Source organism: Spirosoma knui, assembly GCF_054780635.1.
The window spans coordinates 403,700-461,370 of sequence record NZ_BAAGVY010000003.1; the positions used below are offsets into that span (position 1 = coordinate 403,700).

Consider the following 57,671-nt stretch of genomic DNA (forward strand, 5'->3'; position numbering starts at 1 on the left):
CACCTTAGCCCCTTACGATCCGCTCATACCATTGCTTTGGTACCTACTATGGGGGCCTTACATGAAGGCCATATCAGTCTTATCGAAGCCGCGAAACGCGAGAACGATCTGGTCATCAGCAGCGTGTTTGTCAATCCGGTTCAGTTCAACAATGCCGACGATCTAGCCCGCTATCCCCGCACCCTCGATGACGACTTGAAGCAACTTGAAACGGCGGGCTGCGATATAGTTTTTGCCCCTTCGGTGGACGAGATGTATGCCGAATCGCCGATTATGAAGCTAAGCTTCGGGGAGTTGGAAACGGTTCTGGAAGGTGCCTTTCGCCCTGGGCATTTCAATGGCGTAGGTATCGTTGTGGCTAAACTATTCAATATAATACAGCCTGACCGGGCTTATTTTGGCCAGAAAGACTTACAGCAGGTAGCCGTTGTACGCCGACTGATCCGGGATTTAAGCTTTCCGGTTGAACTGGTACGTTGTCCAACGATCCGCGAAGCAGACGGACTGGCGATGTCATCGCGGAATCGCAATCTCCTCCCGGAAGAGCGCGAGCAGGCTCCTGTTTTGTACAAGGCTTTAACGCTCGCTCATGATCTACTGGTCGAAGGCCAGAGTACCTCACAGGCAAAAGCCGCAGTTACTGGCTATTTCAGTACCAATCCTAACTTCCGCCTGGAGTACGTCGAGATTGTTAACGCTGATACGTTACAGCCCGTGAACGAAGTACTAGCACCGGGGCAAACTGCCATTTGCCTGGCGGCTCACCTCGGCAAAGTTCGGCTGATTGATAATCTGGTGTTTTAGATTAAAAGCTGATGCTAACTTCTGACTATCAAGTAACCTGCCACTTGCAATTCACGTTTCTATTTAGATAGAAACGAGCGAAGCCAATCTATTTCCCAGTTTCGTTGTTTGGCGCGTCAACGGGTTTCGATTCGGGTGAACCTTTCTGGCGTAAGTAGATCGACAACACCACAATAGATAGTACGGAAAGAAATTCGCTTTGCCAGTTCTGCAACGACTGGAACCAAAACTCACTGGTTCCCACAAACTGCCACAGGCTCAACAACTCCGTTTTACCTTTCAGAATCTGCTCGGTATTGTACTGCTTCACGCCCCCGGCCGCGTGCAGCCAGAACGAAACGAAAAACAAAAGAAAATAAGCGATACTAAGCGAGTTCTGGTAGAGCTTAAGAACAAACCCACCCCGCCGAACGGGCCAGGGTGCGCCGGGACGATTCGGCGATGGGTCCCGGTCAACCTCTTCGGGTTCGTCCAGGCTTTTTGACTCAGAAGAGCCTTTTTGAAAAAGCGATACGGTCAGCAGGACGTACAATCCCATCTGAAGAAACTCACTCTCCCAGTTCTCAAAGACAGCCTCAATACAATGCCCACTGGTCAGATAAGCCGCAAAAGTCAACGGAGGCCGTTTATAATCGCTCAGTTCATCATTAAACTCATACCAGCCCACTACAATCTGGCCGCCAAGTGTCAATACGGTGAGTAACGTGAACGTAATGGATAAGCCATTTCTACGCAGATAATCCTTCATTAGCAGACGAGGTGTTAATTCAGCAATTCCGGCCAATTTGTTATAGACAGCCGCTTACCCCTTCGTGTAAAAGTAGTGGCTCACTGATTTCTACGATTTATTTTCTCTGCTGTTACTGCGGCTTATTAGCCAGCGTATATGACCCAGATAGCTACGTATCAATTAATCTAGGGGAACCTACTTCAAAACTCACACCGTCTCTACCAAGCAGCCTGTGATGTTCAGCTTACTACGTCCCAGCTTCACATTCTCTGTACCAATTTCAAGGTTTTCTCATCTCGGTTACCATCAAAATAGTTATCTAGTACGTTCTGAAAGACAGGGCCAGCGTTTTCAACTAAGCTGAACAAGGTCATCGATGACTTTAATTTCGTGTCGTCAGGGCTTCCAAAAATCTGATAGGCCGTTTTACCTTCAATGGTGAGCAGGACCTCGGCTATCTGGACAAGTCGGTCTCGTAATAATGGATGTTGAAGGTAAAGTTCTGCTTCCTCCAGGTTTTGAATAGCATAGAATTTGGACGTCTCGCTGAACCCGAGACCGGCTATTTGCGGAAAGATATACCACATCCAATGGCCCGTTTTCCGTCCATTTTTCAGTTCATTAAAAGCCGCCTGGAAGGTTCCTTCCTGAGCCGTAACGAAACGATCTAAGTCATACGTCTGAGCCATATAGTTTCGAGTTCTAGTTATAAATGCAAGATTCAACGTACTGTTTCTGCTGGTAAGCGAACGGCTAGTTTAATACGTTATTCAACGATTCGAAACACCATTTTGGCCTTCTCCCGAGAGAGCGAGTTGAAGTGCCACCACTCAAATTCGATTCGACTAAAGCCACCCTGCTGCATGGCCGTACGGAGAATTTGCCGATTCTCTATTTGCTGTTTGGTTAGCTTACCAGCTTTGAGCAGTTCAGCTTCTTTGGACGGATACGCCAGCTCACCAAAGTAGTCGTATTTAGTCCCCATATCAAGCGGCTTCCCGTCTTTCGTGGCTACGGTTAAGTCAACAGCACAACCGTAATTGTGAATAGACCCCTTTCGTGGGTCGGCCACGTACTTCTGACGTTCACCCTCCGACATGTTGGGTAAGGCATTCCAGAGCTTCCACTGCGCTGATCGGGGCCGGGCGGCATCATACACCAACAGCCGTAAATCAGGGTGTTTTTCCTGCAAATATTTGCTGGCGCTGGCCAGTTTACGAGCCGCCATCGGCTGCATATACGCCCGGGTTAAGTCACCATATACGTCCTTACCCACGAAGTTGTCGGTAGTCGAATACTTCAGTTCCACTAGAATCGAGGGATCAATTTTTTGCACATCAACAAGCCCTTGTTCGACCATGGCCTGTTCGAGTTTGTCTTGTGCAAATAGCGAAAGAGCGAAAGCGTGAAAGAGCAATAATAGGAGAAGCATTCGAGCGGTTGGCATAGTACGTCTTTGATGTTCGTTCATTGCAAATAACGCCAAAACGCGCTACTTTGCCCCATAAACCTGTACCCACCGCATGGCACTAAATTACATTTGGGTTGCTTTTTTTGTGATTGCGTTCGTGGTCGCGCTGATTAAATTGATCGTTTTTGGCGATACCGAAATATTTAAAGTTATTGTCGAGGGACTCTTCGATTCGTCCAAAGTTGCCGTTATGGACATTGCTCTGCCTCTGGCGGGCGTAATGACGTTTTTCCTGGGTCTGCTCAACATCGGCGAAAAAGCCGGAGCTATTAATTTCCTGGCACGAATTATTGGTCCATTCTTCCACAAACTATTTCCAGAAGTGCCCCGAGATCATCCGGCCAATGGGCAGATGATTATGAATTTTTCGGCTAATATGCTCGGACTGGATAACGCAGCCACGCCGTTCGGGCTGAAGGCGATGGCCAGTTTACAGGAGTTAAACCCCGCAAAAGAGACAGCGTCGAATGCCCAGATTATGTTTCTGGTGCTGCATACGTCAGGCCTGACGATTATTCCCTTAAGCATCATGGCGCAGCGAGCCGTTCTGGGGGCCAAAGACCCTTCTGACATCTTTATCCCCTGTCTGATTGCAACCTACGTCGCGACCGTCGTCAGCATGGTGGCGGTGTCCATAAAACAACGGATCAACCTGATCAATGGCACCGTAATCGGCTGGCTCGGCGGCATTACGGGATTGATCGCCCTGGCATTGTGGTACCTTTCGACCAAGACAAAGGAAGAGATTGAAGTCATTTCGAAAGTAACGGGCAACCTTATTCTAATGCTGATTATCGTGTCGTTTCTGCTGGGAGCGATGCGCAAGAAAGTAAACATTTTCGACGCATTTATTGAGGGTGCCAAAGGTGGTTTTGAAACATCGGTACGTATTATTCCGTATCTGGTTGGGATGCTGGTTGCGATCAGCGCCTTCCGTAATTCAGGCGCTATGGACTACGTCATTGATGGCCTGAAATACGCGTTCAGCTTTACGGGCCTGAACACCGAGTTCACGGATGCGCTACCCGTAGCACTCATGCGGCCCCTAAGCGGCTCAGGGTCGCGGGCATTGATGATTGATGCGATGAAGCAGTTCGGGCCTGACTCGTTCGTAGGGCGGCTGGCCTGCATGTTCCAGGGTGCCGCCGACACGACGTTTTACATCGTGGCTTTGTATTTCGGCTCGGTCGGTATTCGGAATTCACGGTACGCCATTCCCTTCGGTTTGTTTGCGGATTTGATGGGCGTTATTGCCGGTATTGCCCTTGGCTATTTCTTCTTTCACTGAGCAAAAACCAACTAAATTTCGTTATGAATTAGCCAGGCATGACTCGCTTCTCAGTACCATGTTTAGGCATTAAACTAACCTTGGTCGCTTAAGAGACTTTCATCGAATGAATATTACTCAAGTTCGCGAACACCTTCACCGATTGATTGACGAGGTAGACGATATTTACGTTCTGAACGGCCTATACCGTAGCTTAATCTCCGACAAGCGTCAGCGGGAGGAATACGAGAAAGAGCAGCAGGAAAAGGCGAAAAAGCAAACCAGACGATCTAACTAGAGTGCTCCCGATAGCCCACTGACGGTTAAGGCAATGACAAGGGTGTTGAACCCAAACGACAACACACCGTGCGCCAGGGCTATCCGGCGCATACTTTTTGAACAGATCGTTACGTCTGACACTTGGCTCGTCATGCCAATCACGAACGAGAAATAGGCAAAATCAAGATAATCAGGTTCTGGCTCCTGAGGGAAATCTAATCCGCCCGGCCGGTTGCCCTGTTTCGCAGCGTTGCCGTAAAACACATGAGCGTAGTGAAGCGTAAAAACGGTGTGGACCAGCGACCAGGCATTTGCTACCGCGAGAAGGGCCAGCGTAATACGTTCCAGACGGTCATTGTTTTCCATCTTGTCGAGAAGGGCTACAACGGCGAATAGGCTGGCAATGGCCGCTGCAACTACAAAAAATAGAATTAATGTACGGCTCGAATCCTGAAGGCGGGACAGACGAGGTATATCGCGCGGGTGTGCAATAAAAATTGTTGTCCACATTAAGGACAGAAGCGTCATCGCGTACGATACCCAGGCAATAGTAAGGCGGGCGGATACACTAAACGTCGCGGGCACAAGGGTTAATATAGCGATCGTAACAGCCAGTGCGATGAGTAGACGATGGTGACTATCTAAATGGGCAATTTGGCGAAGCAGACTGGATAGCATATCCTTGAGTGAAATTTCAGTTAAATGAAGTAATCCGTCTGCATGATACAACCCAAACTCTCCGCCTTTGATTTGACGATGATCGTTGTCAGTCTGGTTATCGGCATTGGCATTTTCCGAACGCCCACTATCGTTGCCCAATCCGCCGAAACACCAACTATTTTCTTTGCAGCCTGGATAGCCGGTGGCCTGGTGAGTTTATGCGGAGCGCTCACGTTTGCCGAGATTGGCTCACGGTATCCGGTTGCGGGCGGCTTTTACAAGCTCATTTCGGAAGCTTTTCACCCCGTGTTTGCATTCATGCTGAACTGGGTTATCGTGCTAACGTACGGTGCAGGCAACGTAGGGGTCGCGTTGATCGGGGCAGAATATATAAACCCACTCCTGCCAGAAGCTCTACACGGATCAACGGGTATTAAAGCAACGGCCATTGCTACCGTACTGCTCTTTTATGGCATTAACCTATTGGGCATTCGGTCGGGGGCGCGCACGCAGAACTTGCTGAGTGGACTCAAAGTTGTTTTGATGGCTGTGTTGTGCCTGGGAATATTTATAATACCAACTTTACTTGATTCAACTCCGGTTCCGGCTGCCACCATAAGCAGCAGCAAAGCCTTTTTCGTTAGCCTCATTGCGGTATTTTATACGTATGGCGGTTATCAGCAGGTCTTAAATTTTGGAGCGGATGTCAAGAATCCCACACGTAACACACCGCGTGGTATCATCGGTGGCCTGTTGCTGATCATGGCTTTGTATCTTGGCTTAAACTATGCCTACTTCCGGCAACTGGGTTTCGACGGATTACGTAGCTCTACACTGATAGCGGCCGATCTGGCGAAAGCCTTATTTGGCCCCTGGGGTTTCACTATTTTTTCGATCGCCATTTTCATTTCCGTGCTTGGCTACCTGAATGCAAGTTTGCTTTCCCTCCCGCGTGTGTATTACGCGATGGCTGACGATGGTATTCTGCCGCCCATCTTCAAACGCGTGAATGCCCGCACGCAAACTCAGGAGTTTGCCCTGACATTTCTCGTGGGAGTAATGCTTTTATCGCTGTTTTTTCTGGGAACGTTCGAGAAGATTGTCAGCTACGTAATGTCCATTGACAGCCTGGCTCTGGCGAGTGCAGCCGCCACCTTATTTGTCTTCCGAAGGCGCGCCCGAAGCGATAGCACTTATACGGGTTATCGGGTCTGGGCGTACCCCATACTGCCGTTAATCTTTGTCGGGTTTCTGCTGGTAATATCGGCCAACGTAATCATCAGCGATCCAGGACCGGCAGCTATTGGTTGGGGCTTGTTCCTGAGCGGCTGGCCATTGTATTACCTGTTGAAGCGGGTGCTGTGAATGAGTAAGGAATGGTCAAATCCTAGTTCGATAGCCTCAATACGGTCGTTGTACGACTAATGCCTGTAAGACGTAGTGCCTTCCTGCAATATTCCTTGAAAAAACTATCTTATCCAACGTTTATACGGTCAGCCCTCCGTTTTTCAAAATTTTCAACAATCTTGCCTTGTTATTTGATGCTAATACAGCCTGAAGCCGTTTTTGTTGAAAAGTATGAAGGACTACATCCGCCCGATTAAACGCCTGTTAGTCGCCAACCGGGGCGAAATTGCCATCCGTATCATGCGGGCCGCTACGGAATTAGGCATTACCACCGTTGCCGTCTATACGTACGAAGACCGGTACTCGCTTCACCGCTACAAAGCTGACGAAGCTTATCAGATCGGTCGTGATGATGACCCATTAAAGCCTTACCTCGATGTAGAAGGCATCGTTTTGCTGGCTAAACGGCATCAGGTCGACGCTATTCACCCCGGCTACGGGTTTCTGTCAGAGAACGTTAAACTGGCGCGTCGGTGCCGCGAAGAAGGCATTATTTTCGTTGGTCCCTCCCCCGAAGCGATGGATGCCCTGGGCGATAAAGTACGGGCTAAGAACCTCGCTACCAAAGCCGGTGTCCCTATGATTCCGGATTCTCGGGAGGAAAACATGAGCCCGGAATTTGCCCTTAGCGAAGCCCAGCGCATTGGCTTTCCGGTTATGGTGAAAGCCGCTGCCGGTGGTGGCGGACGTGGGATGCGCGTGGTACGGGAGGCCGAACAATTCGAAAAAGCGTTTACGGAAGCCAAAAACGAAGCACGTAACGCCTTCGGCGACGATACGATTTTCCTGGAAAAATTCATTGAAGACCCCAAGCACATTGAAGTGCAATTATTGGGCGATCAACACGGCAACATCGTTCACCTGTACGAACGGGATTGCTCCGTGCAACGGCGATTCCAGAAGGTTGTCGAAGTGGCCCCCTCCTTCGGACTACGTCAGGAAACTAAGAATAAGCTGTACGAATACGCCTTACAACTCGGCCGCGCGGTTAACTACTCCAATGCCGGTACGGTTGAGTTCCTGGTCGATAAAAACGAAACGATTTATTTCATTGAGGTCAACCCACGGATTCAGGTTGAGCACACGATTACGGAGGAGGTAACCGGTATCGACATCGTGCGGACGCAGATTCTGATCGCGATGGGCTACAAGCTTTCCGACAACGGAATCTATATCAATCACCAGGACGAGGTACCTCTCAACGGTTACGCCATTCAGTGCCGGATCACGACTGAAGACCCTGCCAACGGGTTTAAACCCGACTTCGGTACCATCATTGCGTACCGGAACGCGGCTGGCTTCGGTATCCGCTTGGACGAAGGCAGCAGCTACGCGGGCATGAAAATCTCGCCCTATTTCGACTCCATGATCGTGAAAGTGTCGGCGCGGGGCCGGACGCTGAAAGGCGCCACGCAACGCCTGACACGCGCCCTGGTTGAGTTCCGGATTCGGGGGGTTAAGACCAACATTGGCTTCCTGCTGAATGTGATCAGCCACCCGATTTTCCAGCGGGGCGAAGCCCGCGTTTCGTTCATCGAAAGCCATCCTGAACTGTTCAATTTACGCCAGCCTCAGGACCGCTCGACGCGGGTACTCAACTACCTCTCGAATGTGATCGTGAACGGAAATCCTGAAGTCAAAAAGAAGGACGACAGTAAAGTATTCCGTACGCCCGTTGTGCCTCCCTTCGACATTTACGGAGCTCATCCCGACGGCAGCCGCAATCGGTTGAAAGAGCTGGGCCGGGAGAAGTTCGTGGAGTGGGTAAAGGACCAGAAATGCGTTCTGTATACGGACACTACGTTCCGTGACGGCCACCAGTCGCTGCTTGCTACACGAGTGCGGACTCAGGATTTACAAAAGGTTGCTGAGGGTTTCGCCAAGAATCACCCAGAATTGTTCTCTATGGAGGTGTGGGGTGGCGCTACGTTCGACGTATCGATGCGATTCCTCTACGAAAGCCCCTGGAAACGGCTGGCCGCCCTGCGCGAAGCCATGCCAAACATGCTTTTGCAAATGCTGTTCCGAGGGTCTAATGCCGTTGGCTATTCGGCTTACCCCGATAACCTGATCGAGAAGTTCGTAGAGCAGTCGTGGGAAACGGGTATCGACATCTTCCGCATCTTCGATTCCCTGAACTGGGTTGAAGCGATGAAAGTCAGCATGAAAGCCGTTCGCGAACGTACTGATGCGCTTTGCGAAGCGGCTATCTGTTATACGGGTGATATGCTCGCGCCTAACCAGACGAAGTACACCCTTCAGTACTACCTCGATATGGCCCGCCAGCTCGAAGATGAAGGAGCGCACCTGCTGGCCATAAAAGACATGGCCGGACTGCTGAAACCATTGGCTGCCGAAGTCTTAGTTCGGGAACTGAAGCAAGCTGTAAGTATTCCAATTCACCTGCATACGCACGATACGGCAGGTATTCAGGCCGCCACGTATCTAAAAGCCATTGATGCGAACGTCGATATTGTTGACTGTGCGTTAGGTGCTTTATCGGGCCTTACGTCACAACCGAATTTCAATTCGGTAGTCGCCATGATGCAGGGCCACGAGCGCGAATGCCCCATCAACCTGCATTCATTGAATGCCTATTCGAACTACTGGGAAGACGTTCGGGAATACTATTATCCGTTCGAGTCGGGCATGAAAGCCGGCAGCGCGGAAGTGTACGAAAACGAGATTCCGGGTGGCCAGTATTCGAACCTGAAACCGCAGGCCATTGCAACCGGCCTGGGCGATAAGTTTGAAACATTGAAGAAAAACTACGTAGTAGCCAACCAACTCTTTGGCGACATTGTGAAGGTAACGCCCTCATCGAAAGTGGTGGGCGACATGGCGATCTTCATGACGGCGAATAACTTAACGGCTGACGACGTACGTCAACGGGGCGATTCGCTAACGTTCCCTGAGTCGGTGAAGGAGTTGATGAAAGGTATTCTGGGTCAACCCGTCGGTGGCTTTCCGGAAGATATTCAGCAAATTGTGTTGAAGGGTGAGCAGCCGATTACCGGTCGTCCGAATGAGCATCTGAAACCCATTGACTTCGATAAAGACTTTGCTACGTTCCAGGAGAAATACCCGCTCAACGACGGCTTCGTCGACTATTTGTCGTACCAGATGTACCCGAAGGTATACGACGAATACTACAAGGCAAACGAGCAGTATGGCGACGTCAGCGTCATTCCAACGCCTGCTTTCTTTTATGGCCTGAAGGAGAATGAAGAGATTTTGATTCAGATTGAAGAAGGTAAAAACATCCTGGTTCGTCTGCTCTTCATGTCGGAGCCCGACGAGTTCGGTATGCGTACCATTACGTTCGAGCTGAACGGTCAGAGTCGCCAGGTTCAGGTCCGCGACAAAGCCTCGAAAGTAGAAAAGGCCATGAACGCGAAAGTGAGCAAGCCGGAAGATGTGGGGGCTCCGCTGCAAGGCCGATTGACCCGTATTCTGGTTAAGGAAGGCGACGTAGTGAAAAAGAACCAGCCGTTGTTTGTTATCGAAGCGATGAAAATGGAAAGTATCGTAGCGGCTCAAAAAGAGGGCAAAGTTTCTAAGATTGTGCTCCAAGAAGGTACAGTTGTAGAGCAGGACGACTGCGTAGTAGAATTGTCGTAACTTTACAATAAGCTATGGCTACACTATGAGCTTACTCAATCGGATCACAATTGTGCCTGATGTGTGCAATGGTAAGCCCACTATACGCGGGATGCGTATCACGGTTAAAACCATATTGGAATATTTGGCGGCTGGTGAGTCTATAGAGAATATATTAGACGCTTACCCTTTCCTGGAGCGTGAAGACATTCAGGCATCTCTAGAGTATGCAGCTGTATTGGCGGACGTTCGGGTTGATACCTATCCGCTCCCACTAGCAGCATGAAGTACCTGGTGGATGTTAACCTGCCAAAGAAGTTCCGTTTCTTCAACACAGCGGATTTCACATTTGTGGTAGATATAAAAGCGACACTACCAGATACTGAAATCTGGACCTATGCGCTAGAAACTGATTTTGTAATCTTAACTAAAGACGCTGATTTCTATATACGTGCATTGACAGCAGAACGACGGCCTAAAATCATTCGTTTCAAGTTAGGCAATCAAACGTTATCCGATTTGCACCAATATTTTTCAGATTACTTATTTCTGCTTACGGATCTTATTCGAGCGCATTCCTTACTGGTAGCTTATCCGGACCGAGTTGATATCATTTTTAAAGGCAAGGCCACCGTACAGTACGGTGGCCTTTTTGTTTATACGAATATCCTTTTGCCCTTACGAATTACCTTCATATGCCGTAAGCAAAATCAGTTAGTTGGATTAGGTAACGTTTTGTTAAACAAAAGCTTGCGGTAACTAATTTAGATAGTATTAGCCTGATAAGCCCTATGGAAAATCAACCACCCATTCCCCCAACAACACCTGCCTACATGAGTCAGAACGACGAACGGATGTGGGCGATGTTAACGCATTTAAGTGCCTTACCCGGTTCGTTTGTGCTTATCGGGAGCATTGTGCTTCCAATAGTCATCTGGCAGATTCAGAAAGAGAAGTCGGCCTATGTTGATTACCACGGTAAAGAAGCCGTTAACTTCAACATCACAATAGCCATTGCCGCGGCTGTATCGTTTCTGCTGATGTTTATCCTGATCGGCTTTGTATTGATCTGGATAGTTGGTGCTGTGTGGATTGTGTTTACCATTATCGCAGCAATCAAAGCGAATAATGGTGAATATTATCGCTACCCCGTAACGATACGGTTCATCAAATAGAATTAAGTCATGGGTTGTCATTGGTCATTTGTAGTTCTGGTAAACAGTGACAATAAATGACTACCCATGACTTACCAACTAAATTTCAGTTCCTTCTTCAACCGGTTCCGGCACTTCCTTCCCATCTGCGTCGATGATAGCCGGGCGAGGTCGACGGCGATTGACGAGGTAAAACAGGGGTGGTATGATTAGCGGTGTAAAGAACAACGTTGTCGTTAAACCGCCGATGATTACGGTTGCCAGCGGCCGCTGTACATCGGAGCCAATCCCGCTCGAAATGGCGGCCGGGACCAGACCAATGATGGCCACAATCATAATGGCCATAATAGCCCGGAATTGTTCCTGAGCGGTTTCGATGGCAATGTCCAGTAATGGCTTTTCGCTGCTCCGAAGGTTACGGTTGAGCGCCGACACCAGCAAGACCCCGGCCATAACCGAAATACCGAAGATCGACACAAACCCTACTCCAGCCGATACGTTAAAATTGTAGCCACGTAGCAGCAAGGCCCCTATCCCCCCGGCCAACGCAAACAGCAAACAAGTAAGGGTTAGCAGCGTATCACGGACGTTACCGTAGAGCATAAACAGGAATAGAAATACGACAACAATCGTCAGCGGAATAGAAATCGCTAACTGCCCACCGGCCCGTTCCAGGTTCTCGTACTGGCCACCGTAGATCACGCTGTAACCTTCGGGTATTTTGACGTGTTGCCTCACCTTGTGACTAATCTCACGAACAAACCCTCCTTGGTCACGCCCCCGAATATTGGTCCGTACCGTAACCATGCGTTTGCCGTTGATGCGATAGATATTCGTTTGCCCCTGCACGTAACGGATGTCGGCCAGTTCGCTCATTGGAATCAACGCACCCGTTGCCGACGGAACCTGCAATAAGCGAATGGCGTCGATACTTCCGCGACTTTCCGGCGTGAACCGCACGACGATATCGTACCGCTTAGCTTCGTCATAGACTGAGCCGATGGCTTTACCGCCAATCGCAGCTTCGATCATATTCTCAATCTCCGAGACATTGATGCCATAGCGAGCCGCAGCAGGTCGGTTAATCTTAATAGCTAGTTGATCTTGTGGGCCTTCCTGCTCAATATTTACAGACACAGCTCCGTTCATTCCCCGCACCAGGGCGGCAATACTATCGGCTTTGGCCCGCATCAGGTCCAGATCGTTACCAACCACCGAAATGGCCAGATCAGCCGCGCTCCCAGTCACAATCTCCATAACCTGGTCAATGATGGGTTGTCCCGATGAGAAGAACGCACCGGGAAATGCCTCTTGCAGTTCATTCTGCATCGAACGCACAATCTCCTTCTTCGATACGCTATCCGACCAGGTACTGTAATCCTTCAGGCCAACCAAGATTTCAGTCCGGTCAGATGGAAACGGATCGGTGCCATCGTCGTTACGTCCCGATTGGGTGATAACGAAGTTCACGGGCTTGTATTTACCGATGATGTCACGGATTTTCGGCGCGATCTTGGCGTTTTCCTGGATGGTTATACCCGATGGCATAAAGGCCCGCATGAAAATCGATCCTTCGTCTAACTCGGGTAAAAATTCGGTTCCGAGTTTCAACCCAAACCCGATCATAACCAATACTATCACCAACCCACCTCCTACAACCAGGCGCGGAGCCTTAAACAATGCCGACTTCAGTAACCACTGATACCCCCGCTCTAAAGGCGATAACAAGAAGTTCTTGTGTTCTTTAAGGGGTTTACCGTCTGGCGAAAGTGCCTTCCGGAAGGCAAACGATATCAACACCGGAATTATGGTTAAGGCACACAGCAACGAACCAATCACGGCGAACGACAACGTCAACGCCATCGGGCTAAAAAGCTTCCCTTCCACCCGCTGCATGAGCAGAATTGGCATGTAGGCCAGGATGATGATCGTAACCGAGAAGAAGATTTCCCGGGCTACTTCCCCCGCCGAGCGTGTCGTTACGTTGACAACGCCCTGGTTGCGCTCGGCCGGTCCCGCTGATCGGTACCTTCGAATCAGGTGTTCGGCCATAACGCTCGCTCCGTCGACAATGATACCAAAGTCAATGGCACCTAATGAGAGAAGGTTAGCCGGAATGCCTACCAGCTTCATCAGGATGAACGCGAACAAGAGCGAGAACGGAATGGTGACCGTCACGACCAAAGCGGCCCGTAGGCTACCCAGGAACAGCACGAGCAGAATCACCACAATCGAGATACCTTCGATGAGCGTATGCGCAACCGTTTCCAGCGAGTGATCAATTAAGAATCCCCGATCATAAAGTACGCGTAGATGAACCCCTTTTGGCAGCTCACGGGCTTCGAGATCAGCAATTTTTGCTTTGAGCAGTTCAAGAACCTCACTTGGATTTTCGCCCCGGCGCAACAGCACAATTCCTTCGGTCGCGCCCACTACGTCAAGCTTCTCGTCCGGTATCCGGTACCCTAAAATTCCGGAGGGTGAGGGCGGGTTAATCTCGACACTTGCCACATCGCGCACCAGAACCGGTACGCCTTCATTGGTCTTTAATACAATATTGCCAATGTCGTCGGGCGTCTTGAGTGCTCCAAGGCCACGAACGGCAAACCCCTGCCCTCCCCGAGCAATGATATTACCACCCGTGTTTTGGTTGTTCTTTCCGACGGCATCGATAACGTCCTGTAGGGTCAGATCAAACTTGCGGAGATTGGCCGGGTTCGGAATAACCTGATACTGCTTAATCGGCCCACCGAAGGTTGTTACGTCGGCTAGCCCCGGCACTTGCAGCAATTGCGGAATAATCGTCCAATCCTGCAAATCACGCAACTGCATCGGTGTCATACTGGCCGGTGCTTCAATGACATACCGATAGATTTCGCCCACGGCTGTTGTTAACGGGGCAAGTTCGGGTTCGACTCCTTCGGGTAACTGAGCCTGACTAAGCCGTTCGATGATTTGCTGGCGGGCAAAGTAATCCGATACGGTCTCATCAAAGTTCAACTGAACAACCGACAGCCCGAAAATTGTCCGCGAACGCCGATCTGTTACGTGCGGTACGTTGTTGAGCACCCGCTCAATGGGAATCGTAACCTGCTGTTCTACTTCCTCAGCCGCACGCCCTTCGTACTTGGCTATAATAATGACGTTTGTATCGGCTATATCGGGGTACGCTTCAATCTTCAGGAGTTTGAAGCACCATAAGCCTAGTCCCATCATCGCAACCGCCAGCCCAACAACGACCCAGCGATTACGAAGCGAGATTGTTATTAATTTCTGAATCATAATTTAGTAGGAGGACGGGGAGAGAGGGGAGGAATGGGAAGAAAGGAAAAGTTTAGAAGTAATCAGTGCTCTTCGTTCCTTTCATCCCACTCTTCCCCTTCTCCGTTTCTTCCCTCTTGTTATCAATACCCAAAACTTAAGCCTTTCAACTGCATTACGTTATCGACGACCACAGCCTCATTTTCGCGTAGACCGCTCTGTACAACAATCCGATCGGCTCGTTGCTGACCGAGCTGAACCGCCCGACGTTCGACCGTCTGTGGTCCGGCCTGAACGAATACGTAATCACGTCCTTGCACAGTTACAACCGCATCGCGCGAAACGGTCATGAACTGACCTTCTGTAACCCCAAACTGTACGGTGGCAAACATGCCCGCTTTCAACCGACCGTCAGGATTACTCACCGCAATGCGCAGTTTAATCTGTCGGGTGGTGTTATCGACGTAGTCGTTTATGTCATCAATACGACCTGCGAACCGCTCATTTGGAAACGAGGCAAAATTGAGCGTACAAGGCAGTCCTTTCTTGATACTGCCAAATTGATTCTCAGGAATTTCGCAGACGACCAAGATGGTATTCGGCTTTGCTCGACGTAACGCTTCGGGATCAAAACCAGCGAGTTTAAGCGTGGCTTCGTCGGAAATAATGGCCGCTTCTTCGTTGGCCAGTTGCGTTTGGGCTTCAATTACTTCTTTGCCTGATGCTGCTCCGTGCGCCTGCAAATCTTTTACGCGCTCCAGGTTTCCCCGCTGCGTCTGAATATTGATCCGGTGCTGCAAAATGGCGGTGTAGTTATCGGACAAGCCCGGATCGTCGAATAGAACAAGCCGCTCAGCCGGGTTTTCGACAGACCGCAACACCATCGCGGCTATGTGTCCTGGCGCGGCAAAATCAGTTTGTACGGCTCCAGGTTTCGTGGGTTGCGTCCTGAACGGCCGGATCATGGCGGCATCTGGAAACGTAATACGCATGCCATCCGGACTGATTGTCGGACGAGGTACGGAGTTTACCACTGGTTTTGCCTTGTCCTTACAGGCAAATGCAGCAAACGCCAGCAAGACGAGTGAATGACGGAACTTCATGTTAATAGTTATTGATCTGACCGGTTACGTACAGCAACCGGACGTAGTTTTGACGGTAGGTATAAAGCTCTTCGTAATACGTCGTTTGCGTATCGAACCAGGAGCGCTGGGCTTCTAATAAGTCGATGAGGTTGGTAGCACCCCGCAGGTATGCGTAGCGAACAGACGCCAACACCCGGTCGGCATCGCGCCGGATGCCGGTGTAACGATCGATGTTACGTCGGCTGGTCATGAACGACTGGTACGCCGTTTCGACTTCCGACCGAATGCGTGCCTGCGTCAACATGGCGGTCTGACTAGCCTGCTCCTGTAAGACCCTCGATTTCTGAATTTCGCCCTGATTGCGGTTATAAACGGGCAGTTCAAGCGTCAGAAATATACCCGCATACGGCACGGCATTCTGCGGGTTCCAGATTAGTCCCGCTTCATTGCGAGGCTTAGCCAGCACCTGTTGCAGATCCACGTTGCGACGGGCTGTTTCGAGATTCGCTTCCGCGACCTGCACATCCGAGCGGGTCATAGTGGCCAGGCGAATTAAACTATCCGGGCTGGCCACCACGGTGGGATACAGACGTAGTGGATTGATAACCATCGGATGAACGATCGAATCGTTCATGGCTACGCTGATGCTGTCGGTTGTTCCCAACACTAACCGCAATTCATTCAGCCGATTACTTAGCGTCTGCTGCGCTGAACGGGTCTGAATGTCATACTGGTCGGAGATTAACTGCGTACGGGTAAGGTCGGTGCTACTGATGACCAAATCTTTGAGCCGTACTTTGTTCAGCTGTACGAGCGTGTCGACGTTTGCTTTTGCACGTTGCAACAAAGCAAGCTGCACCCGAGCGTACCAGGCATCGAGGAACCGGTTAGCCGCATCGAACAGCAAATTGCGTTCGGTTTCGGCAACGCTTTTCGTAGCCAGATCGGTGTTTGCTTCGGCGAAGCGGCTCCGGTAAGTACGTTTGTTATAAATGTCAAACTCCTTGGTCGCCTGTAACCAAAACTGCCGACGCTGACGATTAAAGGGGCTCACCGCATCGGAAACAGGAGCGATTGCCCCTTGGTTTAACTGGAAAAGAGTTTGATTATTCAGTACAGGATTCGGCCGGAGATTTGCCGTAACCTGATCGGCCTGCGCAGCGTTAATGTTTAAACGCTCAACGCGCAGCACCGGACTAGTAGCCCGGACTTGTTGCAGGGTCTGTCGTAGCGTCAGCGGTGTCTGCGCAGAAGCGCACAGACTTAACGCACTGACTGACAGCAAATAACAGATGCGTGTTCGGTACAGCATTCGATTAGAAAGAACTCAGCAAAGAAACAGTCCTACCGATCGAAATGCAGCAAAAACTCAATTAAAAGGTTGTTAAATATACTTAGTAGAATCTTGTGTGCTTCGCTTAATAAGTCCTGCTTAGCTGACTAAAACCAGGGGCGACGTACTTTAAATGACTTACGTAAGCCACTGATTAAAAGGAAAGCTCCAACAATACCGAAGATGATGGCCAGCAACGTAATGTGTAGGATGGCGAACAGGACGGCGACCAAAATAATGATGACGGATGCCTTTAGCTTCCAGCTAATGCGTTGCCACCAGTTCAGCTCCTCACGTAACGGTATACCAAGACCTTGCCGGATGCGGTTACCGAGTCGAAGTTGATTTTTGGGCTTCGGTTTGGGCCGGGGTTGTTGCGTCGTTGTTTCGGTTGACGTTGCCAGTACGGTCTGCATTCGGTGGAGTCGACGCGTAACTCGTGTGTTGGTTAGCTCAATTGGCGATACGTCAGCACGGGCAATAGCTTCATCATTTACGTTCGTATCATGTACGGCTAGCACCTCTTCTTTACCCAGCCAATCGGGCGTTAGCGCAACCGAATCACGCGTTGGGGGCTCCACTGGCAGACGGGCAGCCGCACGAGGGGTTCGCTGAAAATAGGCAACGGGGCGATGGCAGGACGAAAAGAAAAGGCACAGAGAAGCTGCGAAAAGGATAACGGCGTTTTTCATTAGGTTGTATTTCGTGCAAACAAAGTTGTAGGCGCAAAACCGTTTAGACAACGAAACAGGTAAGCCAGTTAATATGATTTGCCTAAAAAAGCGCTAAAAACTGATTGACGTATCGGCGTTCCCGCCAGCCGATAAGTATAGAAAAGGAGCCTTCTTACTTTTTCAGCTAAACCGTTTTACCCGTTGTGTTTATGCGTCGAATTCTGCTTTGGCTAAGTGTATGTATAGGAATCGCCCAACTTGCTAACGGTCAAACCTCCGAACCTGTTTTCAATTACGATGAAGCGAAAGTAGGTTCTTATACGCTTCCTGATCCCTTACTTGCAGCAAATGGCAAGCGTATCACCACAAAAACCGAATGGAAAAGTCGCCGGACAGAACTGCTTAACCTATTCGCCGAACAGGTGTACGGAAAAACACCGACCCAACGAGTACGGCTGCGCTTTCAAACGACTCATACCGATCCCAATGCGCTAGGCGGACGAGCCATACGAAAACAGGTATCGATCTTTTTCGCGGACCATCCGAAATTGCCCTCAATCGACGTACTGCTTTATGTTCCGAAAGCCGCTAAACAACCTGTTCCCGTTTTTTTAGGACTTAATTTCTGCGGCAATCACTGCGTCACAACCGAGGCCGACATTCCGCTGTCGACCCGCTGGATGACTAATGCTCCCGGCGGAGTTTCGGTCAATAATCGCAACGGCGAACCGCAAGCCACTGAAAAAGCCCGCGGTATGCAGGAACGTCGCTGGCCAATTGACACGATCCTGGCGCGGGGTTATGCGGTAGCGACTGCTTATTATGGCGACATTGAGCCCGATCATCCGGCAGGATGGCGGTCAGGTATACGGTCTGTCCTCGGCGATACGACTCGCTCCGATAACTGGGGAGCCATTGGTGCCTGGGCGTGGGGTATGAGCCGGATACTGGACTATTTACAGACCGAATCGGCCGTCGACACTAAACGGGTTATTGGCATTGGGCACTCACGCATTGGTAAAGCGGCTTTATGGGCCGGTGCGCAGGATGAACGCTTTACGGCTGTTATCTCCAATGAATCGGGTGAAGGGGGGGCGGCACTCGCCCGCCGTTGGTATGGCGAAACTGTGGAGCGTATCAACACCAGCTTCCCGCACTGGTTCTGCAAGCAATACAAAACCTACAATCAGCGCGTCGATGCCTTACCCGTCGATCAGCACGAGCTACTGGCCTTGGTTGCCCCCCGCCCGCTTTACGTGGCCAGCGCCGATGGCGATCAATGGTCAGACCCGAAAGGCGAATTTTTAGGGGCCGTTCAGGCAGAATCCGTTTACACATTATTTGGCAAAACTGGATTGGGCACAACCACCTTTCCGGCTATCAATCAACCCGTTGGCCAAACGGTACGTTACCACAACCGCAGCGGCAAGCACGACGTTACGGTATATGACTGGATTCAATACCTGCGGTTTGCCGACGAATTAGTTCGGTAGTCGTGCCTACCTTTGGGGCATGATACCCGAAAATGATCCGCAACCCTGGCAGGTTGAAAACTCCGAGTACATCCACCAACGCCCCTGGTTTACCGTTCGTAGAGACTCCGTCCGGATGGCGAATGGTGGCCACATTCCCGACTATTTCATCTTCGAATATCCGAGCTGGATCAACGTAGTGGCCGTTACCACCGACGGTCAGTTGGTACTTATCCGCCAGTATCGGCATGGTATTGCGGGCGTTCACTACGAACTGTGCGCGGGTGTTGTCGACGCGGGCGAAGATCCCCTGGTGGCAGCTCAGCGCGAGCTTCTGGAAGAAACCGGCTTCGGCGGTGGTCAGTGGGAATCGCTGCTGACGCTTTCGGCAAACCCCGGCACGCACTCAAATCGTACGTATGCCTATCTGGCAACCGGCGTTGAGTTGAAGCAAGGCCAGCATCTTGAAAGCACCGAAGAAATTACAGTGCATTTAGTGTCACCCGAGCGAGCCCAACAGATCATCGACAACGGTGAGATGATGCAGTCACTACACATGGCTCCGTTGCTGCGGTATCTGTTAAGCCTTAACCAACCATCCGTTTAAATTGGCTTTTCAACTTTGCGGGCAGATGCGGAAGGGCAAGTAAGGCTTGTAACGCATCCTGATCGGTCGTTTTTCCTAAATACCAGTCGGCCACATCCCGAACTGTAACGGGGTAAGGCGATTGCTCAAGTAACTGGATGCTATCCCCCTGTTGCAGGTAGCCTTCCTCAACTACTCGAAAGTAAATGCCGCATCGAACGGCATCACTGAACTTCTTCGCCATAAATCGGTCGTCGAAGCGGGCGTTTAGTTTGTAACACGGGAAACGGGGCTGAACGGCCCGGAGTATTACGCTACCGATCCTATATACATCGCCGATACAGACATCGTCGTCGAGTAAGCCAGCCGTCGTCAGATTTTCGCCAAACAGGCCATGCGACCAGTCCGTACGCATCGGTAGCTGCTCCTGCCAGTACGTATAATGGGCGACATCATAGGCATAAACAGCCTTATCGAGTCCGCCATGAACGGTCAGGTCGGCCTGCGCATCACCTGCGATGTTTAAGGACGTAACGGCTAACTTGTCCGGAGTCGGCTGTTTATAGATGCTTGTTTCAAAAACTCGCCCACCCCAGGTTATGGTGGCTGGCGTTCCCACATTGACGGATAAAACTTCCATACGTATTGCCCCTGTATTGATTTCGTTAAACGTACTACGCAACGGCTTCATAGCGCCCGGCTACTTACTGCGCTCGAAAATAGCGTATCTTTGTGGCCCTTCATCAATTGTTCCCGTAGTTAATTAATACGTGTAATACCGCTCAGACAGTGATTATTCCTCTGGCCCATCGCGCCGACCAAACCCAAGAGTACTACTTCTCCGTCAAGCTGGCCGAAGTTCGTCGCCTTCAGGCAGCCGGTCACGATGTCATCAATATCGCCATCGGCAATCCCGACATGATGCCTTCGGATGGCACCATCGATGCCCTCATTGCTTCAGCCAGGCAGCCGGGTTCTCATGGTTATCAACCGTATAAAGGTACGCCGAACCTGCGCCAGGCGATTACGCAGTTCTATGCGCATACGTATGGCGTTACACTCGACCCCGATACGGAAATTTTACCCCTTATTGGTTCAAAAGAAGGCATTACGCATATTTCGTTAACGTTTCTGAACGATGGCGATGGCGTCCTGGTGCCGGAACTGGGCTATCCCGCGTATCGGGCCGTTAGCCAGATGCTGGGCGCAACCGTACGTGAGTATCCGCTACTGGAACATAGCGGCTGGCAACCCGATTGGGACGTAATGGCCGATATAGTTGCGGAATCCGCCGGTGGTCATGCCACAAAAATCATCTGGCTGAATTACCCGCACATGCCGACGGGCGCTCCGGCGACGCACTCGTTGTTCGAGCGGGCGGTTCGTTTTGCGCACGATAACGGTGTACTGCTCTGCCACGACAATCCCTATAGTCTCATTCTGAACAAGAAGCCGCCCATCAGCCTGCTTTCGGTCGATGGCGCCAAAGACGTAGCAGTTGAGCTAAACTCCATGAGCAAGTCGCATAATATGGCGGGCTGGCGGATCGGCTGGATGGCCGCAGCGAAGCCGTACGTCGACGCTGTACTGACCATGAAAAGTAACGTTGACTCCGGCCAGTTCAAGCCCATTATGGACGCAGCCGCGGTTGCGCTCACCAACTCCGACGACTGGCACCGCCAACGTAACGATGTGTACCAGGGCCGGTTAAATGCGGTTCACGCTTTCCTGGATGCACTCGGCTGTACGTACTCAGCGGATCAGGAAGGGCTTTTTATCTGGGCTAAGCTGCCCGACTCCGTCACTTCTCCCGAAGCGTTAGTCGACGATCTGCTCTATAACAAGCATGTGTTCATCACGCCTGGCTTCATCTTCGGCCCGAAAGGTCAGCGGTACATTCGCGTTTCGTTGTGCATGCCCAAAGAGCGCATCGAGCAGGCGGTGGGTCGTCTGAACCGGGATTGAGCTGACTTTATTTGATTAAACTGATGATTTGGTTAGGCTTCTGAGTATGATTAAAGCACAGTACAAATATTCTGATATTACTGCGAAAGTAATTGGCTGCGCTATGGAAGTCCATCGTGTTCTTGGCAGCGGATTCCAGGAAGTTATCTATCAGCGTGCCTTGGCCGTCGAGCTTGAACAGTGCGGATTAGACTTTGCCAGAGAGTATGATATGCCAATATTCTACAAAGGTGTTGCAGTAGGAGGTCGTAGAGTTGACTTTTACGTTGAGAATAAAATCGCGGTTGAGCTGAAAGCGCTAAAAGAGTTAGAGGACATACATCTGGCACAAGCCATAAATTATCTTGAAGCCTACAATCTTGAGATTGGCCTGCTAATCAATTTTGGAGGTTTGAAACTAGAATTCAAGCGACTTCTCAACCCACGTTATCGTATAACTAATTAGTACCGAACACACGCAGGTGTCGCAGGTGTTTATCTGCTTAATCAGAAAAAATCAGTTTAATCCCGGTTATGACAATCAGCATTATAGGTATCGGCTTACTCGGCGGCTCATTCGCGTTGGCAGTACGTGAAAAATACCCCAAAGCCCGATTTGTTGGCGTCGACGCTTCACCGGTACACGGGCAACTGGCGATTGCCAAAGGCATTGTCGATGACGTTCGTTCGCTCGACGAAGCCGTAGCGATGAGCGACCTCATTGTGCTGGCCATTCCGGTCAATGCCATTGTTGAATTACTCCCTTCGCTGCTGGATACGTTACCTGAGAAAGCGACCGTGGTGGATCTGGGGTCAACGAAAGAGCTGATCTGTCAGGCCGTAGAAGGTCACCCGAAGCGGGCGCAGTTTGTAGCCGCCCACCCCATGGCAGGTACGGAAAATTCGGGGCCGGGTGCCGCCTTCCGGGAGTTGCTACCCGGCAAAAATCTCATCATCTGCGACCGTGAAAAGAGCCGTCCTGACAGCCTGAAACTGGCCGAAGCGCTGTTCCTGGACATTGGCATGAAGATTTTCTACATGACGCCACAAGAGCATGATTTGCACCTAGCTTATGTTTCGCACTTGAGCCACATCAGCGCCTTCGCCCTGGGCCTGACGGTGCTGGAAAAAGAGAAAGATGAACAAGCCATCTTCGATATGGCCAGTACGGGTTTCAGCTCAACGGTACGCCTGGCTAAAAGCTCACCCCAGATGTGGGCACCGATTTTTGCTCAGAACCGCACAAACGTATCACAAGCGCTGGCCGATTATATTGAGTTTTTGCAGCAGTTCAAGCAGGTCATCGACGATCAGGACGTAACAACCTCGCTCGAATTTATGCAGCGCGCCAACGTAATCCGGCGCGTACTGGATGGTATTGAAAAGCGATGAGTCTTATTGCTCATTCCTTGTCATTAATCATGGGTTATCATTGATTGTATTAGGTAGAGCCGACACACTATCACAACCCATAATTAATGACCAATGACTACAAATGACTAATCAACTAAGGTTTTTTGAGTAGGTAGTTGATGCCAACGGTTGTTTGCGTTTGCAGCGTTGAATTATCGGATAAACAACGACCGTAATTCCGCTCATGAAGGGCTTCGAGCGACCACCGCTTACCTAGCCGGTACTGGCCCCCTACCCCTGCATTGACCATCCCGAACCGGTTGGTTTCTTCAACCCGTAACGTACCACCGGTTGGCGTTGCTTCAAACGTATACGTCCGGTTGCGGCTCTGTCCGTAATAATAACCGGCTTGTCCGAATACCGTTACCTTATTCGTACGCATGAAGTAGTACCGGGTCGACAAACCAGCGCCCGTGTAACTGTACTGCTTGCCGTTGGTCTCGTGCCGCCCCTCAACATTCACTGACCAGCCATTCTTCACAAAATACTGCGCCCGTGGCGTTATCCGCCCGTAGGTACCTGTGGGCCCGCTCGTTCCGCCCCCAAGCCCCAGTCCAACGCTAAACTTACCCTGACCCAACAGGTCATTTTGCTTACTCTTCGGTTGGGTCTGAGCCACGGCTACCAACGGGAGCAAGACGAACAGAAGTGAGAATTGTCTTTTCATAAAACAGTTTCCCAAGTTACGCAGTAGATATATAGTACAGTCGCAGTAATCCAGACGACTTAACATTTATTAACAATAATCTTAGCGTTTATGCAACCACAAACTGCTCAGCCAGCCACCCAGTCTGGTACGTTCACCATCGGGAACGATATTACCGTCAATCGGCTAGGCTACGGAGCCATGCGCATCACCGGCCAGGGTATTTGGGGACCGCCCAAAGACCGCGACGAGGCCATTCGCGTTTTGAAACGGACGCTTGATCTAGGCATTAATTTTATCGACACAGCCGACAGCTATGGACCTAACGTATCGGAAGAGTTGATCGCCGAAGCCCTGTACCCTTACCCCGAAGGCTTGCTGATCGCTACGAAAGGCGGCTTATTACGTACAGGACCGAATCAGTGGCCGGTTGACGGAAGCCGCAAGCACCTGGAAGAAGCGCTCGACGGCAGCCTCAAACGCCTGAAAGTCGACCATATTGATTTGTATCAACTACACCGATTCGACGATAAGGTACCCGCCGAGGAGTTCCTTGGCTTTTTGCAGGAAGCGCAGCAAAAAGGCAAAATTCGGCACATTGGCTTATCAGAAGTGGATGTCGATAAAATAAAGCAGGCGCAGGAATACTTTGAGGTGGTTACAGTCCAGAACATGTACAGTTTCGGCCAGCAGCAATGGAATTCGACGCTGAAGTTCTGCGAAGAAAACAACATCGGGTTTATACCCTGGTACCCGCTGGGCGGTGGCGACCTGGAATCCGAGCAGGCTATTCACCGCGTAGCCGAACGTCACGGTGCCAGTGAATATCAGATTGCGTTAGCCTGGTTGCTGGCCGCATCGCCCGTCATGCTGCCGATTCCCGGTACATCGTCGGTGAAACACCTGGAAGAAAATACGGCGGCCGCTGAAATAAAGCTGACCGAAGAAGACCTTCAGGACTTACCGTTGCCCAAGTAATTCACTGAAACAGACTTCTTATGACTTCTCAACAGAAACAGGATCCACAGCAGTTGCTGATGTCAACGCTGCACCGGCTCCAGGATGGCGTCGAACGCGTTTCGCCGGCCAGCGATTTGATTGATCAGTGGAGTCAGGTGCTCGGCGAAGGCAATCAAACGCTGGAGAACATTGCGGATGAATTGTACGTATTGAAACGATCAATGGCCGAAGGAAAAATTCCGCAGATCGCCGGGGCATTACACACGTTGAGTAAACTCACGAAGCAAGCCGCGAACGAATCGTCAGAGGCTGACTTGGTGGGTCAGTTGAACCAACTCGCCGAACTTCTCGACGATGCCTCAGCTCGTATAGCACAGTCCCGCTAAGCCGGGCCGTTCAAGCACAAAAAAGCCAGCCGTTTACGCGGCTGGCTTTTTTTATGGTCTGATGCAGTACTAAGCAGCTTTGTGCAGCGCTTTCACTTTTTCGAAAGCGGCTTTCAGTTCGCTCAACTGTTTTTGCAGATCCTCCTTGATGTAAGCAGGAATATGATCTTTTTCGATGGCATCCTCATAGGCTTCAACCGCTGCATTCTCACCAAACTCTACCGAGCTCAGGACAGTATCGCGGTCTTTGCCGGTCAGCGCGGATTTGATATCGATCCAGGCCCGGTGAATCTTGCTCGATACATCCGTCGACGTAGCGTCAGATACGGCGGAACCATCGATCCGAACAATGTGATCAGCAAGCTGACTCCGGAAGTTCTGGCTTTGAATAACGTAGTGCCGGAACAGGTCATCCAATTGCGGATCTTCGTTGTCTTCGATGGCTTTTTCAAACCCCATGATGCGGTCGTTATTGATCTTCACCAGATCATTGAGATCATCGACAATTTCTTCATTCTTGATCATAATCGTTGTGTTTGATAGTTGTGAATCAGCCAATATAACTGCGTCTACTCCGAATTGTTCATCCATCGGGCGAACATCTTTTTGCGGAAACTGCGTACGCACGAGCCAGTCATTTAAGTTACTCAAGAATGAACAGTGGAATAAATTTATACTTCGGCCAGCTCATACAGTCTATTACGACTATATAATAAATTCCTACTATAATGATTTTTAGGCTTAGTTTACTTTTTTTTATTTTTCTTTCGTAAACGGCGTGTTTTATCCCGTTAGCTCGGTTAGTTCGTGTTTCAACAAATTATTTTTCGGTCATGCAAAACCATAGTACTAGGTTGTTCGTAGTTACATTAATTCTCTGACGAACAGGGGAACGATGCACTAACTTTTTTACTCAATGAAAACATTACCTCAAGACAATACTGATGTCCGTCAGATGCTGAGCGGTAAAGAATCCGCAGCCGTCGGGCGCCGAATGTTTATGCGTTATGTAGGCGCTACGGCCGCGGCAGGCGTAGCCTTAAGTGCCTGCCGCGATCAGGTTATGGAACCCGTTAGCCGGGGGGCGGCCCGTGCGGGCGACACGGTTGATCTGGGCGATATTGGGTATAACGATGTAGGTGTTCTGAACTACGCATACGCGCTGGAACAGTTGGAAGCTGCTTTCTACACCCAGGTTATTATGACCCCCTACATGGGCATGAATGGCTACGAGCGGACGGTTCTGATGGACATTCGTGACCACGAAATTGCTCACCGCGAACTGTTCAAAGCCGCGTTGAGTAGTGCTGCCATTCCGGGTTTAACGCCCAACTTCAGCAGCATCAACTTCAGCAGCCGGGCGTCGGTACTGGGCACGGCCCGCGTTTTTGAAGCCGTCGGCGTATCTGCTTATAACGGAGCGGGTAAACTGATTAAAAACGCCGATTACCTGACACTAGCGGGTAAAATCGTTTCGGTAGAAGCACGGCATACGTCGATTATCAGTGAAATGTTGAATCCAATGACTGCATCTTTTGCTGGCGACGATATCGTAAACCCAGGCTCAAGTTCAGGCTTAGGGGAGGCACGCATGCCCGAAGAGGTTCTAGCTCTGGTAAGACCCTTTATTCAGGAAACAGTCAACGGTAAAAACTACGTAGTAAGATAAGCCCCCAACAGCCATGAATTTACAAAACATACTTAACGAAATAGAAAACGTTGACGCCGAAGTGTACGAACGGCTTGACCACGTATCCCGTCGCCACGTTTTCCAGAATCTGCTTAAGAAAGCGGTTCTGGGCGTAGCGCCTGTTGCTTTCGGTGCTATTTTAAATAAAGCGTATGCACAAAATTCGGCTGTAGTCGAGGTGTTGAATTTCGCCCTGACGCTGGAATACCTGGAAGCCGAATTTTACAACCGGGGACTGGCAGCGCCTAATCTGATTACCGGTGCCGAGGGTCTGAATACGTTCCGGCAAATTGCCAAGCACGAAAATGCTCACGTAGCATTGCTGAAATCAGCCCTGGGTGGCGCGGCTGTTGCAAAACCGAATTTCGATTTCACGGCCAAAGGTACATTCCCAACCGTATTTAGCAGTTACCAAACGTTTATCGCCGTGGCGCAGGCGTTTGAAGACACGGGTGTTCGCGCTTATAAAGGCCAGGCCCCTCGTCTGATCGGTGCGCCGGATGTCCTGACCGTTGCGCTGCAAATTCACTCGGTTGAAGCTCTTCACGCGGCTAAAGTACGTTACTTTAATGGTAATAAAGGATGGATTATGGGATCGGCGGGCTTCCCGGCCGCTGTCTACGCGGGTGAAGGAGAGGTAACACAAGGCGGTGTTAACCTTACGTCGCTCACAGGTCTTAGTGCTGACCGTATTTCGGAAGCGTTTGATGAACCACTAACTAAAGAGCAGGTGCTGGCCATTGCCACTCCGTTCCTGGCCTAGTGATTTCTTCTCCCAAACAAAACGACCGACAGGATTTCTGTCGGTCGTTTTGTTTAGAGACTATTTACCTATTTTAGCCATTGGGCGAACTCGAGGTTATGCCGCCGAGACGTAACGTTGCCCCTTTTTCGTAGGCGGTCGGATTAGACGGGTCAAGGCTGATCTGTGCAATGATGCCATTCCAGCCGGGTATCCGGCTCAGGTCAATTTCGTACACTCGATACTGCCCATCCCCAACGATCGGGAAATTGACGTATCGGTCTTCGAACGGCATGAAATCAATATCGCCGGGTCGAAGCCAGCTCAGGCGGGCCGTGGTCGCCTTGGTTTTGAAAGCGGCCTCTATGTACATCTTGGGCACATCACTTGCCTTCCAGAAAACCCACGGACTTTTTATGCGGAAATCCCGCTTTGTGGTATCTGTCCGCTCCCACCGGATGTTCAGCTCGTTCTGAATGGGCCAGCCTTTATCCTGCGCGTTATAATAATGCCATCCTTCACGGTCGCGGTCGAACCGGAAATTCGGAGCGGCCGAGGGACGGGGCTGACTATAGGCAAATTGCCGGATGTCGGCCAGCGAACCAACAACCAGGTAGTATTCATAGTCGTACTGCCCGTTATGATCGATGACCAGGAACCCGTCGCTGTTCATATATCCGCTGGACTGGTCAAACTCTCCACCGATTTTAGGCGTTCCGAATCCAGCCGTCCGGTACCGGAATTCGTTCCCTCGATACAACCCAACGCCCCGGCCTTTATCGTTCAGTAACGCAACCCAGTTTTCAGTCCCGTACCGGGTAATCATTTCCCGGTCGGCATACTCCGATATGGCAGCATTGGTGAACGGCTGCAGCCCCGTATACGTCACCATCCGGTAGTAGGGACCATTCAGATACACGCAGGGCGTTTCCTGCGTACGGGCTTCATACTGGGTGGTATCGGAACGGTTGACCACCAGGCGGCACCGCACGTGCACTACGTTCCCCTGGAGTTCATACCAATGTTCCATAATGCAGTCAGCGGGCTCATCGAAGAGCGGCCAGATCGACGGGATCGTTTTAACGTACAGCTGATTCTGCGTCTGCTGATAGCTAAGGATACGGGCTGGGTGATTGTAATAATCGCCGGTTTGAACGGGATTCCACCCTAAGCTCCGCCACTGGTTGACCGGATTTTTGCCGTTTACACTGTATGGGATAGGTCCCGAATAGAATGCTGTCTGGAGCTGCCGCCCCAGATCGGCATTGTTGATCATGTTTTCTGAGCTACCGGCCTCAGCGAGGTAGTTAATGGCCCCCCCCATGTTCAGATCGATAGCAACCCGAACTTTATCGTTGGTCAGGAAGAGCCGCTTTTCGGGGGCGAGTTGCTCCTGAGGAGGCAATCCCGTGCTGGGTGTGTTCGGTTTTACGGGCGCTACGTAGGGCGCTGTGGCTGGGTAATCCCGCGTACAGGTGAAGGCCAGGAACCCAATAACAATATAAAGAATCGACTTGTAGAAGCGAAGCATGAACAGCGAGTAATGTCTGGTTAAACCAAAAATAAGGCGCTTACGCGCGTTTTCCAAGTATACTTATCCTGTAACCCTTTCTCTACGACTTGGTAAAATCTGGGAATAGTCACACTTTTTTTGACGTAATCATCCGTCGTTTCGGCTGAAACCACTATTTTTGCAGGATTTTTGGCCACCCACTAATGGCCTCATAGTCACGGCATGACGTATTGTCATTCTTTAGGAGCCATCACTCATTCGGGGCCGCCCGCACGGTTTATTGTCCGCTGAAAAATGCCTAAAAACACTAATATCCGCTCAATTCTTATTATTGGCTCTGGCCCTATTATCATTGGTCAGGCATGTGAGTTTGACTATTCCGGTTCGCAGGCCGCCCGGTCATTACGGGAAGAAGGAATTGAGGTCGCGTTGATTAACTCCAACCCGGCTACCATCATGACTGATCCGATCAACGCGGATCATGTGTACCTGCTGCCTCTGGAGAAAAAATCCATCGTCGAAATCCTGAAAAAACACCAGGAGATGGGTCGGCCGATCGATGCCGTTCTGCCCACAATGGGCGGACAGACCGCGTTGAACTTAGCCATCGACTGCGATAAGGCAGGTATTTGGGAAAAGTATAACGTTCAGATCATCGGCGTAGACATTCGGGCGATTGAGACCACCGAAGACCGCGAAAAGTTTCGGCTCAAGATGCTGGAATTAGGCGTCGGCGTCTGCAAAGGTCGTACGGCCCGTTCGTTCCTGGAAGGTAAAGAAATTGCTCAGGAGATCGGGTTTCCGCTCGTTATCCGGCCGTCATTTACTCTCGGTGGTACGGGAGGTGGCTTTGTGGAGCGTCCTGAAGATTTTGACAAAGCCTTGACGGCTGGTCTGCACGCATCCCCGGTGCACGAGGTCCTGGTTGAACAGAGTGTGATGGGCTGGAAAGAGTATGAGCTGGAGTTGTTACGGGATGGCAACGGTAATTTTATTATCGTCTGCTCGATCGAAAACTTCGACCCAATGGGCATTCACACCGGCGATAGCATCACGGTTGCCCCGGCTATGACCCTGCCCGATACCTTGTATCAGCAGATGCGCGACTTGTCGATTAAGATGATGAACGCTATTGGCACCTTCGCCGGCGGCTGTAACGTACAGTTCTCGGTTAATCCGCAGACCGACGACATCATTGCCATTGAAATCAATCCGCGGGTAAGCCGCTCGTCCGCACTGGCCTCTAAAGCAACGGGGTACCCAATTGCCAAGATTGCCGCTAAAATGGCCATTGGCTATAACCTCGATGAGCTAATCAACCCCATTACGGGAACCACATCGGCCTTCTTCGAGCCTGCCATTGACTACGTAATCGTAAAAGTGCCCCGCTGGAACTTCGATAAGTTCCCCGGTGCTGACCGTTCGCTGGGTCTCCAGATGAAGTCCGTGGGTGAAACCATGGGTATCGGTCGGAATTTTCAGGAGGCTTTACAGAAAGCCTGTCAATCGCTTGAAATCCGACGTAACGGGCTAGGGGCCGATGGGCGTGAACTAACCGATCGGCAAGCACTGACGCAGAGTCTGGCTCACCCAAGCTGGAACCGGCTTTTTCATATTTACGACGCCTTCAAAGCGGGCATGTCGTTCCGTACCATTCAGCAGTTGACCAAGATTGATCCGTGGTTCCTGCATCAGATTGAAGAGTTGATTGAGTTGGAACGCGAAATCCAGCAGTATGACCTGGACGATCTGCCACCGGAATTACTACGTACCGCCAAGCAGAAAGGCTACGCCGACCGGCAACTGGCCCACCTGCTGAGTGTAAAAGAAAGTAAGGTATACGAGTATCGCCAGCGTCATAACATTCGTCGGGTGTACAAGTGCGTAGACACCTGTGCGGCTGAGTTTGAAGCGAAAACGCCTTACTACTACTCGACCTTCAACAACCAGCTACCGATCACGACCGACCGTCCGGAACCCGTTTCCGATCTGCCGGGCAACGAGTCTGTACGTAGCAACCGTAAGAAAGTCGTTGTACTGGGCTCAGGCCCTAACCGCATTGGTCAGGGTATCGAATTTGACTACTCCTGCGTTCACGGGGTTCTGGCAGCCAAAGAAGCGGGGTACGAGACGATCATGATCAACTGTAACCCGGAAACTGTTTCGACTGATCCGGACATTGCCGATAAACTGTACTTTGAACCCGTCTTCTGGGAGCACGTTCACGCGATCATCATGCACGAACAGCCGGAGGGTGTGATTGTGCAGTTGGGTGGTCAGACGGCCCTGAAGATGGCCGAGAAGCTGACGCGTTATGGCATCAAGATTATTGGTACGAGTTGGGAAGCGCTGGATTTGGCCGAAGACCGGGGGCATTTCTCAGAAATGCTGCGCAAGCTGGACATCCCCTATCCGAAATTTGGAACGGTGCGTGAATCGGAAGCGGCCATTGAACTGTCGAGAGATCTTGGCTTTCCGCTGCTGGTTCGCCCGAGCTACGTATTAGGCGGTCAGAGCATGAAGATTGTCATCAACGAAAGCGAACTGGAAACGCACGTTATGAAGATCTTGCAGGATATTCCTGACAACAACATTTTGCTCGACCACTTCCTGGAGAACGCTATTGAGGCCGAAGCCGACGCCATTTGCGACGGTGAAGACGTGCACATTATTGGCATCATGGAGCATATTGAACCCGCCGGTATTCACTCGGGCGATTCGTATGCCTTGCTCCCCCCTTTCGATTTAAGCGAACACGTAATTAGCCAGATTGAAGAGTACACGAAGAAGATTGCGGTTGCCTTGAAAACGGTGGGTTTGATCAACATCCAGTTTGCCGTTAAAGACGAGCAGGTGTATGTGATTGAAGCGAACCCACGTGCCAGCCGTACGGTACCCTTCATCTGCAAAGCCTATCAGGAGCCGTATGTAAACTACGCCACCAAGGTGATGCTGGGCGATAAAAAGGTGAAAGATTTCGATTTCAAGCCGGTTAAGAAAGGATTTGCGATCAAGATTCCGGTGTTCTCTTTCAATAAATTTCCGAATGTGAACAAGGAGCTCGGCCCCGAAATGAAATCGACCGGCGAAGGCATCTACTTCATTGATGACCTTACCGACGACTTCTTCCAGAAGGTATACGGCGAACGTAACTTATACCTGAGCCGATAAGCACAGGTGATACGTAAAAACAGTGTGCCACGCTCAGTAGGGTGTGGCACACTGTTTTTTATCTTTGTTCAGTCTAAACCAGGAGGACGACCTCCCCCACTGTGGGAAACTGATTCGGGACGACCCGGTCTATCAAAATCGGTCAGTATCATGTCCTGGATTTATTTAGTGCTTGCTGGACTATTAGAGGTTGTTTGGGCTTACTCCATGAAGCAGTCGGCTGGTTTTACCCGGCTAATCCCATCCGTTATTACTATCGTTGCCATGATCGCCAGCTTTAGCCTGTTAGCTTTAGCCATGCGCACCTTATCGCTCGGCACAGCCTACACCATATGGACTGGCATCGGAGCCGTTGGAGCATTTACGTTAGGCATTTTATGGCTTGGCGAACCCATCAACGCGACTCGCCTAATAGCCGCTTTATTGATTATTGGGGGCCTTATCCTGATGAAACTTTCCTCAGACCAATAAACCTATAAGTGACAACGTACAGCCCCTCAGTCTTTACAGGGACACAACTGTTTTGTTGCGATTTGCGTTAAGAAAACAGATATTTACGTAGTACGTCTAACGATAGAAATTATGACGGTTATAGCTGTTAATTTGGAAGATAACATCCTTAAGGACCTGAAAGAAGTTTCGGATGAGTTTAGCTTACCTTCCGACCAAATGATCAGTCGGATCGTAAAAAACTATTTACACGTAGAAAAAATGAGGAAGCTTCGTCGGGAGCTAAAAGGCACTGCTGAAGCCGCTGGATTTTCTTCCGAGGAGGATATTTACCGGAAGATTTCCTAGTTATCAACCAAATACGTATTTTTGAGGACTAACAGATTCGGACAAAGAGGCTGTCGGGATCGATTATACATCTCATATTTGATATGGAAACGTCTCCACGTTTGCCTGCCTCTACATCGCTTGTTTTCGACACAAACGTTCTAATTTCAACATTCGTCTTCCCCGGTTTTGCAGCCGATGTTTATGACCACTGCGCTCTTCACTTTGAGCTTTATACATCGGAGTGGATACTAAGCGAGTTTAATGAAAAGCTAGAATACAAGTTTGGCTATTCATCAGAACGGCGTAACCGCATTATCTCAACGATCCAGGATAGACATATTATGATCACTCCTACGAACGAGTTACCTACCGCATCGGCCGACCCGGATGATAATCATGTGCTTCGGGCTGCTTTGTTTGTTAAGGCTGACTTTCTGATTACAGGCGACAAAGAACACCTTCTGCCGCTCAAGCGAGTCGAAACCACCGAAATCGTAAGCCCGAGAGAGTTTCATGAGCGTTATATGACGTAGTGTAGGCCCGTTTCCAGGCGTTTACAGTGAAAAGAACTCCAGATCTGTAGCACGTCAGAACTGGTCTCGTTCAAACGCATAACGGCTCTGCCCTATCACTAAGGCGGAGCCGTTATAATTAATTAGGCCTGTTCGATTAAAACCCTAAACCAACCGCAAACCCACGGATCGTTGCCGTTACCGGAACCGAAGAAACAGACGTAGCAGCGCCCGTTGTCAGGTTGATGGTGTACAAACGAGTTTGGCCGCCCGAACGTAGCATGGCGTAGGCCGTACCCGATGTGCCGCCGATATCGAATCCATTAGCCCCTTCTATATTCAGACCCAATTCGCCAACCGGCACCAACGTACCGTTGTTCGGTGGAATCTGGCGATTGAGCAGCGCACTCGAACGAGTATCAATGTCGTACAATGTAGTAGCGGTTGCACCAGGGAAATTATTGGTATAAGCAGCCGCTGTTACGTTCGGACCACCCGGGTTTAACGTACCATCGACAATAACCGAGTTATCATTCGGGTTGTAGCGCAGGTTCTGTCCGCTGTTGCTGACAATCCGGATACGGTCGACCGTAGGGTTAAAGTCAAAGCCATAGTCACCAATCGTAACAGCCGGCGAAATCGGAGCGCCAACCGCCGTAACGGCCCCGTTTGACGTATTGATGGTATAGACCCGTCCGGTGCTACCTAAGGCGTATAATTGTCCGTTAAGCGGCCGGAAATCAATGCCATATACACTTTCACCACTTTGCAGACCCGTAAGGGCTTTCGTCGTCATGATGGAACCCGTAGCTGGGTTAATGAAGTGCAGAGTGTTGGCTGCGTCAACGGCGTACGCGATCGGATCGGTTGGAATCGCCAGGCCAACGATACTCATAGCACCGGGCAGATTTCCCAGCAACTCAGCTCGTCCGGTCGTCAGGTTGATCTCGTACAAACCTTGTGTCAGATTGCTGATGAGCGTAGCAATGGCCGAGCCGTTCGGAGCAATGTCAAAGTTGCCGACGCCAGCGACATTGATGCCTAGCGGACCTACCTCGGCCAACGTACCGTCGTTGGGCGGGTTTTGCCGGTATAGCTTGTCGGCGAAGGGATCAATATCATACAACGTAGTGGTGGTTACGCCTGCCTGGTTGTTAGTGTAGGCAACGCCCGAAACAGCCGCTCCCGGCACCCCGTTGATTGGTCCATCGGTGATCATAACCGTACCTGTCTCCGGATTAAGCCGCAGGTTCTGGCCTAACTGGGTAACCAACCGAATCCGGTCGACGGTCGGATTGAAATCAAACCCAACGGCATCGCCCATGATAGCAGGTGTGAACGGCCCATTGCCAACCGGCGTTGCAACCCCATTCATCAAATTGATGGTATACAACCGGCTGCCACTGCTGACCGCATACAACTGGCCCGTTGCGGGTCTGAAGTCGATGCCCATCAGCCGTTCGTTGTTCAGAACGCCGGTAATGGACGTAGTGCCCATACTGACCGATGGATTCTGCGTACTTAGCTTCACTAATCGGTTGTCGTCCGTCAGCACGTAAAACATAAAGTCAGCGGACAAACGAGCATTGGCACGGCCTGGCCCATCCGCCGAAACGAATTGAGGTTCTTCCTTACAGGCGTTGAGCATGAACAGCGACCCAAACGCTAGCAGGGCGGCCATCTTACGTAGTTCTTTTCTGTAGAGCATAGTCATGTGTTATTGAACGTTGCTGAACGAAGCATGTGCTTCATTACTTCGGACTATACGGGCCACAGCTGCTTACAGATTCCAGGCGGATTAAAAAAAGATTAAAACATACTAAACGGGATGATTTAGGGCAAATCGATCCGAAAGTAGCAGGTAAACGTGTTCATTACCAAGATTTCTTTAACCCCAGATAGCCGCCCGCTACGTTGGGAAATAGATCCCCCCGATCAATGGCGAACGTAGTAATTAGCGTAGTGCGCGATCGCCTGTCTAAAGGCCATTGACTCTGGAAGGCACCCGAGAACTGCCGAAAAGGCTGTGGATAGGGCTGGTTGTATGACCCGTAGTTGCGACTGATGGATGCTCTGACGGTAAATAGCGGCCCCCGCCGAAACCCTCCGCTGATACCGGTATACCAGGCAACGAGCCGATTATTTGGGAAGAAACCACCACCGGTGAATTGATTAACCGCTGCGGTAAACCCAGCGCGGGGCGCAATGAAGGGTGTACCTACTGTTCGACCCCGGTAGGACCACCCTTCTATATACTGACTGTGGTTGAAGTAATTATCGGCTCCCTGAAAACGCGCCAGTGGGTCGAAAACCGGGCCGCTCTGGTTCATTGTGTTCAGCCATTCCAGCACGATACGCTGAAATCGGAAGCGAGTTCTGTTTTTTGAATGATTCAGAAAACGCAAACCGGTTAATCCATCCGGAACGTTTTGCAGAGCCAATCCAGACGCATCGTCGTAGATATGCTGGTGGTAGAGCAGCCAGTTTCGTTTGTCTCCGTTCCACTCCAACGCTACGTCGTAACTCCCAACGTGGTTACCAATGCGATTTTCGCCATCGAACCCCGTGAACCGATCATTTTGAAGCGCATCCGGGTAGCGCCCGCTTACCAGCGACAGGTAATCCTGAAACGAGGTGGCCAAATTGCCGTCAACGGCCAGCGGTGAACCAATTAGATAATCAGCCCGTCCACCCCACTGTACCTGGTGGTTAAGTCCTAGGTAAACCCGAACATGCCAGTGAGGTTTACCGATCCGGCCGTACAAATACTTCTGGTGCAGGTAGCTTCCCTTTATATAGGAATTAGCGAACCAACCGTGTGCATACCCCGCTCGGAGCGCAATCAATTTCTTGATAAAGCCTAACGGCACAAAGTCAGGCGTGTGCAGTTGAATTTTAGGAAAGGGAAGTGCATTGCCTGACCAGGCCACAAAACCCGAGGTCAGCAACGTATCGCCCAGTCCGTACACTTCGCGTCGGTTGCCCCCGTACAACTCCAGTTTCCCGAACCGAACTTTGAGATAGGCATCGGGCAACAATACCGCTGGATTGTCAGCCGTCGGGCGCGGGCCAGCATTAGCGACAGCATACAGCCCAAATCCCCAGTCGAATCGTTTTTTTCGCCTGGACATTGAATCCGTTCTGGTCTTGTAATCACGTTGTACACCCATCCGCAGCGTACCGAACGATCCCTGCAACGGTACCGTACCGTATTGATTGGTTCGCACCCAGAACGGGGTTTGCTGATCAGACGCTACGAGTCCGCCTAATTCAACCGAATACCGTACCCTCCGAGTCGAATCAACGGATTGCGCTAGTCCCAGGGATAGGCTTATCCCTAGAAAACTCCCAATCAGGTACAGTAATCGCATGAGCAGACAGACCGGGTCAGTTTAGATACGGTCATCAAACATACGGCATAAATACGGATTGCGTTTATGCCGTTCGCACAGTTTTAATTAAGCGTTCTCGTTAAGTTCTAACCAATCCATTTCGCACTCGTTACGTAGCCGATCCGCTGCGCCGTTAAACATCTGACAGCCGTTTTGTATTACGTTAGCAGAACCCGTTCAAGTCGATGACAATACCAACTACCCGCCTTAACAATGGCGTTGACATGCCCATGCTGGGCCTTGGCGTTTATGCTCCCAGTCATAACAGTGAAGTACAGCAGGCCGTTGAATGGGCGCTTGAGTTTGGCTGCCGCCTGATCGATACGGCTTCGGCCTACGGCAATGAACGCCAGGTAGCTGACGCGCTGCAAGCCGCTAATCTCCCTCGCCAGGAGGTATTTATCACCACGAAAGTTTGGAACGATGACCAGGGATATGACCGAACGTTACGGGCCTTTGACCGGAGTCTCGAACGGCTTCGGCTCGACGTAGTGGACCTATATCTGGTGCACTGGCCGGTTCGGGAGCACCGGCTCGATACGTGGAAAGCGCTGGAAAAAATTTACGCCGACGGTCGGGCCCGGGCCATTGGCGTCTCGAACTACTATCAACCCCACCTCGACGAACTTTTTGAACAGGCCAGCATAACCCCCGCCGTCAATCAGATCGAGTTCAGTCCATACTGCTACCTGCCGGATGTGTTAGCGTATTGCCGCGACAAAGACATCAGACCGGAAGGCTATGCACCCTTAGTTCGGGGTCAGAAACAGGACGATCCGAAGTTAAAAGCGATCGCGGAGAAATACGGCAAATCGAGTTATCAGCTGCTGGTGCGCTGGTCGTTGCAGCATGACGTAATCACGATTCCCAAATCAGTAAAGCGGGACCGCATCCGGGAGAATTTCGACGTACTGGACTTTGTCATCTCCGACGAAGACATGGCGACGATGAACACTTTTTACGACAACACCCGCGTCGCACCTGATCCACGCGATATTCCGTGAACCACGCAGTCGAGATGCCAGCGTTCCTGAAGCAGATCAGCCAGTGCCAGCAGCCCCCACTCCTCACTTCGGCGGTGCCCAACGGCAACAACAGCAATGCCCGTTTCGTCGACTGCTTCCTGGGCTTGCTTTCGGTACTGCCCGGTCAGATACAGTTCGGCTCCCCGGTCGGCGGCTTCGCGGACTAACGTATCGTTCATGGCCCCGACCACGGCTAGGCGGCTGATGCTGTGCGTATGGGTAATCAGGCTTCGGCCGGCTTCGGCCCGGTCGTAGCTACCAAACATTGTTTTGATCAGATCTAACCACCCATCAAACTCTTGCCCCGCGCTCTCGAACAACATTCCGATCGGGCGCTGTGATAGAAGTTCGCCGGCCTCAGTAGTGGCCTGTTTAAACCCAATCGGCTGTAAGGGGCCAGTTGTCCCTAGAGCCACAGCCATTCGAGGACTGAAACCCATCGTTAACGTTTCATCAAACGGTAGATGATGATAAATCACTCCTACATCCGACGGGAGCCTCCTGGGGTCGAGCTGCCAGGGCCGATGCAGCCAGAGCGCATCCAGGTGTTCGTTACGCACCCACGTTAGCAGATCAGGAAATGACTCTAATGCAAGGCCTATTTTCTGAATCGGTCGTTGGGATCCGTGGTAGACACCACCTTGTTCAGTAGTTGGATAACGCGCTACGTTGAACTCACTGCGCAAAAATTCATTCAGGTCATCCAGCCCAATCAATTGAGTTACCATCTCTATGTAACTCCCTACCGGGAGCATGGTTTAGTACTCCCAACGGTTAGTCTACGTAAAATGAGGTTATTATCAACTTCTTTTATCTGATTTAAGGGTTTTTTGACCGTTTACTCAAGACAGTTGACGTTTTGAAATTCATTGTTGTATGTTTGTGGCCTTAACTGCGGTCGCTTCGTCGATCGGTCAATGACCATGATTTTCCTCGCTTAAAACCTCCCGTAGGTTTTCTTTCTTCTCCAGGTTCTGCCACTCCCCGTTCTATCGTGCGGCTCGGTGGCTGTTTTTTCAATTTTCACCTCAGTTAATACGTTGTCGCTAGCCGTCGGGCTGAGGCATATCTCTTCGTATCCAATGACCAGGTTCCTACGGTTATTCCTGGCCGCATTGCGCGGTTCAGAAACTAATTTCACATCCGGTAGCATTAACCGGGCTATCTTTCTGCTTTCCGTTCCCATGATTTTAGAAATGGTGATGGAATCGCTCTTTGCGGTAGTGGACGTTTTTTTTGTGGCTAAAATTGGTACAGAAGCCATTGCCACGGTCGGCCTGACCGAGTCGGTACTGACGCTCGTCTACTCGGTGGGAATTGGCTTCAGTACGGCTGCTACGGCCTTGGTATCCAGACGCATCGGTGAAGACAACCCACGCGGAGCCGCTACAGCGGTGGGCCAGGTTATTCTCGTTTCCGTTACGCTCGCTCTGCTAATGGGTTTGCCCGGCTACCTGTTCGCCGATGACATTCTGCGGCTGATGGGTGGCGACGAACGGCTGATTACAAACGGCGTAGGGTTCACGCAGATGATTTTCGCCAGCGCACCCGCCATTGTGCTGCTGCATACGTTAAGCGGTTGCTTGCGGGGCGCAGGTGAAGCGTCTACTGCGATGCGGTCGCTGTGGATCGCCAACGGGATCAACATTGTGCTTTGTCCGGTATTCATTTTCGGATGGGGACCGTTTCCAGAAATGGGTGTACTGGGTTCGGCCGTTGCGACAACGACTGGCCGTACGGCGGGTGTGCTGTATCAGTTGTATGCGTTAACCCGGCCCAGCGGTATCGTGCAGGTGCGCCGGTCCGACATGACTCCGGATCTGGCCATCATCCGAAACCTCATCAGCTTAGCTATAGGCGGAACGAGCCAGTTTTTGGTTGGATCGGCCAGTTGGGTGTTTCTGACACGGGTATTATCGACTTTCGGCAGCGATGTTGTGGCGGGCTATACCATTGCCATTCGGATTATTGTGTTTACTATCCTTCCCTCCTGGGGTATGGCCAATGCAGCGGCAACGCTGGTTGGGCAAAACCTAGGGGCGGGACAGCCCGAACGTGCAGAAACCTCAGCCTGGCGAGCCGCCTTCTGCAACATGCTCTTCCTGTTAGCGGTGGGAATCATTTTCTTCATCAGTGCTACTGAGGTGGTGAGCCTGTTCAATGATGAACCACGTATTGTTGCCATTGCGGTTCAGTGCCTGCGCGTGTTTTGCATCGGCTATATGTTTATGGCATACGGCATGGTACTTAGCCAGTCGCTCAATGGGGCGGGCGACACACGGACACCAACGCTTATCAACATTGTGTGCTTCTGGCTAGTCGAAATACCGTTGGCGTACCTGCTGGCAACACCGCTGGAATGGGGACCATCGGGGGTGTTCTGGTCCGTTGCCATCAGCGAAACACTGCTGGCGCTTATTGCCATCTGGGTGTTTCGACGAGGGCGCTGGAAAACAGTGCAGGTATAGCCAGAAATGGCATTTACCACTCGCTTTTCAGGCGAAACTTTTCCCAAAATAGGGAGGTTATCAATAACAGGGCCATTCACTAATTCATCAGTTTGCGCTTGATTATCCAAGCCAGTCAATCGCAGTTTCTGGCGCAGAATGACTCCTTACTGACAAATAGATTATATGATCGACACACATAAACAACCCGAAACCGCTGTTCTGGTCGCGCTGATTACACAGAAGCAGACTACTGAACAGACTAAAGAATATTTGGATGAATTAGCATTTCTGGCCGAAACGTCTGGCGTGCGAACCGTCAAGTCGTTTACCCAGAAACTCGACCGACCCGATACCCGCACCTTTGTGGGAAAGGGTAAGCTGGAAGAGATTCAGACGTTCATTATCGAGAATCCGGTCGACTCCATCATTTTCGATGATGACCTGACTCCTGCGCAGGTGCGTAACCTTGAAGCCGAGTTTAAGGAGATTAAGGTTCTTGACCGCAGTTTGCTGATTCTCAACATCTTTTCGATGCGGGCGCAAACGGCTCAGGCTCGTGTACAGGTTGAGTTGGCACAGTATCAGTACCTCTATCCCCGACTCACCCGCATGTGGACGCACCTTAGCCGCCAGAAAGGCGGTACGGGTATGCGTGGACCGGGCGAGAAAGAGCTCGAAACGGACCGCCGGATTGTAAAAGACCGGATTGCGTTCCTGAAAGAGAAGTTGAGCAAAATTGATAAGCAAAGTGTAACACGCCGGAAGGAGCGCGATCGGCTTGTTCGGGTGGCCTTGGTTGGATATACCAACGTCGGTAAGTCGACGCTGATGCGGACGATGGCCAAAACCGACGTATTTGCCGAAAACAAGCTGTTTGCAACGGTCGATTCGACGGTTCGGAAAGTAACGCTGGGTAACATTCCGTTTCTGCTGACTGATACGGTAGGATTCATCCGGAAGCTACCGACAACGCTCATTGAATCGTTTAAATCGACGCTCGACGAAGTACGGGAAGCCGATATTTTAGTACACGTAGTGGACGTATCGCACCCGAATTTTGAAGAGCAAATTGAGGTGGTTAACCAAACGCTGGCCGATATCAAAGCAGCTGACAAGCCAATGGTGCTTGTTTTTAACAAGATGGACCGCTTTGAACCAAAAGACGAGTGGCTGGAAAAAGCCTCACCCGCTGGTAACGACGAACTGCTCGATGACGAGGAGGCAAATCACGACATCGCCATTCCGGTAGCTGTACGCAGGAAGACTGCACTCGAGTACTTGAAGAAGACGTACCTGACGCACAAAGCTGACCACGTAGCGTTCATCTCGGCTGAGACCGGCGAAAACGTTGGCGAGTTGCGTGAGCTACTGTATAACCTTGTGAAAGAGAAGCATTACCAGATTTACCCGAACTGGGTACACGTTCCGCTGACGGAGTCGGCTGAATACGGTGATGGTTTGGCAGGTTAACGGATTTTCAGCATTTTTGTACGTAATACACGAGCGGTCAACGTTGACCGCTCGTTTTTTGGTCCCGTAGTTCAACGGATCGAACCGGAGCGCCGGAGCGGACGTTTCCTGAACGTCTGGTCTACGTTCGATTCTCGTCGGGACTGGAAGTTGTGAAGAAGTAATCATTTGGTCCCGTAGTTCAACGGATAGAATAGACGTTTCCTAAACGTTTGATATGGGTTCGATTCCCGTCGGGACCACCCGCCATAGAAGCCCGGTACGTATGTATCGGGCTCTTTTGTTAACCAGTGAGTAAGTCTGTAAAGTCTACAAGCAGCATATAAAGCTTCTGGTAGATCAAGCAACTTCCATGATGCAGCGACCTCACGGACTTATTCACGCACCGAAATATTTTGTATAATCCATGTTTTTTCAGGGAGCCGGAATTGACAACCATCACAACTCAACTATAGAGTAAATCTTTCACGGTTTCTGATAGTGAAGCGCCACACATCCAGATTTGAAAACGATCGTATCCACCAGCTTTAACGTAAGCGTTTCCTGAAGGCTGCCCCCATCCATTAATAGTCTTCCTCTCCCCACCATCACCGGATGGACAACCAAATGAAATTCATCGATCAGGCCGGCTGTGATCAGTTCCGGAAGTAGGCTTACACTGTCTACGGAAATTTTATTGCCAGGTTGCTGCTTCAGTTTCAGGAGTTCGTCGGCCGGATTGCTGCGAACAATTCGCGTAGTACTGTCCACGCTGTCTAATGATCGTGAGACAACCACTTTGTTAATTGCCGTCAGTTTCTGGGCAAATCTATTTTCATCGTCTGTTCCGGATTGGTTTTTTGCTACATCGGCCCAATATGGGAACATGAGCTGATACATGATTCGCCCCAAAAAGAGCAGATCAACATCATTCAACATGTTGGTGAAATAATCGTGAACATCTTCACCAGGGTTAAAAAGAGTATGGTCACAATAGCCATCCAGGCTAATATTCATACCGAATGTTACTGTTCTCATTTTATTAGTCGATGTTAAGTTCTTAAGTGTAAACCGAGCTTTACAGAACAAGTCTGCATGATTTTGGTAGAGGACGCCAGTCCGGCCCAATCAAAAGCTCAACTTGCAATTGACGATATGCCCGGAGGGTCTAGTGGTTATCCTGATTACCCTCAATCGAAACTAGTTAAAGGTGGTAAAGGATACGGGCTACTATACCACTTGCCACGAAAGGCCAATGCAAATACGTATCGGGCTCTTTGTTGGCTTATATTTACATAAATTTTAAGCTCAGAATGAAACCTATAGTCTCTCTGCTCCTGCTGCTGTCAGCTACGGCATTTGCTCAGGTTAAACTGCCAACCAATGAAGCGGGGCAAGTTCAGTATCAGGAAATCGCGCGGATGCCCGATGCGAACCGACCAGCCCGGCAAGTATATAATCAAATTCGGGAGTGGGCGAGCGAGCATTACACCGCCGAAAATGAAGCCGAACTGCAACACGACGATGTTCACGGCATTCTGTTTGTCCGCTCGTTTTATCCCATCGGCAAACGTAACATACGCTATACCCTGACAGTGGAAGCCAGAATTGGCCGCTACCGGGCTACGATCACGGATTTAGTCGCCGAAGACGAAGGCATTACGTTGCCGCTGTTGCCCACCAGCTCTACTGTCGATGACCTCAAAAAAGCCGCCAATGGTGAGGTAAAAAGTGAACAGGTCCTTGAACAGATTGCGCAGGATCAGGCGGAACTGTATCAGGAAATAAATAGTGCCTGTCGGGCTACGTTGGCCAGCCTGAAAGAATCATTAACGGCTCCAGCCGCTAAAAAATAGCAACGCAGCCTAGAGCGTGTTGACAATTAAGTAAAGATAATCTGGGTTTGCAGTTTAGTCGCATGCGACGCTACGAGATTACCGACCAGCAGTGGCAGCGAGTAGCCCATCTGCTACCGGGGAGGATAGACCATGTTGGCCGTTCTGCGACTGACAACCGTCTGTTTATTAATGCCGTGCTCTGGATCGCTCGGGTGCACCTTGGCCAGACCTACCCGAACGCTTCGGTCCTTGGAATTCGGTCTATCAGCGGTTTCGGCGTTGGGCTAAAACCGGTATTTGGAAGCACGTTTTTGAGGCATTACAAGAGCCGGATTTAGACTGGCTGATGATGGACTCGACCACCGTGCGAGTGCATCAACACGCGGCCGGGCAAAAAAAGTGATTCCGCCCGCGAGTGTTTAGGCCAATCGGTAGGTGGCTGGACGACTACGATTCATGCCGTAGTTGATGGGTTAGGCAATCCTCTATCGATTGGTTGGAGCAGTCTCATACAAAGGCGGTGATTCCATCCAAAATGAATCACTTAGTCGCACGGCAGATTAACCGGAACTTGCACAAAGACCGCAATAGGAACGTTATTTCAACCGACTCAAGCAATACCGGCGGGTCGCTACGCGCTATGAAAAGACGGCTGCAAGCTTTGCTGCTTTCGTTTATTTGGCTTTGGTCTTGAGCTTGTTAGCCTAATTGTCAACACACCCTGATGTTTTTGGTAAAATAGAGCCGCTGAAAGCAGGCTAATGTGGGCGGTCTGGATTAGCGATGCCGCTCCACCCCAACCTGTTCGCAAAATTCCAGAACGGGGCAGGTAGAACAATGCGGCAACGTACCGGTGCAGATGTGTTTCCCAAAGGGCATTAATAGCCGGTTGATATTTACCCATTGCTCATGAGGCACTTGGGCTTCCAGCACTTTCAGAGTTTGTTCGGGCTGTTTGGTCTGTACGTACCCCCACCGGTTAACGACCCGATGCACATGGATATCTACGCTGATAGCGGCCTGTCCGGTAGCGACACCAAGCGCCAAATTGGCACATTTCGGGCCGACGCCTTTCAAGGAGGTGAGCGTAGCAAAATCGGCCGGGAGTTCCCCGTTGAACTCATAGACAATCCGCTCGGCAATGCCGTGCATGGTATAGGCTTTCTGGTCGGGATACGTAGTGCCGTAGAGCAGATTCGTCAGCGTCGGAATGTCTAACGCCAGCAGTTGTTCGGGCGTTCGGGCCGCTTCAAACAAACGTAACGAAACGGGGATCGTGGTTTCGTCGAGGGTTCGGATGGAGACGATACAGGAGATGAGCTGCTCGAACAAACTGCCATAGCCCCGTTCGGCCAGCTCGAACATAGCGGCTTTCGGATACGGTTTAATGGCTTCTTCAATACGGGCAAGAACAACGCTGAGGTCAAAATTCGGCTTCATAGGTAATCATCTGTGGTCAATGAGCAGTCCGTTCGTTGTATAAACTATCCAAACAACAGAATGACTACGCATTGACCACAAATGACGATTGAATGACCAGTCTACACCTTTACGACCACCATCTCGACGCGTCGGTTTTCGGGTCGTTCTTTCAGGCTTTTGTTCGTATTGATCGGTCGCGAAGGACCGTAGCCAATAGTTTCGATACGTCCGGCGCTGATGCCTTTGCTGACCAGGTATCGTTTCACTTCGTTCACCCGATTCCGGGAGAGTTCAACGTTCGCATCAAAATCGCCCACGGTATCGGTATGACCCTCCAGTCGGATGTTCATCGTTGGATTTTCCTGCATGACAGTCACCAGCCGATCCAGTTCCGGAAACGACTCCGATTTAAGATCATACTTCGATACGTTGAAGTAAATGTTCTTTAAGGTAATCTTAGCCCCGGTTTCAATAGGCACCAGGTTGAAGTCGCGCGTTACGTCAATGCGATTGGTAGCCAACGTATCGCTTTGGCTGAAATAGCCTTTCGCTGATGCGGTAACCGCATACACCCCCCGTCGGTCAATAGGAATGGTATAGTTGCCGGTCGGGCTATTGCTGCGGACAGAATCGGCAGGGTCGTCGCCCGAAGCTTCGGCACCGGACATTAACTGATACGTAACGGTTGCACCGATTGGCTTTTTGGTTCGGGCGTCGCGGGTGATTCCGTTGATAGCAATAGCAGTCGTTGTTGGCGCGGGTGCGGGCTCTACCTTAGGCTGAGTCGGTGCCGGATCAGTACCAACACCGGGCGAGTTGCGCGGTGTGTAGCGAGGCTGCTGTGACTTGGGCTGTACGGGCGCAGGCTTTGGCGTCCGCTGTGCATACGTATCTTTCGGCTTCCGGAGCGGGTTGATGATGTGAACACCCCAAAAGTTGAAGCAAACGTATCCGCTACCGTCCTTGCATTCAAACAGATCAAACGTAGTGTAACCGGGGTCAATCCGTTCGAAGTACGCCACAAAATCCACCCGTTCGCCCGGCTGCACCCGACGGCGGGTTTCGGCGGGTATGTTTTCGGCCCGCACAAATTTATACGAGCGCTCCCCCTGATTCACGTACAGGCGGGATGTCGGCTGGAAGCCAATGTTACTCTCGTTGATTTTAAATTCCCGCCCATTTGGCATCGGAAACAGTTCACCCAACGGATTGGACCGAGCCTGGAACTTCATGTAAATAATGGTGTATTGGCTGGTCAACTCGACGCGCTTTATAGCGACGTCGCGGTCGTTAACATCATCCACGCGGGGATTTTCGGTTGTGTACTGTACCTGCGCCCAACCGGACTGGGTGAATAGCAGTACAAAGAAGAGGAGGAGTAATCGAGCTTTCATGGTCGTTGTCTACCTGGCGTTGCAGTAACGTTTAGACAATAACTAGTATTGGATGGTTTAAGCTTGATTTATAGCGTTTTTGTTAAACCGCGACTGTAACAAAAGCCTTTCGACTCCCGGACGACTTTTCTCGGCCCTATACCTGAGTGAATTACTCCTGATCCTGTTTGGTAGAGGCCAGTGACTTTCTATCGAAGACCACTAAGACAGGCGCAAAAAAGCCTGAATTACATATCTATAGATTTATAATTTTTCCTGTATATTATCCTATTGTTAACTTTTAAAAATTATTATCCTCCACTTGATTCACCATATTTAATTTGGCCGTATAGACATATAACAAGTCATCGTTTTATTGGTGATTAACTTATGGTAGTACTATTTGCAGGCAGTTCTTTTATTACATTTGCCCATATTGTATTTTTACAATTTCGATTTTTATTAACTATAAACTAACGAGTATGAAAAAACTCCTACAGGCCAGCTTTCTGTTAGTACTGTTGATAGCACAGAGCGGTTATGCGCAGAGTCGAATAATTACGGGTAGAGTCACCTCGTCTGACGATGGTGCTGGCCTACCGGGTGTTTCTGTTGCTGTTAAAGGCCAAACACAGGGAACACTCACCAACGAAACCGGTGATTATCGGCTTTCGACCAGCGAAAATGCTACGCTCGTTTTCAGCTTTATTGGCTTTACGTCAACCGAAGAGAAGGTAGGAAATCGTTCGACAATCAACGTCGTGCTGAAGTCGGACGTACGAAACCTGAACGAAGTGGTGGTAACCGGATTCGGGGCGCAGATCAAGCGTGACCTGACGGGTAACATCGCTAAGGTAAAATCAGCCGACATTCAGGATCAGCCCGTCACTACGTTCGATCAGGCGCTGCAGGGTAAAGCTGCCGGCGTACAGATCAACGCTGGTTCGGGTAAGCTTGGTCAGGGCATTCAGGTGAACGTGCGGGGTCAGTCGTCGGTTTCGGCGTCGAACCAGCCTTTATACGTTCTGAATGGTATCCCGATCACAACGGATAACCTGAGTTTCATTAACGCAGCGACCAACCCCCTGACCGACATCAATCCCCAGGATATTGAGTCAGTCGAAATCTTGAAGGACGCGTCAGCCGGAGCGATCTATGGTTCGCGGGCGGCAAACGGGGTAGTGCTGATTACGACCAAAAAAGGAAAAGCCGGCCGCACGAACGTTAATTTTGGCGCGCAGTACGGCTCCAGCAAACCAACCCGGAAACTGGATTTCCTGAATACGAGTCAATACGTCGACTTTTACCGCCGGGCCGCTGCCAATTCCGACCGGATCGATGGTCTCGATCAGAGCGATCCGGATTCGTACACGTCCTATATTAACGGGTATATCGACGCGCAGTCGCTGGGTACGTTTGGTACGCCTAACCAGGCTAGCACCAACTGGGGCGATCTGGCTTATCAGGATGCACCATATCAGCAGTACGACCTGAACGTAAATGGCGGTAACGAGAAAACGTCGTTCTACCTCTCGGGGCAGTTGCTGGATCAGAAAGGTATCTTGATTGGGAACGCTATCGAACGCTATTCGGGCCGACTCAATATTGATCACCAGGCTTCAAACCGGCTGCGGATTGGCTTCAACATGGGCCTGACCCGGACGTTGAACAAGCGCCTTTCCAACGATAACCAGTTCGACAACCCGATGCAGATGGTGGCCCTGCCCCCAATGACGCCCGCCAAAGACCCCACAACGGGCCTGCCGGTTGGTACTCCGCCCGGCGACCTGAGCATCCCGGTTTATTACAACCCCTTGATTAACATTGGCAACGCGTATTACAATACGACCGTTTACCGCAACATCAGCAACATCTACGGTCAACTGGAAATCCTGAAAGGACTAACTTTCCGGAGCGAGTTCGGGCTGGACGTTCTGGACCAGCAGGAAGAACTGTACTACAACAGTAAAACCCAGCGGAATTTCGGTGCCCCGCAAGGGATCGGGCAGAATCGGTTTGTGCGGGTAGAAAACTATACGACAAACAACTTCTTTACGTATGGCACCTCCATTGGCCGCCAAACGATCGATGCTACGTTGGGTATGTCGTACCAGCAGTCGCAAACCAAAACGAACTATATCGAAGGCCGCGATTTTCCGTCGGATGCCTACCGTCAGATTGCCAGTGCAGCCCGGAAAACCGATGGTAGCTCGACGCAGACCGACTACCGGTTCCTATCTTACTTCGCGCGGGCCAACTATAAGTTTGCCGATCGATATCTGCTGGGGCTGAGCGCCCGTATCGACGGTTCGTCGCGCTTCGGCAGGAACAGCCGTTATGGGTTCTTCCCGGCGGTTTCGGCCGGTTGGGTCCTGACGGAAGAAGAGTTCCTGAAAAACACCCGCAGCATCAGCTTCCTGAAACTACGGGCCAGCTACGGGCAAACCGGTAACGCCGAAATCTTGAACTTCCCGCAGTTAGGTCTATACACGGGCGATGCCAGCTACGGTACGCTGCCCGGTCAGCGACCTTCGCAGTTAGCGAACCCCGATCTGAAGTGGGAAACTACGAACCAGTTCGATATCGGTATTGATTTCGGGTTCCTGAACAACCGCATCAACGGCGAAATTGATTACTACGACAAGCGGACAAGCGGTCTGCTGCTGAACGTTAACGTACCGGGCACAACGGGTTTTGCTACGCAGTACCGTAACGTAGGTGGCCTGCAAAACAAAGGTTTCGAGCTGGTAATCAACTCGGATAACGTAGTGGGCGCTTTCCGCTGGAGCACGAGCTTCAACGCATCGACCAACCAGAACAAGATCACGAACCTACAGGGCCAGATCATCGAAGGTGGTATTAACGCCATGAGCCGCGCCGTAGAAGGTCAGCCACTGGGTGTTTTCTTCACGCAGGAATACGCGGGTGTTGACCCCGCCAACGGTGATGCGCTCTGGTACAAAAACACGCCAAACGCCGACGGAACGGTTGACCGCAGCACAACGAATGTCTATAGCCAGGCGACGCGGGTTGTGGTAGGCAGCCCACTGCCAAAGTGGACGGGTGGTATCACCAATACGTTCAGCTACAAAGGCATCAGCCTGAGCGTTTTCTTCAACGGTGTATTCGGCAAGAAAAACAACTTCTACGGAGTGGGCCGTTACTCGTCGGCAAACGGCCGGTTTGAAGACAACCAGACAGTGAATCAGTTGGCCGCCTGGACGCCCGAAAACCCAAATACCGACGTACCGGAAGCCCGCTTATATTTCAACAATGGCGCGCAGTCATCCAGCCGTTTTGTTGTCGATGGTTCATTTGTTCGCTTACGTACGGTGACCCTGTCGTACAACCTGCCTAAAACGCTGATCAATAAGGCCAAGCTGAATACAGTTCGCCTGTTTGTTTCGGGGCAGAACCTGCTTACGTTCACGAACTACCCAGGCTGGGACCCCGAAGTTAACGCCGACTACATTGTATCGAACATTGCGCAGGGATATGACTTCTACACGGCTCCCCAGGCACGGACGATTACAGGCGGTATCAACATTGGTTTTTAATCTAGACGCATTTCTTAATCATGAATTCATCCATAAAATATTGGTTTATAGCCGGAGCGGTGACGGCCCTGGTCACCGCCTGCGATAACCGCCTGGACGTTCAGCCAACGCAGAGTATTGAAGCCAGCCAGGCGCTGAACACCGAGCAGGATGTACAGATCACGCTGACGGGCGCTTATGACGGGTTAAGCGACGTCAATTTATACGGCGGAGGTATTCAATACATCGGTGATCTGGTTGGCGACAACCGCGATGTCGTCTTTGCGGGTACGTACGCGACCGTCGACGAAGTATGGCGCAAGGCCGTTACTACGTCTAATACAATTATTCGCGATTTTTGGCTGGATGGTTATAGCACCATCAACCGAACAAACAGCGTTTTGGAGGCATTGCCTAAAGTGTCAGCCGCCAACCGGGCCAGCATTGAAGGTCAGGCCCGCTTTATCCGGGGTTCGCTGTATTTCGAGTTAGTGAAAGCGTTCGCCAAGAGCTGGAATGATGGTACGCCTGCTTCTAACCCAGGTGTGCCGCTCGTGCTGACGTCTACATCAACCGTGACAGAGGCAGATAATCGCGCCCGGAACACGGTTGCTGAAGTGTATGCACAAGTGCTGGACGATCTGACCAAAGCCGAACAACTGCTTCCGGCCACTCAACCGGGTGGTAACGGTTTCGCCACGAAAGGTGCGGCTGCCGCTCAATTATCCCGGGTATATCTGCAGCAGCAAAACTACGCGGCTGCCCGCGACGCAGCTAACCGCGTGATTACGTCCGGTACCTATAGCCTGGCGTCAAACTTCTCGGATGTGTTCAACGACGCCACCAACGGCTCAGAGATGATCTTCAAGATTATTATAACTGATCAGGACGGCGTTAATGATCTCAATACGTTCTATGCGTCTTCGCCCAACCAGGGCCGGGGTGACGTACGGGTGCAATCGAAATTCCGACAGCTTTACGAAGCTGGTGATGTGCGCGGCCAGTTTTTCAACACCGCCACGAACAACACCTTCACCAGCAAATTCAACGACCAGTACGGCGACGTTCCGGTGGTTCGGCTGGCAGAGATGTATCTGACCCGCGCTGAGGCCAATTTCCGGTTGAACACCAGCGTCGGCGCGACTCCGCTCGAAGACATCAATCTGATCCGTAACCGCGCCAAAGCGGCTCCGCTGGCATCGGTTACCCTGAATGCAATCTTGCTGGAGCGCCGACTCGAACTGGCGTTTGAAGGCCAGCAACTAGCTGACGTAAAACGAACAGCAGGTACGATCGGCACGACTGCTTATAATGCCAATAACCTCGTGTTACCGATTCCGCAACGCGAGATTGATACGAACAAAAGCCTGGTTCAAAATCCGGGGTACGGTTTATAACATCCGGCTCCTTATACGCAAAACGGTCAATCACCTGGTGATTGACCGTTTTGCGTATAATAGCGTATAGTTTGCGCTCCATCAGGAAGGGTTTCGCTTTTGAGCCCATTCTTTCAAAACCGGGAATGACTTACATTAACATTTTATTACTAATGCAAAAGCTACTCTTACTTATCTGCTTACCCTTGTTCTCGTTTTCTGCGTATGCACAGAATAAGTATAGCCTACAGTTTCGGGGCCTTGCACTAAGCCCTTCTCAATTTATACATCAAAAATTTATTGAAACCGCTCCGCCTACCCTAATGGATTCGGTATGCATCATGGCTTTAACCTCTATAAAATTCACGGTTACATCAAGTGAAAAAGTTGATAATATTATTCCTTCAGTAGGGTGCCCGCCAGTCCTTGTTGAACCCTTAAAAAGAGCAGTTAAAGCTTCAGAAGGCCAATGGATTACTAAAAAGCGACAAGCTGTCGACTGTGTATTACCTGTCATGATATTTCCAGCTATGGAATGTCCGGGAGAAGCTGAATTTTTGACCCTACAATCAGGTGCACAAATGCTGAAATACACAGGGGAGTATATAATGTTCCCTAACCTGTTTTATCATAAATACAACGTCGATATGGTCGAAGGTATCATGCTCTCTCCTATCATGATACGGAGTGGCAGTATCCATTGAAGCCAATCCACGGTGAAGCAATAAAACAGAAGGGGCTGGTTAACCAGCCCCTTCTGTTTTATTGCTTCACAATCCGTTTTCGGAATACCTGTTCACCGATCCGCACTTCGATGAAATAAACTCCACCCGGTGCTGATCTTAAGTCTAACCCCTGCTGGAATGTATCACCCGTTTTCTGGTGCTTCTGCTGGAGCATCTGCCTTCCGGACAGATTGAGCACACTGAGCGTTAAGGCTCCCCGCTGTGGTCCGCTGAGCGATACAGCCATCTGCCCATCCGTTGGGTTCGGCGTTACCATGAACGCTTGATCGACCGACGAGGGATTGGCGGTCACGGTTCCTCCTCTAACATACACCTGAACAACTGCCTGACTGGTGCAAAGATCCAGCCCCGATCCCGACACAGTATAGGAGGTCGTTTGCGTTGGCTGGGCGATCACCTGCGGCCCCAGCGTCGTATTCAAGCCAGTTCCGGTCCAGTTAAATACGCTGGCTCCGCGTGCGTTCAACGTTACGGTTTCGCCCGGATTGATAAAGATTGACGAGGTCGCCACCTGCACCGACGACTTCATGCCGATACGGGCCGCGATGTTATGCGCTACGTTCAGCCCTAAGCTATCGGCGTACCGTAGCCAGTCCCCGCGGTTGTTCTGCCGCCATGCGGTGGCAAACACCGATTCGCCATTCTGCGTCGTCACCAAGGCAACTGTATCACCCGAAGCATAGGGTAACGTAATACCAACGTGGAACGGCAACCCGCTAACGGGTACATTCCGGTCGAACGTAACGGTGGTTGGGCGATTGTTGGCTACGTCCTCCAGAATAACACGTAACGGAACATCTTTCTGCTCCAGAATAGCGCCTGGCCCGTTCTGAATCCCCCGACCGTTCCAGACCGTTACGGTAACGACGGACTCGGTAGCCGCTCCCTGAGCGGCCTTGGCAACGCCAAACTTCAACGACGCCCCAGCCAGGTTACTATAGCCGAGTGAGTTATCGAAAAATTCGGATACCGCCTGCGACCGGTGGCTGTTTTGCCCGGCTACGTAACCCGTTCCGTTTGTTTCCCAAAGCACCGTAGGCGTACCGTTAAAATTCGTCAGGTCAGCACAAAGGCCTTGATTCAAGACTTCAATGTATTCCGTGCGAATTAGGGGGTCCGACTGCCCGGCACTGTTGTAGGCAACCAACGTTACCTTGTACTTACCTGGTTGGGTATACGTAACGGTCGGATTTTGCTCAGTTGATGTGGATGGGTTACCGCCTTCAAACGTCCACTCCCAACGCGTTGGAAATCCGCCGGATAGATCGCTGAACCGCACTTGTCCACCTAACAGTACGCGCCGAGTCTCGGCCCGAAAGTTGGATTGTGGGCGGGTAACGACCAGCGTACCGCAGACATTGGAGGTCAGCAGGCTCGCCCGCCGGGGACTCACGTCCATCACGGCCCGGATTCTGGCTTTTTGATCCAGTGTGAAGATATTCATGCAGGCATCATCCGAATAGTCCATATAGTTCTGAACCATGTTCGTGGTTCCGCAGCTAACCCGGCCAACCTGACAGCCACGGCTTTCGGACGCCTGTGGGGGCGTATCGCCACAAAAGTCGTCGCCACAGTTTGTATCGCCCCAGATGTGCCGTAATCCCAGCCAGTGACCTGTTTCGTGCGTCAACGTACGACCCAGGTTATAGGGGGCTTCCATAACGGGGAAGTTACCTTTTGATGCGTTCCCGAATGAGCGGTAATAAATGACGACGCCATCGGTACTGGCCGGTCCGGCCGTTGGAATACCCGGCAGACTCGACTGGCTCGGAAACTGGGCGTATCCCAGGAGTCGCTCGGACGTAGCAAAATCGACAACCCAGACGTTAAAATACTTATCGGGATTCCAATAGCTGCTGGGCTTCAGCACCCCTTCAATATCATCTTTTGTCCAGTTGGTCTTGTTGCCATTCACACGGTCAATACCCGGTTCAGCCATTGTACGGCCCTGCTGATCGACTGCGGCCAGGCAAAATTCGATCTCAATATCGGCTCCGAGCGGATTGTCATTAAATCCTTTCGTACCCGGTTTCCGCCGAAAATCTTCGTTCAACGTAGCGAGCTGCGCCTGCACCTGCGCCTGGCTGATGTTACGTCCCACGCCGACGGCTTCGCCATTGTGTACGACGTGCACGATAATCGGGATGGTGATGACGGTAGCCGCGGCCCGCCCCGATGCCATTTTGGCTTTGATTTCAACCATTCTTCGTTGTAAATCCCGCTCGAAGTCGTTGAGCGTTCCCAGTTGCGGATAGCGGGCACGCAGCAAGCTATCCATTTCCATGGTAGCGCACTGTTCCTGCTTTCGGGGTGGCACCTGCGCCTGTAACGCGGAGAACGTAATGACGCTTAAAAACAGGCTGAGTAGTAATCGGAACATAGGCCTATTGAGAAATTGAATTAAACGTAAACCGGTAGCTGGCGTCAATATCAGGGAAATAGTATTCAATCGTCAGCGACCGGTCGGTTAGATTCTTGATGGTCCAGGGAAACTTACCGCCCAGAATATCCAGGTAAAACTCCAGCGATGCATTGGCGTTAACGAGCGTCCAGGTGTCGGCTACATAGATGTCAGGATCATCAGCCCTGCATTTTGATGCGCCCTCGCTGATTTCAAAAGTATGCTGCTCATCCGCGTAGAAGGTATATATATCATCTGTAACGCATGTTTGCTGAAAAGGCGCTACGCCAGATCCCCTTCCCTCATCAAAAATCTGGTAGGATACCAGACGCCAGGATTTTTTGGTTGTTCCCGTCAGCAGTTGCGAATAGGTGACCGGCTTGGGCTCGATTCGCTCTGAACACCCGCCCAGTAGCCCCCCCAACAGGACCGGTAGCAGTAATAAGCGTATAAATAGTCGCATCATGTTAAGGCGTAAGTATCAGTCAGTAATGCTGTTATTGGGGAAAATACGTCTGGGTAAAGCGGAGCGTCGTATCGCGGAACGTTCGCACCGTATCACGAATCATCGTAATCCGCAATTTCGCCTGAAGGTTCAGTGTGATCTGACGGTTACGGGGGTTCCAGGCACCGGTACCGCTGAGCGACCCGTCGTCCCCCAGAGCGGTATTGACCTGCTCTGGTACCGTCAATGAGTTATCCCCGTTGTCGATAAAGACTAAGGTGGGCTTTTCGGCATTGAACGAGAACAAGGTGTTGTTGCCAACAACTGCCAGGTTCGTCAGTCCAATGTTCCAGTTGCTCACGCTATACTGCTTACAATCCGTACTGGTGATGGCAATGTTGGCGACCGACGCATTACCTCCGTTCACCACCCCGGCCCCCGTGTAGGTGCCTCCGAGCAGACAATCATCCTGAATGGTGACGGTGAGCTTTTTCCCAACTACCCCTTCCTGCCCAAATCCGACCTGTAAGGAACTGGGTTCTACGGACGTTAACGTAAAGACGAGCGCCTGCGATTCCAGGATGTTATTGGCGTTGTTGATCAGCTTTAATTTGATCTCCCCAAAACTCTTGTTGGCTGGAATAACCACGGTGCCTTTGACACCCTCAATTGAAAAATCCTTTCCTTCCCGGGCCGATCCGCTGATGGTGTAATTAACGGTGATCGGCTGATTCAGAATCGGGCCTGCGTTATGCACCCGAACTGGAATAATGGGGCTGTAGCTTTCTTTGTAGGTTAGCGACGAATCGGTGAAGCGCACAAAGTAAGGTCCCTGAAAGGTTCGGTCTAGATCCTGCTCTTCGCAGCCAATGGTAAGCCAGCCAACCGCAACGACGGGAACCAGCCTCATCAGCCAACGCCCTATTCGCTTTACCTGCCGGTTGTTGAGTATCGTATTCATACGGACAATATCAGTAATCTGTTGGAATTAATAACCAGGGTTTTGCTGGCCTTTCAAGGCCGTATTCTGTTGAATTTCGGTCTGCGGAATCGGCCACAGTTCATAGCGCGAATTCCAGTTTGGCGAGAAAGCCGTCATCACGGCCTGCGCCCGACCGGTACGTACGAGGTCATACCAGCGCTGGCCTTCGAATGCCAGTTCGTACACCCGTTCGCGCTCGATCGCCAGCAGAAGGTCGGCCTGATTGGCATTGGCAACGGCCGGGGCTTTGGCGCGGGTACGTAGTACGTTCAGGTCGGCCACGGCTCCATCGGCACCGGTCAGTTTACCCTGCTGCGCCCTGGCTTCCGCCCGGATGAGGTACATTTCGGCCAGCCGAATCAGCACAATATTGTTATTGTCTTCCGATGCGGTGCCGTACTTGGCCACCGTCCAGCCGTTGTCGTTACCGCGTAGATTTTGGGCGTTGAAGGTGATTGTCTGGTTACGTGTACCTGATTCATTCGATACGAGTGCAGCCACAACCTGATTGGATGGAATCACCTCCCGACGACCAACCAAGAGGTTATTGAGTGCGAAATTGCCCGTTCCCGGATCGTCGCTCAGGCTATACCCAACCTCTAGAATGGATTCCTGCGTAAAATCACGGGTCACTACGTCAATGTAATTCGGCAGGAGACTATACACACCAGCGCTGATCACCTGCGTAGCCAGTTGCTCGGCCTGTGCCCAGTTTTTCTGGTATAGATAAAACCGGGCCAGTAGCGCCCGACACGTAACCTTGTTCAGATACGTAGCGTTAGTCGTTACGTTGGTCGATCCGGCTTCTACACCGGGCAGGTCGGTTAAAGCTGCATTCAGGTCGGCTTCTACAGATGCCAATATAGTTGCTTTGGGCGTTCGGGGAATCGTACGGTTTGTAGCCTGATCGGTCGTTGTCACCTGCGGAATATCGCCGTACGTATTCACCCCAATAAAATTGGCGTAACCACGCATGAACCGCGCTTCGGCGGTAACCTGTTTACGGGTCGTTTCGGGCACACCACTTACTTGCGGCAGCTTTTCCAGAATGAAATTGGCGACGTAGATTGTCCGGTATAGACTTCCCCACAAGGCCCCAACGGCCCCGTTCGTGGCCGTGATCTGCTTGGTTGCCAGTTCCCGATAGTCGGTAAATGTTCCGTTATGCTGGATGTAATCGGCGGTAAAGTCCCCGGCAATAATCGTCGGTGAAGCGGTGCCGCGCAGGGCGCTGTACATCCCAATCCGAACGGGCTGAACGTCGGCAGGTTCGTTTAACACCAGATTATCAACCAGAAGCGCCACCGGCTTTGGCTCCAAAACTTCCCTGCAGGAAGCTAGCCCAACCAGCAACAGCACTGCACAATATCTTATCAATCGATTCATGGTAAAACGGCTAGAATTTTGACTCGAACGGAGTTAGAAGCCAATCGTCAGACCAGCTAATACGGTTTTGATTTGCGGAAAGGTGAATAAATCAATGCCCTGCGCTGCGGTTGACCCGTCGAGCGTACTCACCTCTGGATCAGGTCCCGAATAGCGCGTATAGGTAAACAGATTTGTAGCCGACGCATAAACCCGTACATTCCCAATTTTGTAACGACTGACGAGCTTTTTAGGCAGGTTATACCCAAGTGTTACGTTCTTCAGCCGCACGTACGAGCCATCTTCCAGGAATCGGCTGCTGAGGTAGTTG

At 51.0% G+C, this 57,671-nt stretch carries 52 protein-coding genes, 1 tRNA gene and 1 pseudogene (2 of these 54 running past the window's edge); 31 read left to right on the forward strand and 23 right to left on the reverse strand.

Annotation, left to right across the window (positions count from 1 at the left end; genetic code table 11):
- Positions 1-804 carry the 3' portion of a pantoate--beta-alanine ligase gene (gene panC, locus ACYVIY_RS10325; RefSeq protein WP_460976248.1) on the forward strand. 36 nt of this gene lie to the left of the window's left edge, so the window shows 804 of its 840 coding nt (coding positions 37-840); its start codon lies off the left edge, out of view; the stop codon is at positions 802-804.
- A gap of 88 nt (positions 805-892) precedes the next feature.
- Here panC and ACYVIY_RS10330 read toward each other — a convergent pair whose 3' ends face one another.
- The 3 genes from ACYVIY_RS10330 to ACYVIY_RS10340 all read right to left on the reverse strand — a co-directional run bounded on the left by ACYVIY_RS10330 (position 893) and on the right by ACYVIY_RS10340 (position 2,966).
- A complete protein-coding gene (locus ACYVIY_RS10330) occupies positions 893-1,552 on the reverse strand; it encodes a DUF6766 family protein (protein WP_460976249.1) in 660 nt (219 codons plus the stop codon).
- Positions 1,553-1,794: 242 nt separating this feature from the next.
- Positions 1,795-2,223, reverse strand: coding sequence for a DUF1810 domain-containing protein (locus tag ACYVIY_RS10335; RefSeq protein ID WP_460976250.1), 429 nt, complete (start codon positions 2,221-2,223; stop codon positions 1,795-1,797).
- A 77-nt stretch (positions 2,224-2,300) separates the two neighbouring features.
- Positions 2,301-2,966: a M15 family metallopeptidase gene (locus ACYVIY_RS10340; RefSeq protein ID WP_460976251.1), complete on the reverse strand. Its 666-nt coding sequence runs from the start codon at positions 2,964-2,966 to the stop codon at positions 2,301-2,303.
- A 91-nt stretch (positions 2,967-3,057) separates the two neighbouring features.
- On the opposite strand from ACYVIY_RS10340, the gene ACYVIY_RS10345 reads away from it, so the two are divergent.
- Together ACYVIY_RS10345 and ACYVIY_RS10350 are read left to right on the forward strand one after the other, a co-directional pair.
- Positions 3,058-4,293, forward strand: coding sequence for a nucleoside recognition domain-containing protein (locus ACYVIY_RS10345; protein ID WP_460976252.1), 1,236 nt, complete (start codon positions 3,058-3,060; stop codon positions 4,291-4,293).
- A gap of 106 nt (positions 4,294-4,399) precedes the next feature.
- Positions 4,400-4,570 carry a hypothetical protein gene (locus tag ACYVIY_RS10350; RefSeq protein WP_460976253.1) on the forward strand — a complete coding sequence of 57 codons (171 nt, stop codon included), beginning with the start codon at positions 4,400-4,402 and terminating at the stop codon, positions 4,568-4,570.
- Here the strand turns inward: ACYVIY_RS10350 and ACYVIY_RS10355 are convergent.
- Positions 4,567-5,229 carry a DUF1345 domain-containing protein gene (locus ACYVIY_RS10355; RefSeq protein WP_460976254.1) on the reverse strand — a complete coding sequence of 221 codons (663 nt, stop codon included), beginning with the start codon at positions 5,227-5,229 and terminating at the stop codon, positions 4,567-4,569. The genes ACYVIY_RS10350 and ACYVIY_RS10355 overlap by 4 nt on opposite strands.
- A gap of 42 nt (positions 5,230-5,271) precedes the next feature.
- On the opposite strand from ACYVIY_RS10355, the gene ACYVIY_RS10360 reads away from it, so the two are divergent.
- The 5 genes from ACYVIY_RS10360 (at position 5,272) to ACYVIY_RS10380 (ending at position 11,393) form a co-directional block, all read left to right on the forward strand.
- Positions 5,272-6,576, forward strand: coding sequence for an APC family permease (locus ACYVIY_RS10360; protein ID WP_460976255.1), 1,305 nt, complete (start codon positions 5,272-5,274; stop codon positions 6,574-6,576).
- 213 nt (positions 6,577-6,789) lie between these two features.
- Positions 6,790-10,239 (forward strand): pyruvate carboxylase, encoded by a 3,450-nt coding sequence (locus tag ACYVIY_RS10365; protein ID WP_460976256.1) that lies wholly within the window; start codon positions 6,790-6,792, stop codon positions 10,237-10,239.
- 25 nt (positions 10,240-10,264) lie between these two features.
- Positions 10,265-10,504 carry a DUF433 domain-containing protein gene (locus tag ACYVIY_RS10370; protein WP_460976257.1) on the forward strand — a complete coding sequence of 80 codons (240 nt, stop codon included), beginning with the start codon at positions 10,265-10,267 and terminating at the stop codon, positions 10,502-10,504.
- Positions 10,501-10,977 (forward strand): DUF5615 family PIN-like protein, encoded by a 477-nt coding sequence (locus ACYVIY_RS10375; protein ID WP_460976258.1) that lies wholly within the window; start codon positions 10,501-10,503, stop codon positions 10,975-10,977. The genes ACYVIY_RS10370 and ACYVIY_RS10375 overlap by 4 nt, the downstream gene beginning before the upstream one ends.
- A gap of 32 nt (positions 10,978-11,009) precedes the next feature.
- Positions 11,010-11,393, forward strand: a complete 384-nt coding sequence (locus ACYVIY_RS10380) for a DUF4870 domain-containing protein (RefSeq protein WP_460976259.1) — start codon at positions 11,010-11,012, stop codon at positions 11,391-11,393.
- A 78-nt stretch (positions 11,394-11,471) separates the two neighbouring features.
- Here the strand turns inward: ACYVIY_RS10380 and ACYVIY_RS10385 are convergent, their stop codons facing one another.
- The 4 genes from ACYVIY_RS10385 to ACYVIY_RS10400 all read right to left on the reverse strand — a co-directional run bounded on the left by ACYVIY_RS10385 (position 11,472) and on the right by ACYVIY_RS10400 (position 17,743).
- The gene (locus ACYVIY_RS10385; protein WP_460976260.1) at positions 11,472-14,654 is read right to left on the reverse strand and encodes an efflux RND transporter permease subunit; all 3,183 of its coding nucleotides are present in this window, start codon (positions 14,652-14,654) and stop codon (positions 11,472-11,474) included.
- 122 nt (positions 14,655-14,776) lie between these two features.
- Entirely contained in the window at positions 14,777-15,736 is a 960-nt protein-coding gene (locus ACYVIY_RS10390) for an efflux RND transporter periplasmic adaptor subunit (protein ID WP_460976261.1), read from the reverse strand.
- 1 nt (position 15,737) lies between these two features.
- Positions 15,738-17,030 (reverse strand): TolC family protein, encoded by a 1,293-nt coding sequence (locus ACYVIY_RS10395; RefSeq protein ID WP_460976262.1) that lies wholly within the window; start codon positions 17,028-17,030, stop codon positions 15,738-15,740.
- 128 nt (positions 17,031-17,158) lie between these two features.
- Entirely contained in the window at positions 17,159-17,743 is a 585-nt protein-coding gene (locus ACYVIY_RS10400) for a hypothetical protein (RefSeq protein WP_460976263.1), read from the reverse strand.
- A gap of 191 nt (positions 17,744-17,934) precedes the next feature.
- Here ACYVIY_RS10400 and ACYVIY_RS10405 point away from each other — a divergent pair, with 191 nt between their 5' ends.
- Positions 17,935-19,218 carry a glucuronyl esterase domain-containing protein gene (locus tag ACYVIY_RS10405; RefSeq protein WP_460976264.1) on the forward strand — a complete coding sequence of 428 codons (1,284 nt, stop codon included), beginning with the start codon at positions 17,935-17,937 and terminating at the stop codon, positions 19,216-19,218.
- 19 nt (positions 19,219-19,237) lie between these two features.
- A complete protein-coding gene (locus ACYVIY_RS10410) occupies positions 19,238-19,804 on the forward strand; it encodes an NUDIX hydrolase (RefSeq protein WP_460976265.1) in 567 nt (188 codons plus the stop codon).
- On the opposite strand, the gene ACYVIY_RS10415 is transcribed toward ACYVIY_RS10410, so the two are convergent.
- Complete coding sequence (locus ACYVIY_RS10415; protein ID WP_460976266.1) at positions 19,785-20,423, reverse strand: MOSC domain-containing protein; 639 nt, start codon at positions 20,421-20,423, stop codon at positions 19,785-19,787. The two genes, ACYVIY_RS10410 and ACYVIY_RS10415, sit on opposite strands and share 20 nt — an antisense overlap.
- 149 nt (positions 20,424-20,572) lie before the next feature.
- On the opposite strand from ACYVIY_RS10415, the gene ACYVIY_RS10420 reads away from it, so the two are divergent.
- The 3 genes from ACYVIY_RS10420 (at position 20,573) to ACYVIY_RS10430 (ending at position 23,119) form a co-directional block, all read left to right on the forward strand.
- The gene (locus tag ACYVIY_RS10420; RefSeq protein ID WP_460976267.1) at positions 20,573-21,748 is read left to right on the forward strand and encodes a pyridoxal phosphate-dependent aminotransferase; all 1,176 of its coding nucleotides are present in this window, start codon (positions 20,573-20,575) and stop codon (positions 21,746-21,748) included.
- Positions 21,749-21,794: 46 nt separating this feature from the next.
- Positions 21,795-22,193: a GxxExxY protein gene (locus tag ACYVIY_RS10425; protein ID WP_460976268.1), complete on the forward strand. Its 399-nt coding sequence runs from the start codon at positions 21,795-21,797 to the stop codon at positions 22,191-22,193.
- A 68-nt stretch (positions 22,194-22,261) separates the two neighbouring features.
- The gene (locus ACYVIY_RS10430; RefSeq protein WP_460976269.1) at positions 22,262-23,119 is read left to right on the forward strand and encodes a prephenate dehydrogenase; all 858 of its coding nucleotides are present in this window, start codon (positions 22,262-22,264) and stop codon (positions 23,117-23,119) included.
- Between the two features lie 115 nt (positions 23,120-23,234).
- Here ACYVIY_RS10430 and ACYVIY_RS10435 read toward each other — a convergent pair whose 3' ends face one another.
- Positions 23,235-23,807 carry a porin family protein gene (locus tag ACYVIY_RS10435; protein ID WP_460976270.1) on the reverse strand — a complete coding sequence of 191 codons (573 nt, stop codon included), beginning with the start codon at positions 23,805-23,807 and terminating at the stop codon, positions 23,235-23,237.
- 90 nt (positions 23,808-23,897) lie between these two features.
- Between ACYVIY_RS10435 and ACYVIY_RS10440 the strand changes: the two genes are divergently transcribed.
- Both ACYVIY_RS10440 and ACYVIY_RS10445 read left to right on the forward strand, forming a co-directional pair.
- Complete coding sequence (locus ACYVIY_RS10440; protein WP_460976271.1) at positions 23,898-24,764, forward strand: aldo/keto reductase; 867 nt, start codon at positions 23,898-23,900, stop codon at positions 24,762-24,764.
- 20 nt (positions 24,765-24,784) lie between these two features.
- Positions 24,785-25,132: a hypothetical protein gene (locus tag ACYVIY_RS10445; protein WP_460976272.1), complete on the forward strand. Its 348-nt coding sequence runs from the start codon at positions 24,785-24,787 to the stop codon at positions 25,130-25,132.
- A 69-nt stretch (positions 25,133-25,201) separates the two neighbouring features.
- Here the strand turns inward: ACYVIY_RS10445 and ACYVIY_RS10450 are convergent, their stop codons facing one another.
- Entirely contained in the window at positions 25,202-25,657 is a 456-nt protein-coding gene (locus tag ACYVIY_RS10450) for a ferritin-like domain-containing protein (RefSeq protein ID WP_460976273.1), read from the reverse strand.
- Positions 25,658-26,048: 391 nt separating this feature from the next.
- Here ACYVIY_RS10450 and ACYVIY_RS10455 point away from each other — a divergent pair, with 391 nt between their 5' ends.
- Together ACYVIY_RS10455 and ACYVIY_RS10460 are read left to right on the forward strand one after the other, a co-directional pair.
- A complete protein-coding gene (locus tag ACYVIY_RS10455) occupies positions 26,049-26,801 on the forward strand; it encodes a ferritin-like domain-containing protein (RefSeq protein ID WP_460976274.1) in 753 nt (250 codons plus the stop codon).
- A gap of 13 nt (positions 26,802-26,814) precedes the next feature.
- Entirely contained in the window at positions 26,815-27,585 is a 771-nt protein-coding gene (locus tag ACYVIY_RS10460; RefSeq protein ID WP_460976275.1) for a ferritin-like domain-containing protein, read from the forward strand.
- A gap of 73 nt (positions 27,586-27,658) precedes the next feature.
- Here the strand turns inward: ACYVIY_RS10460 and ACYVIY_RS10465 are convergent, their stop codons facing one another.
- Positions 27,659-29,095, reverse strand: a complete 1,437-nt coding sequence (locus ACYVIY_RS10465; RefSeq protein ID WP_460976276.1) for a hypothetical protein — start codon at positions 29,093-29,095, stop codon at positions 27,659-27,661.
- A 276-nt stretch (positions 29,096-29,371) separates the two neighbouring features.
- Here ACYVIY_RS10465 and carB point away from each other — a divergent pair, with 276 nt between their 5' ends.
- The 4 genes from carB to ACYVIY_RS10485 all read left to right on the forward strand — a co-directional run bounded on the left by carB (position 29,372) and on the right by ACYVIY_RS10485 (position 33,561).
- On the forward strand, positions 29,372-32,248 hold the full coding sequence (gene carB / locus ACYVIY_RS10470) for a carbamoyl-phosphate synthase large subunit (RefSeq protein ID WP_460976277.1): 2,877 nt from the start codon (positions 29,372-29,374) through the stop codon (positions 32,246-32,248).
- 150 nt (positions 32,249-32,398) lie between these two features.
- On the forward strand, positions 32,399-32,719 hold the full coding sequence (locus ACYVIY_RS10475; protein WP_460976278.1) for a DMT family transporter: 321 nt from the start codon (positions 32,399-32,401) through the stop codon (positions 32,717-32,719).
- A gap of 111 nt (positions 32,720-32,830) precedes the next feature.
- The gene (locus tag ACYVIY_RS10480; protein WP_460976279.1) at positions 32,831-33,046 is read left to right on the forward strand and encodes a hypothetical protein; all 216 of its coding nucleotides are present in this window, start codon (positions 32,831-32,833) and stop codon (positions 33,044-33,046) included.
- Positions 33,047-33,129: 83 nt separating this feature from the next.
- A complete protein-coding gene (locus ACYVIY_RS10485; protein WP_460976280.1) occupies positions 33,130-33,561 on the forward strand; it encodes a putative toxin-antitoxin system toxin component, PIN family in 432 nt (143 codons plus the stop codon).
- A gap of 136 nt (positions 33,562-33,697) precedes the next feature.
- Here ACYVIY_RS10485 and ACYVIY_RS10490 read toward each other — a convergent pair whose 3' ends face one another.
- Both ACYVIY_RS10490 and ACYVIY_RS10495 read right to left on the reverse strand, forming a co-directional pair.
- A complete protein-coding gene (locus ACYVIY_RS10490) occupies positions 33,698-35,248 on the reverse strand; it encodes a DUF4394 domain-containing protein (RefSeq protein WP_460976281.1) in 1,551 nt (516 codons plus the stop codon).
- A 166-nt stretch (positions 35,249-35,414) separates the two neighbouring features.
- Entirely contained in the window at positions 35,415-36,911 is a 1,497-nt protein-coding gene (locus ACYVIY_RS10495) for a capsule assembly Wzi family protein (protein ID WP_460976282.1), read from the reverse strand.
- Positions 36,912-37,117: 206 nt separating this feature from the next.
- Here ACYVIY_RS10495 and ACYVIY_RS10500 point away from each other — a divergent pair, with 206 nt between their 5' ends.
- Positions 37,118-37,936 carry an aldo/keto reductase gene (locus tag ACYVIY_RS10500; protein WP_460976283.1) on the forward strand — a complete coding sequence of 273 codons (819 nt, stop codon included), beginning with the start codon at positions 37,118-37,120 and terminating at the stop codon, positions 37,934-37,936.
- Here ACYVIY_RS10500 and ACYVIY_RS10505 read toward each other — a convergent pair.
- On the reverse strand, positions 37,891-38,712 hold the full coding sequence (locus ACYVIY_RS10505; RefSeq protein ID WP_460976284.1) for a Nif3-like dinuclear metal center hexameric protein: 822 nt from the start codon (positions 38,710-38,712) through the stop codon (positions 37,891-37,893). The genes ACYVIY_RS10500 and ACYVIY_RS10505 overlap by 46 nt on opposite strands.
- Positions 38,713-39,039: 327 nt before the next feature.
- On the opposite strand from ACYVIY_RS10505, the gene ACYVIY_RS10510 reads away from it, so the two are divergent.
- The 3 genes from ACYVIY_RS10510 (at position 39,040) to ACYVIY_RS10520 (ending at position 42,119) form a co-directional block, all read left to right on the forward strand.
- Complete coding sequence (locus ACYVIY_RS10510; protein ID WP_460976285.1) at positions 39,040-40,425, forward strand: MATE family efflux transporter; 1,386 nt, start codon at positions 39,040-39,042, stop codon at positions 40,423-40,425.
- A 165-nt stretch (positions 40,426-40,590) separates the two neighbouring features.
- On the forward strand, positions 40,591-41,877 hold the full coding sequence (gene hflX, locus ACYVIY_RS10515; RefSeq protein WP_460976286.1) for a GTPase HflX: 1,287 nt from the start codon (positions 40,591-40,593) through the stop codon (positions 41,875-41,877).
- Positions 41,878-42,047: 170 nt separating this feature from the next.
- A tRNA-Arg gene (locus tag ACYVIY_RS10520) sits at positions 42,048-42,119 on the forward strand.
- 223 nt (positions 42,120-42,342) lie between these two features.
- On the opposite strand, the gene ACYVIY_RS10525 is transcribed toward ACYVIY_RS10520, so the two are convergent.
- Positions 42,343-42,894 carry a dihydrofolate reductase family protein gene (locus ACYVIY_RS10525; protein ID WP_460976287.1) on the reverse strand — a complete coding sequence of 184 codons (552 nt, stop codon included), beginning with the start codon at positions 42,892-42,894 and terminating at the stop codon, positions 42,343-42,345.
- Positions 42,895-43,169: 275 nt separating this feature from the next.
- On the opposite strand from ACYVIY_RS10525, the gene ACYVIY_RS10530 reads away from it, so the two are divergent.
- From ACYVIY_RS10530 to ACYVIY_RS10540, 3 genes and pseudogenes are all read left to right on the forward strand, one after another.
- Positions 43,170-43,712 carry a hypothetical protein gene (locus tag ACYVIY_RS10530; RefSeq protein WP_460976288.1) on the forward strand — a complete coding sequence of 181 codons (543 nt, stop codon included), beginning with the start codon at positions 43,170-43,172 and terminating at the stop codon, positions 43,710-43,712.
- Between the two features lie 181 nt (positions 43,713-43,893).
- Positions 43,894-44,097, forward strand: a complete 204-nt coding sequence (locus tag ACYVIY_RS10535) for a transposase (protein ID WP_460976323.1) — start codon at positions 43,894-43,896, stop codon at positions 44,095-44,097.
- Between the two features lie 188 nt (positions 44,098-44,285).
- Positions 44,286-44,402, forward strand: a pseudogene (locus ACYVIY_RS10540) (IS5-like element ISAs34 family transposase); the annotation flags it as partial.
- 69 nt (positions 44,403-44,471) lie between these two features.
- On the opposite strand, the gene ACYVIY_RS10545 reads toward ACYVIY_RS10540, so the two are convergent.
- Positions 44,472-45,134, reverse strand: a complete 663-nt coding sequence (locus ACYVIY_RS10545; RefSeq protein ID WP_460976289.1) for an endonuclease III domain-containing protein — start codon at positions 45,132-45,134, stop codon at positions 44,472-44,474.
- A 101-nt stretch (positions 45,135-45,235) separates the two neighbouring features.
- A complete protein-coding gene (locus tag ACYVIY_RS10550; RefSeq protein ID WP_460976290.1) occupies positions 45,236-46,510 on the reverse strand; it encodes an OmpA family protein in 1,275 nt (424 codons plus the stop codon).
- A 461-nt stretch (positions 46,511-46,971) separates the two neighbouring features.
- Between ACYVIY_RS10550 and ACYVIY_RS10555 the strand changes: the two genes are divergently transcribed.
- The 3 genes from ACYVIY_RS10555 (at position 46,972) to ACYVIY_RS10565 (ending at position 52,105) form a co-directional block, all read left to right on the forward strand.
- A complete protein-coding gene (locus tag ACYVIY_RS10555) occupies positions 46,972-50,046 on the forward strand; it encodes a SusC/RagA family TonB-linked outer membrane protein (protein WP_460976291.1) in 3,075 nt (1,024 codons plus the stop codon).
- Between the two features lie 20 nt (positions 50,047-50,066).
- Positions 50,067-51,422 (forward strand): RagB/SusD family nutrient uptake outer membrane protein, encoded by a 1,356-nt coding sequence (locus tag ACYVIY_RS10560; RefSeq protein ID WP_460976292.1) that lies wholly within the window; start codon positions 50,067-50,069, stop codon positions 51,420-51,422.
- Between the two features lie 152 nt (positions 51,423-51,574).
- Positions 51,575-52,105, forward strand: coding sequence for a hypothetical protein (locus ACYVIY_RS10565; protein WP_460976293.1), 531 nt, complete (start codon positions 51,575-51,577; stop codon positions 52,103-52,105).
- Between the two features lie 58 nt (positions 52,106-52,163).
- Here ACYVIY_RS10565 and ACYVIY_RS10570 read toward each other — a convergent pair whose 3' ends face one another.
- The 5 genes from ACYVIY_RS10570 to ACYVIY_RS10590 form a co-directional block, all read right to left on the reverse strand.
- Positions 52,164-54,527 (reverse strand): M43 family zinc metalloprotease, encoded by a 2,364-nt coding sequence (locus ACYVIY_RS10570; RefSeq protein ID WP_460976294.1) that lies wholly within the window; start codon positions 54,525-54,527, stop codon positions 52,164-52,166.
- Positions 54,528-54,531: 4 nt separating this feature from the next.
- A complete protein-coding gene (locus tag ACYVIY_RS10575; RefSeq protein ID WP_460976295.1) occupies positions 54,532-55,014 on the reverse strand; it encodes a hypothetical protein in 483 nt (160 codons plus the stop codon).
- Positions 55,015-55,045: 31 nt separating this feature from the next.
- Positions 55,046-55,954 carry a hypothetical protein gene (locus tag ACYVIY_RS10580; RefSeq protein WP_460976296.1) on the reverse strand — a complete coding sequence of 303 codons (909 nt, stop codon included), beginning with the start codon at positions 55,952-55,954 and terminating at the stop codon, positions 55,046-55,048.
- 27 nt (positions 55,955-55,981) lie between these two features.
- Positions 55,982-57,295: a RagB/SusD family nutrient uptake outer membrane protein gene (locus tag ACYVIY_RS10585; protein ID WP_460976297.1), complete on the reverse strand. Its 1,314-nt coding sequence runs from the start codon at positions 57,293-57,295 to the stop codon at positions 55,982-55,984.
- 99 nt (positions 57,296-57,394) lie between these two features.
- Positions 57,395-57,671, reverse strand: the end of a protein-coding gene (locus ACYVIY_RS10590; protein ID WP_460976298.1) for a SusC/RagA family TonB-linked outer membrane protein. The gene runs 2,756 nt beyond the window's last position; the window shows 277 of its 3,033 coding nt (coding positions 2,757-3,033); its start codon lies beyond the right edge, outside the window; the stop codon is at positions 57,395-57,397.

Coding starts and splice junctions, on each gene's coding strand:
- ACYVIY_RS10330 (WP_460976249.1), bottom strand. CDS start 1,552: ATGAAGGATTATCTGCGTAGAAATGGCTTATCCATTACGTTCACGTTA.
- ACYVIY_RS10335 (WP_460976250.1), bottom strand. CDS start 2,223: ATGGCTCAGACGTATGACTTAGATCGTTTCGTTACGGCTCAGGAAGGA.
- ACYVIY_RS10340 (WP_460976251.1), bottom strand. CDS start 2,966: ATGCTTCTCCTATTATTGCTCTTTCACGCTTTCGCTCTTTCGCTATTT.
- ACYVIY_RS10345 (WP_460976252.1), top strand. CDS start 3,058: ATGGCACTAAATTACATTTGGGTTGCTTTTTTTGTGATTGCGTTCGTG.
- ACYVIY_RS10350 (WP_460976253.1), top strand. CDS start 4,400: ATGAATATTACTCAAGTTCGCGAACACCTTCACCGATTGATTGACGAG.
- ACYVIY_RS10355 (WP_460976254.1), bottom strand. CDS start 5,229: ATGCTATCCAGTCTGCTTCGCCAAATTGCCCATTTAGATAGTCACCAT.
- ACYVIY_RS10360 (WP_460976255.1), top strand. CDS start 5,272: ATGATACAACCCAAACTCTCCGCCTTTGATTTGACGATGATCGTTGTC.
- ACYVIY_RS10365 (WP_460976256.1), top strand. CDS start 6,790: ATGAAGGACTACATCCGCCCGATTAAACGCCTGTTAGTCGCCAACCGG.
- ACYVIY_RS10370 (WP_460976257.1), top strand. CDS start 10,265: ATGAGCTTACTCAATCGGATCACAATTGTGCCTGATGTGTGCAATGGT.
- ACYVIY_RS10375 (WP_460976258.1), top strand. CDS start 10,501: ATGAAGTACCTGGTGGATGTTAACCTGCCAAAGAAGTTCCGTTTCTTC.
- ACYVIY_RS10380 (WP_460976259.1), top strand. CDS start 11,010: ATGGAAAATCAACCACCCATTCCCCCAACAACACCTGCCTACATGAGT.
- ACYVIY_RS10385 (WP_460976260.1), bottom strand. CDS start 14,654: ATGATTCAGAAATTAATAACAATCTCGCTTCGTAATCGCTGGGTCGTT.
- ACYVIY_RS10390 (WP_460976261.1), bottom strand. CDS start 15,736: ATGAAGTTCCGTCATTCACTCGTCTTGCTGGCGTTTGCTGCATTTGCC.
- ACYVIY_RS10395 (WP_460976262.1), bottom strand. CDS start 17,030: ATGCTGTACCGAACACGCATCTGTTATTTGCTGTCAGTCAGTGCGTTA.
- ACYVIY_RS10400 (WP_460976263.1), bottom strand. CDS start 17,743: ATGAAAAACGCCGTTATCCTTTTCGCAGCTTCTCTGTGCCTTTTCTTT.
- ACYVIY_RS10405 (WP_460976264.1), top strand. CDS start 17,935: ATGCGTCGAATTCTGCTTTGGCTAAGTGTATGTATAGGAATCGCCCAA.
- ACYVIY_RS10410 (WP_460976265.1), top strand. CDS start 19,238: ATGATACCCGAAAATGATCCGCAACCCTGGCAGGTTGAAAACTCCGAG.
- ACYVIY_RS10415 (WP_460976266.1), bottom strand. CDS start 20,423: ATGGAAGTTTTATCCGTCAATGTGGGAACGCCAGCCACCATAACCTGG.
- ACYVIY_RS10425 (WP_460976268.1), top strand. CDS start 21,795: ATGATTAAAGCACAGTACAAATATTCTGATATTACTGCGAAAGTAATT.
- ACYVIY_RS10430 (WP_460976269.1), top strand. CDS start 22,262: ATGACAATCAGCATTATAGGTATCGGCTTACTCGGCGGCTCATTCGCG.
- ACYVIY_RS10435 (WP_460976270.1), bottom strand. CDS start 23,807: ATGAAAAGACAATTCTCACTTCTGTTCGTCTTGCTCCCGTTGGTAGCC.
- ACYVIY_RS10440 (WP_460976271.1), top strand. CDS start 23,898: ATGCAACCACAAACTGCTCAGCCAGCCACCCAGTCTGGTACGTTCACC.
- ACYVIY_RS10445 (WP_460976272.1), top strand. CDS start 24,785: ATGACTTCTCAACAGAAACAGGATCCACAGCAGTTGCTGATGTCAACG.
- ACYVIY_RS10450 (WP_460976273.1), bottom strand. CDS start 25,657: ATGATCAAGAATGAAGAAATTGTCGATGATCTCAATGATCTGGTGAAG.
- ACYVIY_RS10455 (WP_460976274.1), top strand. CDS start 26,049: ATGAAAACATTACCTCAAGACAATACTGATGTCCGTCAGATGCTGAGC.
- ACYVIY_RS10460 (WP_460976275.1), top strand. CDS start 26,815: ATGAATTTACAAAACATACTTAACGAAATAGAAAACGTTGACGCCGAA.
- ACYVIY_RS10465 (WP_460976276.1), bottom strand. CDS start 29,095: ATGCTTCGCTTCTACAAGTCGATTCTTTATATTGTTATTGGGTTCCTG.
- carB (WP_460976277.1), top strand. CDS start 29,372: ATGCCTAAAAACACTAATATCCGCTCAATTCTTATTATTGGCTCTGGC.
- ACYVIY_RS10475 (WP_460976278.1), top strand. CDS start 32,399: ATGTCCTGGATTTATTTAGTGCTTGCTGGACTATTAGAGGTTGTTTGG.
- ACYVIY_RS10480 (WP_460976279.1), top strand. CDS start 32,831: ATGACGGTTATAGCTGTTAATTTGGAAGATAACATCCTTAAGGACCTG.
- ACYVIY_RS10485 (WP_460976280.1), top strand. CDS start 33,130: ATGGAAACGTCTCCACGTTTGCCTGCCTCTACATCGCTTGTTTTCGAC.
- ACYVIY_RS10490 (WP_460976281.1), bottom strand. CDS start 35,248: ATGCTCTACAGAAAAGAACTACGTAAGATGGCCGCCCTGCTAGCGTTT.
- ACYVIY_RS10495 (WP_460976282.1), bottom strand. CDS start 36,911: ATGCGATTACTGTACCTGATTGGGAGTTTTCTAGGGATAAGCCTATCC.
- ACYVIY_RS10500 (WP_460976283.1), top strand. CDS start 37,118: ATGACAATACCAACTACCCGCCTTAACAATGGCGTTGACATGCCCATG.
- ACYVIY_RS10505 (WP_460976284.1), bottom strand. CDS start 38,712: ATGCTCCCGGTAGGGAGTTACATAGAGATGGTAACTCAATTGATTGGG.
- ACYVIY_RS10510 (WP_460976285.1), top strand. CDS start 39,040: ATGACCAGGTTCCTACGGTTATTCCTGGCCGCATTGCGCGGTTCAGAA.
- hflX (WP_460976286.1), top strand. CDS start 40,591: ATGATCGACACACATAAACAACCCGAAACCGCTGTTCTGGTCGCGCTG.
- ACYVIY_RS10525 (WP_460976287.1), bottom strand. CDS start 42,894: ATGAGAACAGTAACATTCGGTATGAATATTAGCCTGGATGGCTATTGT.
- ACYVIY_RS10530 (WP_460976288.1), top strand. CDS start 43,170: ATGAAACCTATAGTCTCTCTGCTCCTGCTGCTGTCAGCTACGGCATTT.
- ACYVIY_RS10545 (WP_460976289.1), bottom strand. CDS start 45,134: ATGAAGCCGAATTTTGACCTCAGCGTTGTTCTTGCCCGTATTGAAGAA.
- ACYVIY_RS10550 (WP_460976290.1), bottom strand. CDS start 46,510: ATGAAAGCTCGATTACTCCTCCTCTTCTTTGTACTGCTATTCACCCAG.
- ACYVIY_RS10555 (WP_460976291.1), top strand. CDS start 46,972: ATGAAAAAACTCCTACAGGCCAGCTTTCTGTTAGTACTGTTGATAGCA.
- ACYVIY_RS10560 (WP_460976292.1), top strand. CDS start 50,067: ATGAATTCATCCATAAAATATTGGTTTATAGCCGGAGCGGTGACGGCC.
- ACYVIY_RS10565 (WP_460976293.1), top strand. CDS start 51,575: ATGCAAAAGCTACTCTTACTTATCTGCTTACCCTTGTTCTCGTTTTCT.
- ACYVIY_RS10570 (WP_460976294.1), bottom strand. CDS start 54,527: ATGTTCCGATTACTACTCAGCCTGTTTTTAAGCGTCATTACGTTCTCC.
- ACYVIY_RS10575 (WP_460976295.1), bottom strand. CDS start 55,014: ATGATGCGACTATTTATACGCTTATTACTGCTACCGGTCCTGTTGGGG.
- ACYVIY_RS10580 (WP_460976296.1), bottom strand. CDS start 55,954: ATGAATACGATACTCAACAACCGGCAGGTAAAGCGAATAGGGCGTTGG.